This is a genomic window from Pseudomonas sp. Eth.TT006 (assembly GCF_054456575.1).
The window spans coordinates 57,672-99,407 of record NZ_JBTJEN010000018.1; the positions used below are offsets into that span (position 1 = coordinate 57,672).

Annotated in this window: 39 protein-coding genes (1 of these 39 cut by a window edge); 22 read left to right on the forward strand and 17 right to left on the reverse strand. The window is 60.5% G+C overall.

All coding sequences use genetic code 11. The features are described 5' to 3' along the window. The 6 genes from ACXR0M_RS23765 to ACXR0M_RS23790 all read right to left on the reverse strand — a co-directional run. Positions 1-303 carry the 5' end (the start) of a symmetrical bis(5'-nucleosyl)-tetraphosphatase gene (locus ACXR0M_RS23765; RefSeq protein WP_458834097.1) on the reverse strand. It extends 579 nt beyond the left edge of the window, so 303 of the gene's 882 nt are visible here — the first part of the coding sequence; it begins with the start codon at positions 301-303; its stop codon lies beyond the left edge, outside the window. Further along, positions 303-683, reverse strand: coding sequence for a Co2+/Mg2+ efflux protein ApaG (gene apaG / locus ACXR0M_RS23770; RefSeq protein ID WP_458834098.1), 381 nt, complete (start codon positions 681-683; stop codon positions 303-305). Before apaG ends, ACXR0M_RS23765 begins: the two co-directional genes overlap by 1 nt. 113 nt (positions 684-796) lie before the next feature. Next, positions 797-1,615 carry a 16S rRNA (adenine(1518)-N(6)/adenine(1519)-N(6))-dimethyltransferase RsmA gene (rsmA, locus tag ACXR0M_RS23775; protein WP_458834099.1) on the reverse strand — a complete coding sequence of 273 codons (819 nt, stop codon included), beginning with the start codon at positions 1,613-1,615 and terminating at the stop codon, positions 797-799. Then, the gene (gene pdxA, locus ACXR0M_RS23780; RefSeq protein ID WP_458834100.1) at positions 1,612-2,601 is read right to left on the reverse strand and encodes a 4-hydroxythreonine-4-phosphate dehydrogenase PdxA; all 990 of its coding nucleotides are present in this window, start codon (positions 2,599-2,601) and stop codon (positions 1,612-1,614) included. Before pdxA ends, rsmA begins: the two co-directional genes overlap by 4 nt. Beyond that, positions 2,598-3,914, reverse strand: a complete 1,317-nt coding sequence (gene surA, locus ACXR0M_RS23785) for a peptidylprolyl isomerase SurA (protein WP_458834101.1) — start codon at positions 3,912-3,914, stop codon at positions 2,598-2,600. The genes pdxA and surA overlap by 4 nt, the downstream gene beginning before the upstream one ends. Continuing rightward, complete coding sequence (locus ACXR0M_RS23790) at positions 3,895-6,693, reverse strand: LPS-assembly protein LptD (RefSeq protein WP_458834102.1); 2,799 nt, start codon at positions 6,691-6,693, stop codon at positions 3,895-3,897. The genes surA and ACXR0M_RS23790 overlap by 20 nt, the downstream gene beginning before the upstream one ends. A 130-nt stretch (positions 6,694-6,823) precedes the next feature. Between ACXR0M_RS23790 and ACXR0M_RS23795 the strand changes: the two genes are divergently transcribed. The 3 genes from ACXR0M_RS23795 to ACXR0M_RS23805 are packed head-to-tail and all read left to right on the forward strand — an operon-like array spanning position 6,824 to position 9,280. Next, a complete protein-coding gene (locus tag ACXR0M_RS23795) occupies positions 6,824-7,843 on the forward strand; it encodes an aminoglycoside phosphotransferase family protein (RefSeq protein ID WP_458834103.1) in 1,020 nt (339 codons plus the stop codon). Then, on the forward strand, positions 7,840-8,511 hold the full coding sequence (gene murU / locus ACXR0M_RS23800) for an N-acetylmuramate alpha-1-phosphate uridylyltransferase MurU (RefSeq protein ID WP_458834104.1): 672 nt from the start codon (positions 7,840-7,842) through the stop codon (positions 8,509-8,511). Before ACXR0M_RS23795 ends, murU begins: the two co-directional genes overlap by 4 nt. A 1-nt stretch (position 8,512) precedes the next feature. Then, positions 8,513-9,280 (forward strand): TerB family tellurite resistance protein, encoded by a 768-nt coding sequence (locus ACXR0M_RS23805; RefSeq protein ID WP_458834105.1) that lies wholly within the window; start codon positions 8,513-8,515, stop codon positions 9,278-9,280. A 129-nt stretch (positions 9,281-9,409) separates the two neighbouring features. Here ACXR0M_RS23805 and ACXR0M_RS23810 read toward each other — a convergent pair whose 3' ends face one another. Beyond that, the gene (locus ACXR0M_RS23810; RefSeq protein ID WP_458834106.1) at positions 9,410-10,399 is read right to left on the reverse strand and encodes an alpha/beta hydrolase family protein; all 990 of its coding nucleotides are present in this window, start codon (positions 10,397-10,399) and stop codon (positions 9,410-9,412) included. A 74-nt stretch (positions 10,400-10,473) separates the two neighbouring features. On the opposite strand from ACXR0M_RS23810, the gene ACXR0M_RS23815 reads away from it, so the two are divergent. The 10 genes from ACXR0M_RS23815 (at position 10,474) to trpE (ending at position 22,985) form a co-directional block, all read left to right on the forward strand. After that, on the forward strand, positions 10,474-12,870 hold the full coding sequence (locus tag ACXR0M_RS23815; protein WP_458834107.1) for a PAS domain-containing sensor histidine kinase: 2,397 nt from the start codon (positions 10,474-10,476) through the stop codon (positions 12,868-12,870). A gap of 84 nt (positions 12,871-12,954) precedes the next feature. Further along, positions 12,955-13,584 (forward strand): response regulator, encoded by a 630-nt coding sequence (locus tag ACXR0M_RS23820; RefSeq protein ID WP_458834108.1) that lies wholly within the window; start codon positions 12,955-12,957, stop codon positions 13,582-13,584. 328 nt (positions 13,585-13,912) lie between these two features. Then, entirely contained in the window at positions 13,913-15,037 is a 1,125-nt protein-coding gene (locus ACXR0M_RS23825) for an ABC transporter ATP-binding protein (RefSeq protein WP_108591995.1), read from the forward strand. A gap of 48 nt (positions 15,038-15,085) precedes the next feature. Then, positions 15,086-16,129, forward strand: coding sequence for an ABC transporter substrate-binding protein (locus ACXR0M_RS23830; RefSeq protein ID WP_458834109.1), 1,044 nt, complete (start codon positions 15,086-15,088; stop codon positions 16,127-16,129). 181 nt (positions 16,130-16,310) lie between these two features. Continuing rightward, positions 16,311-17,558, forward strand: a complete 1,248-nt coding sequence (locus ACXR0M_RS23835) for an ABC transporter permease (protein WP_064589487.1) — start codon at positions 16,311-16,313, stop codon at positions 17,556-17,558. Positions 17,559-17,570: 12 nt separating this feature from the next. Next, on the forward strand, positions 17,571-18,395 hold the full coding sequence (locus tag ACXR0M_RS23840; RefSeq protein WP_458834110.1) for an ABC transporter permease: 825 nt from the start codon (positions 17,571-17,573) through the stop codon (positions 18,393-18,395). 287 nt (positions 18,396-18,682) lie between these two features. Then, the gene (locus ACXR0M_RS23845) at positions 18,683-19,831 is read left to right on the forward strand and encodes an iron-containing alcohol dehydrogenase (RefSeq protein WP_458834111.1); all 1,149 of its coding nucleotides are present in this window, start codon (positions 18,683-18,685) and stop codon (positions 19,829-19,831) included. Positions 19,832-19,943: 112 nt separating this feature from the next. Continuing rightward, positions 19,944-20,618, forward strand: a complete 675-nt coding sequence (gene rpe, locus ACXR0M_RS23850; protein ID WP_458834112.1) for a ribulose-phosphate 3-epimerase — start codon at positions 19,944-19,946, stop codon at positions 20,616-20,618. Further along, positions 20,615-21,433, forward strand: coding sequence for a phosphoglycolate phosphatase (locus tag ACXR0M_RS23855; protein WP_458834113.1), 819 nt, complete (start codon positions 20,615-20,617; stop codon positions 21,431-21,433). Before rpe ends, ACXR0M_RS23855 begins: the two co-directional genes overlap by 4 nt. 70 nt (positions 21,434-21,503) lie before the next feature. Then, positions 21,504-22,985, forward strand: coding sequence for an anthranilate synthase component I (gene trpE, locus ACXR0M_RS23860; protein WP_458834114.1), 1,482 nt, complete (start codon positions 21,504-21,506; stop codon positions 22,983-22,985). Positions 22,986-23,205: 220 nt separating this feature from the next. Here the strand turns inward: trpE and estP are convergent, their stop codons facing one another. Continuing rightward, a complete protein-coding gene (gene estP / locus ACXR0M_RS23865; RefSeq protein WP_458834115.1) occupies positions 23,206-25,116 on the reverse strand; it encodes an esterase EstP in 1,911 nt (636 codons plus the stop codon). Positions 25,117-25,523: 407 nt separating this feature from the next. Here estP and ACXR0M_RS23870 point away from each other — a divergent pair, with 407 nt between their 5' ends. The 4 genes from ACXR0M_RS23870 to ACXR0M_RS23885 all read left to right on the forward strand — a co-directional run bounded on the left by ACXR0M_RS23870 (position 25,524) and on the right by ACXR0M_RS23885 (position 28,841). Continuing rightward, complete coding sequence (locus ACXR0M_RS23870) at positions 25,524-26,117, forward strand: aminodeoxychorismate/anthranilate synthase component II (RefSeq protein WP_458834116.1); 594 nt, start codon at positions 25,524-25,526, stop codon at positions 26,115-26,117. Positions 26,118-26,126: 9 nt separating this feature from the next. Next, positions 26,127-27,176 carry an anthranilate phosphoribosyltransferase gene (gene trpD, locus ACXR0M_RS23875; RefSeq protein WP_458834117.1) on the forward strand — a complete coding sequence of 350 codons (1,050 nt, stop codon included), beginning with the start codon at positions 26,127-26,129 and terminating at the stop codon, positions 27,174-27,176. Continuing rightward, a complete protein-coding gene (trpC, locus tag ACXR0M_RS23880; protein ID WP_458834118.1) occupies positions 27,173-28,009 on the forward strand; it encodes an indole-3-glycerol phosphate synthase TrpC in 837 nt (278 codons plus the stop codon). Before trpD ends, trpC begins: the two co-directional genes overlap by 4 nt. 133 nt (positions 28,010-28,142) lie before the next feature. Next, positions 28,143-28,841: a lipoate--protein ligase family protein gene (locus tag ACXR0M_RS23885; protein ID WP_458834119.1), complete on the forward strand. Its 699-nt coding sequence runs from the start codon at positions 28,143-28,145 to the stop codon at positions 28,839-28,841. A gap of 10 nt (positions 28,842-28,851) precedes the next feature. Here the strand turns inward: ACXR0M_RS23885 and crp are convergent, their stop codons facing one another. Beyond that, positions 28,852-29,496: a cAMP-activated global transcriptional regulator CRP gene (gene crp, locus ACXR0M_RS23890; protein ID WP_458834120.1), complete on the reverse strand. Its 645-nt coding sequence runs from the start codon at positions 29,494-29,496 to the stop codon at positions 28,852-28,854. Between the two features lie 237 nt (positions 29,497-29,733). Here crp and ACXR0M_RS23895 point away from each other — a divergent pair, with 237 nt between their 5' ends. Continuing rightward, positions 29,734-30,156: an OsmC family protein gene (locus ACXR0M_RS23895; RefSeq protein WP_458834121.1), complete on the forward strand. Its 423-nt coding sequence runs from the start codon at positions 29,734-29,736 to the stop codon at positions 30,154-30,156. A 237-nt stretch (positions 30,157-30,393) separates the two neighbouring features. Then, positions 30,394-31,188, forward strand: coding sequence for an adenosylmethionine decarboxylase (gene speD / locus ACXR0M_RS23900; RefSeq protein WP_458834122.1), 795 nt, complete (start codon positions 30,394-30,396; stop codon positions 31,186-31,188). Positions 31,189-31,307: 119 nt separating this feature from the next. On the opposite strand, the gene coq7 is transcribed toward speD, so the two are convergent. From coq7 to hemJ, 6 genes are all read right to left on the reverse strand, one after another. Then, positions 31,308-31,955, reverse strand: coding sequence for a 2-polyprenyl-3-methyl-6-methoxy-1,4-benzoquinone monooxygenase (gene coq7, locus ACXR0M_RS23905; protein ID WP_027610738.1), 648 nt, complete (start codon positions 31,953-31,955; stop codon positions 31,308-31,310). 230 nt (positions 31,956-32,185) lie between these two features. Next, complete coding sequence (locus ACXR0M_RS23910) at positions 32,186-32,524, reverse strand: histidine triad nucleotide-binding protein (RefSeq protein WP_217829613.1); 339 nt, start codon at positions 32,522-32,524, stop codon at positions 32,186-32,188. 80 nt (positions 32,525-32,604) lie between these two features. Continuing rightward, on the reverse strand, positions 32,605-33,393 hold the full coding sequence (locus tag ACXR0M_RS23915; RefSeq protein WP_458834123.1) for an SDR family NAD(P)-dependent oxidoreductase: 789 nt from the start codon (positions 33,391-33,393) through the stop codon (positions 32,605-32,607). Between the two features lie 61 nt (positions 33,394-33,454). Beyond that, on the reverse strand, positions 33,455-34,405 hold the full coding sequence (locus ACXR0M_RS23920; RefSeq protein ID WP_458834124.1) for a DUF805 domain-containing protein: 951 nt from the start codon (positions 34,403-34,405) through the stop codon (positions 33,455-33,457). Positions 34,406-34,482: 77 nt separating this feature from the next. Then, complete coding sequence (locus ACXR0M_RS23925; RefSeq protein ID WP_458834125.1) at positions 34,483-35,451, reverse strand: NAD(P)H-dependent flavin oxidoreductase; 969 nt, start codon at positions 35,449-35,451, stop codon at positions 34,483-34,485. Between the two features lie 33 nt (positions 35,452-35,484). Next, positions 35,485-35,913 (reverse strand): protoporphyrinogen oxidase HemJ, encoded by a 429-nt coding sequence (hemJ, locus tag ACXR0M_RS23930; protein ID WP_458834126.1) that lies wholly within the window; start codon positions 35,911-35,913, stop codon positions 35,485-35,487. A gap of 135 nt (positions 35,914-36,048) precedes the next feature. Between hemJ and argC the strand changes: the two genes are divergently transcribed. Both argC and erpA read left to right on the forward strand, forming a co-directional pair. Beyond that, on the forward strand, positions 36,049-37,083 hold the full coding sequence (gene argC / locus ACXR0M_RS23935; RefSeq protein ID WP_458834127.1) for an N-acetyl-gamma-glutamyl-phosphate reductase: 1,035 nt from the start codon (positions 36,049-36,051) through the stop codon (positions 37,081-37,083). A gap of 154 nt (positions 37,084-37,237) precedes the next feature. Continuing rightward, on the forward strand, positions 37,238-37,588 hold the full coding sequence (gene erpA, locus ACXR0M_RS23940) for an iron-sulfur cluster insertion protein ErpA (RefSeq protein ID WP_003228776.1): 351 nt from the start codon (positions 37,238-37,240) through the stop codon (positions 37,586-37,588). Between the two features lie 76 nt (positions 37,589-37,664). Here the strand turns inward: erpA and ACXR0M_RS23945 are convergent, their stop codons facing one another. Then, a complete protein-coding gene (locus ACXR0M_RS23945; protein WP_458834128.1) occupies positions 37,665-38,756 on the reverse strand; it encodes an anhydro-N-acetylmuramic acid kinase in 1,092 nt (363 codons plus the stop codon). A gap of 3 nt (positions 38,757-38,759) precedes the next feature. After that, positions 38,760-40,184, reverse strand: a complete 1,425-nt coding sequence (locus ACXR0M_RS23950; protein WP_458834129.1) for a peptidoglycan DD-metalloendopeptidase family protein — start codon at positions 40,182-40,184, stop codon at positions 38,760-38,762. Positions 40,185-40,396: 212 nt separating this feature from the next. Here ACXR0M_RS23950 and tyrS point away from each other — a divergent pair, with 212 nt between their 5' ends. Further along, positions 40,397-41,596, forward strand: a complete 1,200-nt coding sequence (gene tyrS / locus ACXR0M_RS23955; RefSeq protein WP_458834130.1) for a tyrosine--tRNA ligase — start codon at positions 40,397-40,399, stop codon at positions 41,594-41,596. Positions 41,597-41,736 lie beyond the last annotated feature (140 nt).

Below are 41,736 nucleotides of genomic sequence, written 5' to 3' on the forward strand. Positions count from 1 at the left end.
CCATTCGAGCAGTTCGGCGGCGTCCGGAGCTTCGAGAATCTCGCGCAGGGTGTCGGACTTCTTCAGGCGCTCGATGTTTTTGGCCGCCGCCAGCAGATGCAGATCGTGATTGCCGAGGACGCAGACCAGCGACTCGCGCATGCCATATAGAAAGCGCAGGGTCTCCAGCGATTGCGGCCCACGGTTGACCAGATCGCCGACCAGCCACAGCCGATCGAGCGCCGGGTCGAATGCCACTTGCTTGAGCAGGCATTTGAGCGGTTCAAGGCAGCCTTGCAGGTCGCCGACGGCGTACGTCGTCATCAGTGCAAAGCTCCGGGTACCGCGAGGCGGAAGGGTTTGATGATCGCGTCGAAACGCTTGCCATCGGTGGCGACCATCTCGTAGGTGCCCTGCATGGTGCCGACCTTGGTGGTCATCACTGTGCCACTGCTGTAGGTGTGGCTTTTGCCCACCTCGATCAGTGGTTGCTGACCAACGACCCCGGCGCCGCGAACCTCTTCGACGTGCCCGTCACCGTCGGTGATCACCCAGTGCCGCGACATGAGGCGTGCGGGCTGCTCGCCATTGTTCTGCACAGTGATGGTATAGGCGAAGGCGAAACGGTCATTTTCGGGTTGCGATTGGTCTGCCAGATAGCGGGTGACGACACTGACATCGACCTGATAACGGGAATCGGACATGCAAAAGGCCTTAAGCAAAGCGGAACGCGGGGCGTAGCTGATGGGGAATCAGTCTAGGCAAGTATCGGGCAGTAAACCAGAGTGGCGGCCTGCCCGATAGCGTTCATCGCCGGTCAGTCGGCGGCGGAGGCGGCCGGGGCTTGCTCGCTGAGCTTGTCGGCCAGGCGCACGAACGCGGCCAGGTCCAGTTGCTCGGGACGCAGGCTGCCGTCAACGCCAGCGGCTTCGATTTCGGCGGCAGTCATCAGTTGCTTGAGGGTGTTGCGCAGGGTCTTGCGACGCTGGTTGAAGGCTTCGCGAACGACGCGCTCCAGCAGGCGATGGTCCTTGGCCGGGTGGGGCAGGACCGCGTGCGGCACCAGACGGACGATGGCCGAATCGACTTTCGGCGGCGGGTTGAAAGCGCCCGGACCGACGTTGAACAGGTGCTCAACACGGCAGTGGTATTGAACCATGATCGACAGGCGACCCCAGTCACCGCCACCCGGGCCGGCCGCCAGGCGCTCGACCACTTCCTTTTGCAGCATGAAGTGCATGTCGCGAATGATGCCGGCGTTGTTCAGCAGGTGGAAGATCAGCGGCGTGGAGATGTTGTACGGCAGGTTGCCGACCACGCGCAGGCTATTCGGTGCAGCGTTCAGGGTATTGAAGTCGAACTTCAGCGCATCGCCCTGATGCAGGTTGAAGTTGCTCTTGCCGGCGAACTGCTGGTTAAGGATCGGGATCAGGTCCTTGTCCAGTTCCACCACGTCCAGTTGCGCGCCGGAGTTGAGTAGGCCGGCGGTCAGTGCGCCCTGGCCGGGGCCGATTTCCAGCAGGCGGTCGTCTGGTTTGGCGCTGATGGAGCGCAGGATGCGGTCGATGACGCCGGCATCGTGCAGGAAGTTCTGGCCAAAGCGTTTGCGCGCCTTGTGTTGGTATTGCTCGGTCATAAACGGGTCTCGGCCATCTGGTAGGCGGTTTCCAGGGCGACTTGCAGGCTGCCGCTGTCGATCTTGCCGCTGCCGGCCAGATCCAGGGCGGTGCCGTGGTCAACCGAAGTGCGGATGATCGGCAGGCCAAGGGTCACGTTGACTGCTGCGCCGAAGCCTTTGTACTTCAGCACGGGCAGGCCCTGGTCGTGGTACATCGCCAGCACTGCGTCGCAGTGCTCCAGATATTTGGGGGTAAACAGAGTGTCGGCAGGCAGCGGGCCACGAAGGTCCATGCCCTCGCCGCGCAGGCGCTCTAAGGTAGGTTCGATGATGTCGATTTCTTCACGGCCCAGGTGTCCGCCTTCACCGGCGTGCGGGTTGAGCCCGCAGATCAGGATGCGTGGCCGGGCGATGCCGAATTTTTCTTGCAGGTCGGCGTGCAGAATCCGCGTGACCCGCTCCAGTCGCTGCGGTGTGATTGCATCCGCAATATCGCGCAGCGGCAGGTGAGTGGTGACCAGTGCCACGCGCAAACCGCGGGTGGCAAGCATCATCACCACTTGGCTGGTATGGGTCAGATCAGCCAGAAATTCCGTGTGCCCGGAGAACGCGATGCCGGATTCGTTGATCACGCCCTTGTGCACCGGTGCGGTGATCATCCCGGCGAAATCGCCGTTCAGGCAGCCGTTGCCGGCGCGAGTCAGGGTTTCGAGGACGAACGCCGCGTTGGCCTTGTCCAGGTGCCCGGCAACCACGGGGGCGCTGAGCGGAGTGTCCCAGACGTACAGGCTATTGGCAGGCGCCGGGGTGTCCGGCCAGCAGTCAGGCGCGACTTCCAGCAAAGTGACAGCCAGCCCCAGCTGCGCGGCCCGCTCGGTGAGCAGGTCGCGGCTGGTGATGGCAATCAGGGGATGTGGCTGGGCTTGCGAGGCGAGCAGCAGGCACAGGTCGGGACCAATGCCGGCTGGTTCGCCGGGTGTCAGCGCGAAACGCTTGGGTTTCACTGCGCTGCCTGGTCTGCACCAGGGAGTTTGATCTCTACGTAGGCTTCTTCACGAATCTGACGCAGCCAGTTTTGCAGCTCTTCATCGTATTTTTTGTTACGCAGAACGTTCATCGCCTGCTGCTCGCGCGCCTGTTCGGTGCTGTCGGTGGCGCGACGGCCAAGGACTTCCAGCACATGCCAGCCGTACTGAGTCTGGAACGGCTTGGACAACTGACCTTGCGGGGTGTTGGCCATCACGGCGCGGAACTCCGGTACCAGCGCGCTCGGGTCGATCCAGTTCAGGTCGCCGCCGTTGAGGGCAGAGCCTGGATCTTCCGAGTATTTCTTCGCCAGTTCAGCGAAGTCTTCGCCGGCCTTGATGCGGTTATATAGCGACTCCACCAGCTCCTTGGTCTTGACCTCGTCACGGACCGGGCTTGGCTTGACCAGGATGTGGCGTACATGCACCTCATCGCGCATCTGCGTTTCGCCACCACGTTTGCCCAGCACCTTGAGGATGATGAAACCACCCGGGGTGCGTGCAGGTTCGGTGATGTCGCCCGCTGCCATCTTGCTCAGCTCACGGTCGAACGGAGGTGGCAGTTGCGCAGCTTTACGCCAGCCCATGTCGCCGCCTTCCAGTGCGTTGTCGCTACCGGATTTGGCGATGGCCATCTGACCGAAATCGGCGCCTTGCTTGAGTTTCTGGTAAACGTCCATCGCCTGACGGTAAGCGCTCTGAATCGCTTCAGAATTGGCGCTTTCCGGCGTAGGAATCAGGATGTTGGCCAGGTGCAGTTCCTCGGACAGTTGCATCTTGCCCATGTCGGAGGCGAGGAAGTTCTTCACTTCCTGCTCGGAGACCTGGATGCGCTCTGCCACGCGACGCTGACGCACACGGCTGATGATCATCTCGCGCTTGATCTGGTCACGGGCGTCATCGTAGGACAGACCGTCGTGAGCCAGCGCCGCGCGGAATTGATCCACAGTCATGTTGTTGCGCTGGGCAATGGTGCCCACCGCCTGGTTCAGTTCTTCATCGGTAATGCGAATGCCGGAACGTTCGCCGATCTGCAGCTGCAGGTTTTCGACGATCAGGCGCTCGAGCACCTGCTGATCCAGCACGCCCGGCGGCGGCATGCCGCCGCCACGCTTGGCGATGGTCTGCTGAACTTCGTGGACACGCTGGTCCAGTTGGCTCTGCATGACCACATCGTTATCGACGATCGCGACCACTTTATCGATGGACTGTACGGCGGCGTTGGCCGCCGTACCCAGGAACAGCGCGCCCAGCAGCAGCGGGCGCAGAGAATCAGAAAGCTTGGTCTTCACGTTGACGATAACCTTGGATGCCTTTGTCGAGGAAGCTCTCTACCTTGGCGCCAGTCAGGCCGCCGAGTCCCTTCAGAACAATTTGGAGGAAGACGCCGTGGTCGCCTTTTTCGTTTTGCGGAGCTTCCTGACTGAACTCGTCGTAGGAAACCCAGTAACGATTGATCAGGCGCAGTTTCCAGCAGCAGTTGTCGTACTCGAAACCACCGAAGGCTTCCAGCGTACGGTTGCGGTTGTAGTCGTACTGCCAGCGGCTGATTGCGCTCCACTGAGGAACGATCGGCCAGATGACCGAGAAGTCATGCTGCTGGATCTTGTAGTAGTCCTTCACGTAGCCAGGTTGGCCCGGAGTGCCGTAGTCGCCGCCACCCACTGCCCATTTACCGGTGTTCTGGTCGTAACGCACCTGATCGTTGCGATAGCGATAGCCGACGTTGACCACCTTGTTCGGGTTGTCTTCAGGCTGGTAGTGGAACATGGCGCTGCCGGAACGTGGGCTGCGGCTGTCCGGATCCCAGTTGTAATCGGCCGTGGTGCGCCAGTCGCGGTTCCAGCGGTATTCGTATTCCAGCGCGTACGGCGATACGTCGGCCTGCGCATCTTTACGGTCATTGAACGCGATGCCTGGCAGTTGTACTTCACGATCCTTGAAGTAGTAAGCCTGACCGACACTGATTCGCTGACGCTCGAAACCGTTGTCTTCGATCCAGCGGCTGGTCACGCCCAGCGACAGCTTGTTCTCGTCGCCGACGCGGTCGGAGCCGGAGAAGCGGTTGTCGCGGAACAGCGAGGCGTAGTTGAAGGTGTATTCACTGGTATCGAATACCGGAATGTCTTCCTGATCGACCTTCGGTACATAGAGGTAGAACAGGCGCGGTTCCAGGGTCTGGCGGTAGTTTTTGCCGAAGTACGAGGTGTTGCGGTCGAAATACAGGCCGCTGTCGACACTGGCAATCGGTACGCCACGGTTCTGGTTGCTGTCGAACTTGCCGTAGAGCTTCTGGTTTTCCGGCGACATTGCAGCAATCTGCGATTTGCCAGTGCCGTCCAGATCCAGTTGGTACTGGGTGTATTGATACTTGAGCGATGGCTTGAGGAAACCATAGGTCCAGTTCATCGGCAGACTGACGCCTGGCTTCAGATTCAGACGGTCGCCGTTGGCGCGCGCCAGGCCCTGAACGTTGGTATCCAGGCGCGGCGTTACGTCGCCGTTTTCATCGGTAAAGTTGCCGTTTTCCAGATCACGATCAAACCGCACAATCTCGGTCTCGTAATCGAAATTCAAACCTTCCGGATGATACGGCAGCTGACCATTGAAGGTGATCTGCGGCAGGCGGTCATACGGCGTGATGTTCGACACGGTTGCCAGCTGATACGCCTGAGCATTCAGGCGTGCGGTGTAGCTGTCGCCGCGGTAGGTTACCGAACCCTGCTGGTTCACGTAATCAGCGCTCTTCACGCCGATCTGATCGGTGGTCAGGTCCTGGAAGTAGTACGGATCGCTGATCTTGGTGTAGTCAACCTGAGTCATCACACGGGAATCGAGACCGCCCTTGTGCTGCCAGTTGTACATGTAGCGATTTTTTTCGTAGTCGGTCTGCTTGCTGCGATCGGTATCTTCGTCGTTCAGATACGCCGCACCGAACTGGCCTTCGCTGGACTTGGTCAGGTAACGGAACTCGCCTTCGACCAGCATGCCGCGCTTGCTCATGTAGCGCGGGTACAACGTGGCATCGTAGTTCGGCGCCAGGTTGAAGTAGTACGGGGTCACCAGCATGAAGCCGGTATCGCTGCCGGTGCCGATGGTCGGCGGCAGGAAGCCCGATTGGCGACGGTCGTCGATCGGGAAGTAGATGTACGGCGTGTACAGGATCGGAATGTCCTTGACCCGCAGCGTCACGTTGGTCGCGGTACCGAAACCGGTGGCCGGGTTCAGGGTGATGTTGTTGCCCTTGAGCTGCCACGCGTTGCTGTTCGGTTCGCACGTGGTGTACGTGCCGTCCTTCAAGCGGATGATCGCGTTCTCGGCACGCTTGGCGTACAGCGCGTTACCGCGGATGCGCGATTTGTGCATCACGTATTCGGCGTTGTCGACCTTGGCTTCACCGGTGTCGAGCTGCACATCGGCGTGGTCGCCGACGATCAGCGCGCCGTTGTCGCGAATGCGTACGTCGCCGTTGAGTTCGGCGCGGCTCTCGGCCTGATACAGGCTGGCCTCGTCGGACTCGACCTGCATGCTGCCCTGACGCAGAACCACGTCGCCGGCCAGCGTACCCACCTGATCATCGGTGTTGTAGCGCGAGGCCTTGGCGCCGATAAAGGTCGGTGCGTCACTTTTATTCGTCTTGTCATTCATGCCAGGACGAATCGGTTCGATATAGGAACCAGAGCAGTAAGGACCGGTCTCGGCCAATTGGGCGGCGGTGAGCTTCTCGCGCGGAACCCAGTCGAGGTGACTGTAGTCTTCGCTACGGGATTTCAGGCCGCGGCCCTTGGCTTCGGTGACCAGCACCGGCTTGGCGCCGGTGTCGGAAGTCGAACCGTTCTGGGCCGGGGCTTCGCCGGCGGCGCTGACAGCGCTGCCGTCATGCACCGGACGCGGTGGCAATGCAGCCGCCGGCGTCTTGGGCGCACACGCCCAGCCACCCGTTGCCGAGACGGCGCAGTCATACTGCTCGGCGGCAACAACGAATTGACTGGCCAGAGGTTGCATAGCCAGCAGACTGCCGGTTACCAACAACGGAAATTTTTTACGAAACGCGGGGGATTTCAATGCCATCTTATTAGTCCGGGCTTCCTGCGTGCCATCTGCCCGCGGTGTGGGCCGCACGCCTCTCGATGGTCTGAAAAAGATGCTGGATAATAAAGCATGACCCGCTTGACGGCTAGCGCCGTCGGAGACCCTTGCAATGCCTGACCAAGATGTACGCTTGCAACACCTGAAAGTTTGGCTCGATGAGCAGTTGGCAATCCTCTTTGCGAATGAGGGCTGGGGCACCGTGCCCCCGGCCACGTTGACCGCGGCCAGCAGCGACGCGAGTTTCCGGCGTTATTTCCGCTGGGAAGGCGAGGGTCGCAGCTTCGTTGTGATGGACGCGCCACCGCCCCAGGAAAACTGCAAACCGTTCGTGGATATCGCCTTTTTGCTGGCGAAATCCGGAATCAACGTGCCGAAAATTTATGCCGAAGACCTCGATCGCGGATTTCTTTTGCTCAATGACCTGGGCAACCAGACCTATCTGGACGTGATCGACAGCGAAAATGCCGACGCTTTGTTCAGCGATGCCCTGCAGGCACTGCTGGCTTTTCAACAACTGCCGATGGTCGCGCCGTTGCCGAGTTACGACGTCGCGCTGTTGCGCCGCGAGCTGGAGCTGTTCCCCGAGTGGTACGTGAAACGCGAACTCGGCATCGAGTTCGACGCCGCACAACAGCAACAGTGGCAAGCCGTCAGCGAGCTGCTGATCGACAGCGCCCTGGCCCAGCCCAAAGTGCTGGTGCACCGCGACTACATGCCGCGCAACCTGATGCTCAGCGAGCCGAATCCCGGCGTGCTGGATTTTCAGGATGCGGTGTATGGCCCGGTGACCTACGACGTGACCTGCCTGTTCAAGGACGCCTTCCTCAGTTGGCCGGAAGAGCGCGTGCATGGCTGGCTGGAAAACTACTGGCAACAGGCTTCGGCGTTGAACATTCCGGTGCAGGCGGATTTCCAAGACTTCCTGCGCGCCAGCGACCTGATGGGCGTGCAGCGCCACTTGAAAGTCATCGGCATCTTCGCGCGCATCTGCCATCGCGATGGCAAACCGCGTTACCTCACTGATGTGCCACGTTTCTTCGCTTATATAGAAGCGGTGACCGCACGCCGTCCTGAACTGGCGGATCTGCAAGCGTTGCTCGCCAGTCTGCGCGGCGGAGCGACGGCATGAAGGCGATGATTCTGGCGGCAGGCAAGGGCGAACGCATGCGTCCGCTGACCCTGACCACCCCTAAACCGCTGGTGCGTGCCGGCGGCGTGCCATTGATCGAATATCACCTGCGCGCGCTGGCCGCCGCCGGTTTCAACGAGATCGTGATCAACCATGCCTGGCTCGGTCAGCAGATCGAAGACCATCTGGGCGACGGCTCGCAGTTTGGCCTGAGCATCCAGTACTCGCCGGAAGGCGAGCCGCTGGAAACCGGAGGCGGGATTTTCCGTGCCTTGCCATTGCTCGGTGACGATGCGTTTCTGGTAGTCAACGGCGATATCTGGACCGATTACGACTTCAGCGTGCTGCACCAACCGATCAACGGTCTGGCGCATCTGGTGCTGGCGGACAACCCGCCGCATCACCCGGGCGGCGATTTCACCCTGGATGACGGTCAGGTGCTGGATGCTCAACCCGATGCGCCAACCCTGACCTACAGCGGCATCGCCGTCCTGCATCCGCAATTGTTCGATGGCTGCACGGACGGTGCTTTCAAGCTGGCGCCTTTACTGCGCAAGGCCATGGCAGAGGGAGAGGTCACTGGCGAGCGTCTGAAAGGCCATTGGGTCGATGTCGGTACGCATGAGCGTCTGGCCGAAGCTGAAGCATTGATAAAAGCGAGTCGTTGATATGTTGTGGCCAGGGACTCTGATTGGAGCCGGAGCAGGTTTTGCAATTGCCAGCATTCCGGGGGCCATGCTTGGGGCGTTGTTGGGGCAGGCGCTGGACCGGCGTCTGCATTTGCAGAGCTGGGGACATCTGCGGGAAAAGCTCGGCGGTCAGCCGATGCTGCGCAACGACGAACTGCTGTTCGTGTTGCTCGGGCGTCTGGCGAAAAGCGATGGCCGGGTGACGGACGGGCATATCCAGCAGGCGCGCAGTGAAATGAGCGCGCTGGAAATGAGCGAGCCGGCGCGGCGTCGGGCGATTGCCGCGTTCAATCGCGGCAAGTCCGGCGGTGATCGCCTGCGCGGGTATCTGCGGCGACTGAGTGCCCAGCCGCATGCGGCCGAAGGGGTGTTGCGCGCTTGTTGGCGGATGGTTTGGGCTGACGGGCGCGCGGGCGTCAGCGAGCGTGAACTGCTGGCGCAGTGGGGCAAGTGGCTGGGCTGGACAACGCAGCAGATTCAGGCGCTGGCCAGTGATTACGAGCCGAACAAACGCCCGATCGTCAGTGCGGCGGTGAGTTATCAGGATGCGATGCGCCTGCTCGGCGTGTCGGCGACCAGCGAACCGGCGCAGATCAAGCGAGCCTATCGGCGCCTGCTCAGTCGCCATCATCCGGACAAGATTGCCGGCAGCGGTGCGACCCCGGAACAGGTGCGCGAAGCAACCGAGAAAACCCGTGAATTGCACAACGCGTTCACCCTGATTCGGGCGCGGCGGGATTTTCGCTGATCGATAGACATGAGTTGTTGATGAGGGCCTCTTCGCGAGCAAGCCCGCTCCCACCCGGATCGCATTCCTTTAGCTGGAATGCGATCCGGGTGGGAGCGGGCTTGCTCGCGAATGGGGCGACTCGGTCTGTCAGTCAGTCTTCTGCGGATTCAACCAGCCACGCACCCGACGAAACAGCTGTTCCTGCTCGGCCTTTTTATCCGGCAACACCTGGAGCGCCACCTGGCTGAACGTCGAGGTCTTCAAACGCTTGCTGGCCTGCATACGCTCCAGTGCCGCGTTGCGATCCTGCGCCTTGTCCATGTAGAAAATATCGGCGGTCGGCAGCTTAAGGGTTGGCGTCAATTCCGCCAGCTGCGGCTTGGCCTTGCCAGGTGTTTGCGCATCGACCATCACCAGTTTCTCGACCTGCGAGCTCTGCCGCTCACTGATGAAGCGCGCCGCCCAGTAGGCGCCGGTGCCGTGACCGAGAACCACGACACGTCGAACGCTCTGTTGTTCGGCATAGGCGATTGCCGCGTCGATCCGGGCGAAGATTCGCTCGGCATCGGCCTTGGATTGTTCTTCAGTCGTCTCGGCAACCACCTGATCGGCGACCTCCGCTTCACCGCCAGCCGCCTGCTCGATCGGTTGCGCGGTGGTGGAATCCTTGCTGCCGGTTTCCGCGGCTTTCGGCGCTGCCGGGGCAGCGATCACGCGCGGTGCGATGGCATCGCTTTGCAGGTCGGGCAGGGTGATACTCAGGCTGCTCCACTCGACATCCGGTAACTTGCTGCGCAGCGGGCCGATCACTTGCGGCCAGTCAGCGGTTTCGCCAGCGCCGGGTACGATAATCACCGCGCCTTTGGGCTCGGCGGTGTTGGCCGGTTTCCACAGGGCGAGGAAGGTGTCGGCGCCGGCCTGCAATTGCTGTTGTTCCTGCGCCGGGACTTTGCGTTCGAGTGCGGCGGCTTCTTCCTGACTACGCTCAAGCAGTGGCTGGCGTTCGGCCGGTTTTTCGCTGGCCGGTTGCTCGGCGTTAGTGGCGGGCGCCGGATCGGCGGCTTCGACGGAAAACGCACAAGGCAGGATCAGCGACAGGCACAATGCTGGCATTGCCAGGCGGTAGACAGAGGGCATCGGTTATTCCAGGCCAGAAAAGTATCCCGGCAGCCTAATGGGTTGGTCAGAATTTGTCAGTGTACGAGACTTCAATGATGCGTTTTTGCGGCCTGTGGGTTATCGGCTGGTTGTGTTTTCCCTTGATGGGCTGGGCGGCGTCTGCGCCCGCAGCGCCTGCGGCGGCATTGACCGCCAGCGAGCAGCAATGGCTGGCGCAGCACCGTGAGCTACGCGTCGGTCTGGTTTTGCAGGCGCCGTACGCGCAATACGACCGGCGCTTGCAGCGATTGTCCGGGGCCAATGTCGAATTGATGAAATTGCTGGCGAAGGCGCTGAATGTCGAGCTGAGCTGGCGCAATTTTCAGGATCTGGCGCAACTGGAAGACGCTGTCCGCGAAGGCGAAATCGACATCGCCCCGGGCCTGACCCAGACCCCGAGAGCGCTGCGCCTGTGGCTGTTTTCCGATCCGTACATGCGTGTGCCGCAACTGGTAGTCAGCGATCAGAAAAGCAGCGGTGTGGTGGAACTGGAGAAAGTCGACAGCCTGGCCCGCGTCGCGGTGCGCATGCCCAGCGCCACTGCCGATTACCTGCGCAGCAATTATCCGCACCTGAATCTGCAAGGCGTACCGCTGGAGCGTCAGGCGCTGCAATTGTTGTTGAGTCAGCAAGCGTCCTACGCCGTGGTGGATGAGGCGCAACTCGGGCGTTTGTCCGCCGAACCGGAGTTCGCCGGGCTGGTGGTGGTCGGTGATATCGGCTTGCCGCAACTGCTGCGAGTGGCCACACGGCGCGACTGGCCGGAACTGGCGGCGATTGTTGAGAGCGCCTTGCGCGCAATCCCGGCCAAGGATCTGGAGCGCCTGCACACGCAATGGCTGCAACCGAAGTATCCGCGTCTGACGGAGTCGCCGGGGTTCTGGCAGAACCTGAGCCTGTTGTTTGCGGTGATGCTGTTCAGTTGCATCGCCATCGTCGCCTGGCAACGCCGTCAGCAGCACAGTCTGGAGCAGCGCTTGCGGGCGGCGCGGGAAGACATCGCCCTGCGCGCCGCCAGCGAAGAAGCCTTGCGCCTGACCCAGTTTTCCATTGACCAAAGCACCGTCGGCATCCTCTGGGTCAACTGGGACAGCCATGTGCGCTACGCCAATCGCGCGGCGGAAAGCATGCTCGGTTATCCACAGGGTGCGCTGATCGAGCGGCCGCTGATCGACTTCGAACCCGGCCTGCACATGGATCGCTGGCTCAACCTGTGGAAACGCGCGCGGGCCAGCGAAGAAGGGCCGCTGAGCTTCGAAACCAACTGCGTGCGCGCCGATGGCAGCATCCTGCCGGCGGACGTCTCGCTGAGTTTTCTGCGCTTTCGCGACAGCGAGTATCTGGTGGTTTATCTCACCGACGTCACCGAACGACGCCGCTCTCTCGCGGCTTTGCAGGAAAGCGAAGCGCGTCTGCAGGGGATTGCCGCCAACGTGCCGGGGCTGGTGTTCCGCCTGGAGCGCGCGCCGGTGACCGGGCAGATCGATTTCGCCTACATCAGTGAGGGCAGCGAAAGTCTGGTCGGTTACGCGCCGGCCGCCATCGCGCACCGCGACATGGGCCTGCGCAGTCTGGTGCATCCCGACGACAAGGCCAGCTACCACCAGACCCAGGATCAGGCGCTGGACACCGACAGTGACTGGTCGTGGCAGGGCCGCATCCTCACCCGCCAGGGCGAGCAACGCTGGGCCGAGATCAAGGCGATCACCCGGCAACTGGAGGACGGCGCTTATGTCTGGGACGGCATCGTCTGGGACATCAGCGAAAGTAAACGCATCGAGCTGGAGCTGGCGGCATCCCGCGAGCAACTGCGCGAACTGTCGGCGCACCTGGAGAGCGTGCGTGAAGAAGAAAAGGCGCGGATTGCCCGGGAAGTGCACGATGAGCTGGGGCAGATGCTGACCGTGCTGAAGCTGGAAACCTCGATGTGCGAACTGGCCTATGCGCAACTCGATCCGGGGCTGAACGAGCGCTTGAACAGCATGAAACGCCTGATCGCCCAGTTGTTTCAGTTGGTGCGCGATGTGGCGACCGCGCTGCGCCCGCCGATCCTCGATGCCGGGATCGCCTCGGCGATTGAATGGCAGGCGCGGCGCTTTGAAGCGCGCACGCAGATTCCGTGTCTGGTGCAGGTACCGGACAATCTGCCGGCGCTCAGCGATGCCAAGGCCATTGGCCTGTTCCGGATTTTGCAGGAAGCGCTGACCAATGTGATGCGCCATGCCCAGGCGCATACTGTGGAACTGACGCTGGCGCTGGAAGGTGATGAATTGTGTCTGACGGTCAGCGATGATGGCGTAGGCTTTGCCGTCGAGACCGATCGGCCCACCTCCTTTGGCCTGGTCGGCATGCGCGAGCGGGTGCTGATCATGGGTGGACGGCTGTTGCTCGAGAGTGAACCGGGGGAGGGCACCAGTCTGAATGTCTGGGTGCCGGTTGATGAGGTTTGACATGTTTCGGTGTCTGGACCGACGCCTTCGCGAGCAAGCTCGCTCCCACAGGGATCTGTGTATGCCTGAATTCTGGAGAAGAATGTGATCCGTGTACTGGTAGCCGAAGACCACACCATCGTCCGTGAAGGGATCAAGCAATTGATCGGCCTGGCCAAGGACCTGCAAGTGGTGGGGGAGGCGGGCAACGGCGAGCAGTTGCTGGAAACCCTGCGCAGTGTGCCGTGCGAGGTGGTGCTGCTGGACATCTCGATGCCCGGGGTCAACGGCTTGGAGGCGATCCCGCGGATTCGTGCGCTGAACCATCCGCCGGCGATTCTGGTGCTGTCGATGCACGACGAAGCGCAAATGGCTGCCCGCGCACTGAAGGTCGGCGCTGCCGGTTATGCGACCAAGGACAGCGATCCGGCATTGCTGTTGACCGCCATCCGCAAAGTCGCCGCGGGCGGGCGCTACATCGACCCGGAGCTGGCCGACCGGATGGTCTTCGAAGTCGGCCTGACCGATGCACGCCCTTTGCATTCGCTGCTGTCCGAGCGCGAATTCTCGGTGTTCGAACGGCTGGCTCAAGGCGCCAACGTCAACGACATCGCCCAGCAACTGGCCCTGAGCAGCAAGACCATCAGCACCCACAAGGCGCGGCTGATGCAGAAGCTCAACATCACCTCGCTGGCCGAACTGGTCAAATACGCGATGGAACACAAACTCCTCTGAAAACGCTGATCCCCGTGTAGGAGCTGCCGCAGGCTGCGATCTTTTGACTTTGATTTTAAAAAACAAGATCAAAAGATCGCAGCCTGCGGCAGCTCCTACAGGGGAGCCGTGTTGGCATATCCATTAACGACAGCCGCTTTTGCCGTTGCTTGTGGCTTGCCGCTCACCGCTTGCGACTGCTTTATCCAATAGCGCCATCCTTGTAGGGCAATCCCTACCCCCAACCTTCCATCCGGCTGAGGCGATTCTCTCCTGCACCCCGATTTGCGCGGCTGGCGTCAGCCACTAGGCTTGATCTACAGCAGTTACCAATAACAAAGGTGTGGGTATGAGCCAGGTCGATTCAAACGCAGGGGCCAGTGACGTGCTGGTCAGCTTTCGTGGAGTGCAGAAGAGCTACGACGGCGAGAACCTGATCGTCAAAGACCTCAACCTGGACATTCGCAAAGGCGAGTTCCTGACCCTCCTCGGGCCGTCCGGCTCGGGCAAGACCACCAGCCTGATGATGCTCGCCGGGTTCGAAACGCCGACCGCCGGCGAAATTCTCCTGGCCGGCCGCGCAATCAACAACGTGCCGCCGCACAAGCGTGACATCGGCATGGTGTTCCAGAACTACGCGCTGTTTCCGCACATGACTGTCGCCGAGAACCTCGCCTTTCCGCTGACCGTGCGCGGCCTGAACAAGAGCGACGTCAGCGACAAGGTCAAGAAAGTCCTGAGCATGGTCCAGCTCGACGCCTTCGCTTCGCGTTATCCGGCGCAACTTTCCGGTGGTCAGCAACAGCGGGTGGCGCTGGCTCGCGCGCTGGTGTTCGAACCGCAACTGGTATTGATGGACGAACCGCTGGGCGCCCTCGACAAGCAACTGCGTGAACACATGCAGATGGAGATCAAGCACCTGCACCAGCGCCTCGGCGTGACCGTGGTCTACGTGACCCATGATCAGGGTGAAGCACTGACCATGTCCGATCGCGTGGCGGTGTTCCATCAGGGCGAAATCCAGCAGATCGCTCCGCCGCGCACGCTTTACGAAGAACCGAAAAACACTTTCGTCGCCAACTTCATCGGCGAGAACAACCGCCTCAATGGTCGCCTGCTTAGCCAGAGCGGCGAGCGTTGCGTGGTCGAGCTGGGTCGTGGCGAGAAGGTCGAGGCGCTGGCGGTCAACGTTGGCCAGACCGGCGAGCCGGTGACCCTGTCGATCCGGCCGGAACGCGTCAGCCTCAACGGTTCGAGCGACCAATGCGTCAACCGCTTCTCAGGGAGGGTGGCGGAATTCATCTATCTGGGCGACCACGTCCGGGTGCGCCTGGAAGTCTGCGGCAAGACCGACTTCTTCGTGAAACAGCCGATTGCCGAGCTCGATCCCGCGCTCGCCGTCGGCGACGTGGTACCGCTTGGCTGGCAGGTCGAGCACGTTCGCGCGCTTGATCCGCTGTTAGAGGCGAACTGATCGCCCCCGCAATACCAACACCAACCCTGCACGTGGAGAGAACAATAAATGTTGAGATCCCTGAAGTTCACCGCCCTGACCCTGGGCCTGATGGGTGCGGCCAGCGCGATGGCCGCCGGCCCGGATTTGACCGTGGTGTCGTTTGGCGGGGCGAACAAGGCGGCGCAAGTCAAAGCCTTCTATGCACCGTGGGAAGCGGCGGGCAACGGCAAGATTGTCGCCGGCGAATACAACGGTGAAATGGCCAAGGTCAAAGCCATGGTCGACACCAAGAGCGTGTCGTGGGATCTGGTCGAAGTGGAATCGCCAGAGCTGTCCCGTGGTTGCGACGAAGACATGTTCGAGCAACTCGACCCGGCACTGTTCGGCAAGACCGAAGACTACGTCAAAGGCGCGATTCAGCCGTGCGGCGTAGGTTTCTTTGTCTGGTCGACCGTGCTGGCTTACAACGCCGACAAACTGAAAACCGCACCGACCAGCTGGGCGGATTTCTGGGACACCAAGAAATTCCCGGGCAAGCGTGGCCTGCGCAAAGGCGCCAAGTACACCCTGGAATTCGCTCTGATGGCCGACGGCGTTGCGCCGAAAGACGTCTACAAAGAGCTGGCGAGCAAAGGGGGTCAGGACCGCGCTTTCAAGAAACTCGATGAACTGAAACCAAGCATCCAGTGGTGGGAAGCCGGCGCGCAACCGCCGCAGTACCTCGCTTCCGGCGACGTGGTCATGAGCTCGGCCTACAACGGGCGGATCGCGGCGGTGCAGAAAGAATCCAATCTGAAAGTGGTGTGGAACGGCGGCATCTACGACTTCGACGCGTGGGCGATCCCGAAAGGTCTGGACAAGGCGCGTGCCGAAGCGGCGAAGAAATTCATCGCCTACTCGGTGCAGCCGCAACAGCAGAAGACCTACTCGGAAAACATCGCCTACGGCCCGGCGAACACTCAGGCCGTTCCGCTGCTGGCCAAGGACGTGCTGAAAGACATGCCGACCACCCCGGAAAACATCGCCAACCAGGTGCAGATCGACGTCAGCTTCTGGGCTGACAACGGCGAGCAACTGGAGCAGCGCTTCAACTCCTGGGCTGCGAAGTAACCGAGGGCTCGCCCTCCTGTGGGAGCGGGCTTGCTCGCGAAAGCGTCAGTACATTCAGCATTAATGTCGACTGACACGCCGCCTTCGCGAGCAAGCCCGCTCCCACATTTGGATCTGTATGCATCAATCGATCGAGGTGGTTCGCCACCTCTGTAACGATCAAAGATTTGCGGAGTACGTCATGGCCATCGCCGTTCCCCTGAACGAGGGCGCCAGCCCCACCTTGAAGCAGAAGCTCAAGCGCGCCGAGCGGGTCAACCGCTGGAAGGCCCAGGCGTTGATTGCGCCGCTGGTGCTGTTTCTGTTGCTGGTGTTTCTGGTGCCGATCGTGGCGCTGCTCTACAAAAGCGTCGGCAACCCGGAAGTGGTCGGCGGCATGCCGCGCACCGTGGCGGCCATCGCCAGTTGGGACGGCCGCGGCCTGCCCGCCGAACCGGTGTACAAAGCCGCCGGCGAAGACCTCGCCGAAGCGCGGAAAAACCAGACGCTGGGCGACCTGTCCAAGCGCTTGAACATGGAGTTGGCCGGCTACCGCAGCCTGCTGACCAAAACCGCCCGGGCGCTGCCGTTTGCCAGCGAACCGGCCTCCTATAAAGAAGCCCTCGAAGGCCTCGACGAGCGCTGGGGCGATCCGGCCTACTGGCAAGCGGTCAAACGCAACACCAGCAGCATCACCCCGTATTACCTGCTGGCGGCGGTCGACCACCGTATCGACGATCTCGGCGAACTGGCCCCGGCCACTCCGGATCAGGCGATCTACCTCGACATCTTCGCTCGCACGTTCTGGATGGGCCTGATCATCACCGTGATCTGCCTGCTTCTCGCCTATCCACTGGCCTACCTGCTGGCCAACCTGCCGTCGCGCCAGAGCAACCTGTTGATGATTCTGGTGCTGCTGCCGTTCTGGACCTCGATTCTGGTGCGGGTCGCGGCGTGGATCGTGTTGCTGCAATCGGGCGGCCTGATCAACAGCGCGCTGCTGGCGATGGGCATCATCGATAAACCGCTGGAACTGGTGTTCAACCGTACCGGTGTGTACATCTCGATGGTGCACATCCTGCTGCCGTTCATGATCCTGCCAATCTACAGCGTGATGAAAGGCATCTCGCCGACCTACATGCGCGCCGCGATCTCGCTGGGCTGCCACCCGTTCGCCAGCTTCTGGCGGGTGTACTTCCCGCAGACCTATGCCGGTGTCGGCGCCGGTTGCCTGTTGGTGTTCATCCTCGCCATCGGCTACTACATCACCCCGGCGCTGCTCGGCAGCCCGAACGATCAAATGGTCAGCTACTTCGTCGCGTTCTACACCAACACCAGCATCAACTGGGGCATGGCCACGGCGCTCGGCGGCTTGTTGCTGCTGGCAACCGTGGTGCTGTATCTGATCTACAGCTGGCTGGTGGGCGCCAGTCGCCTGCGCCTGAGCTAAGGGGAATTTGAAATGCTGAGTCCTTACATGTCGCCCATCGAACGGGTGTGGTTCTACAGCTTGCGGATTCTCTGCGGCCTGATCCTGCTGTTCCTGATTCTGCCGGTGCTGGTGATCGTGCCGCTGTCGTTCAATTCGGGCAGTTTCCTGGTGTATCCGCTGCAGGGCTTTTCCCTGCACTGGTATCAGGACTTCTTCGCCTCGGCCGAATGGATGCGCGCGCTGAAGAACAGCATCATCGTGGCTCCCGCTGCGACGGTGCTGGCGATGATCTTCGGCACGCTGGCGGCGATCGGCCTGACCCGTGGTGACTTTCCCGGCAAAGCCTTGGTGATGGCGCTGGTGATTTCGCCGATGGTGGTGCCGGTGGTGATCATTGGTGTGGCGAGTTATCTGTTCTTCGCACCGCTGGGGTTGGGCAACAGTTTCTTCTCGTTGATCGTGGTGCACGCGGTGCTTGGTGTGCCGTTCGTGATCATCACGGTGTCGGCGACGTTGCAGGGCTTCAATCACAACCTGGTGCGCGCGGCGGCCAGCCTCGGCGCGTCGCCACTGACCACTTTCCGCCGGGTGACCCTGCCGCTGATTGCGCCGGGAGTGATTTCCGGGGCGTTGTTCGCCTTCGCCACATCGTTCGATGAGGTGGTGGTGACGCTGTTCCTCGCCGGCCCGGAGCAAGCGACCTTGCCACGGCAGATGTTCAGCGGGATCCGCGAAAACCTGAGTCCGACCATCGCTGCGGCTGCCACATTGCTGATCGCGTTCTCGGTGATCCTGTTGCTGACTCTGGAATGGCTGCGCGGCCGCAGCGAGAAACTGCGTACGGCGCAGGTTTAAAGGCCAGATCAAAGGCTTACCCCCTCACCCCAGCCCTCTCCCCCAGGGGGGCGAGGGGGAAAGGGAGCAGATCTTCATGGTGTTCAAACCCGAGTTCGACTCGGTATTGCACGTCGGTGTACCTCTCACATTCACCTCGATCAGTCCCCTCTCCCTCCGGGAGAGGGTTAGGGTGAGGGGCTCTTGATCTTCTAGCCAAGCAACCATTCACACCCTGAATACCAGCCAACCCCAAACCCTCAGCTACGCTTGTGCTCAGCTCCCACCTTTATAAGAGGCTGCGCACCATGAGTCTGTCCCAGTTCAAAATCGCTCACAAACTGATCACCGGCGCCGGCGCCATCGAGCAACTGGCGGCGGAACTCACGCGCCTCGATATCGACAACCCGCTGATTGTCACCGACGCCGCGCTGGTCAAGTCCGGCACCGTGGAGCTGGCGCTGTGCCAATTGGGTGGGCGCGACTACGAGATTTTCGACCGGGTACTGCCGGACCCGGAAATTGCCATCGTCGAAGACTGCATGCGCGTGTACCGCGAGGGCGGGCATGACGGCTTGATCGGTCTCGGCGGCGGCAGTGCCATCGACATCGCCAAAAGCGTCGCGGCGTATGCCGGTTACCACGGTGCGCTGGAGGACCTGTTCGGCGTCGATCAGGTGCCGCGCAAGGGGCCGCCGCTGATCGCCATCCCGACCACCGCCGGCACCGGTTCCGAAGTGACCAACGTGGCGATCCTTTCCGACAAGGTCGCGCAACTGAAGAAAGGTATCGTCAGCGACTATCTGTTACCGGACGTGGCCCTGGTCAGCCCGCAGATGACCCTGACCTGCCCGCGCCGCGTCACCGCCGCCAGTGGCATCGATGCGCTGGTGCACGCCATTGAATCCTATCTGTCGGTCAACGCCTCGCCGATCACCGACTCGCTGGCCATCGGCGCCATCAGACTGATCGCCCGGTCGCTGCCCAAGGCCTACGCCAACGGTGCGAATCTGCAGGCCCGCGAAGACATGGCCACCGCCAGCCTGATGGCCGGGATGGCGTTCGGTAATGCCGGTGTCGGCGCGGTGCATGCGCTGGCGTATCCGCTGGGCGGGCGTTTCAACATCGCCCACGGCGTCAGCAATGCCTTGCTGCTGCCGTATGTCATGACCTGGAACAAGATGGCCTGCGTCGAGCGCATGCAGGATATCGCCGAAGCCATGGGGCTCAAGACCGCTCATCTGAGTGCCACGGAGGCTGCGGATAAAGCCGTGCAGGCCATGACCGAACTGTGCGCGGCGGTGGAGATTCCGCCGGGGCTGCGCAGTTTCGGGGTGCCGGAGGAAGCGATCCCGGCGATGGCCGTGGAAGCCGCAGGAATCGAGCGTTTGATGCGCAATAACCCGCGCAAGCTGAGTGCCGCGGACATCGAGAAGATTTATCGCGCGGCGTATTGAGCTGCACCCGGTCAGCGCCATGGCCCAACCCAATCATCGCGGTCACGGTGCGCGCGCCAGAGCATGAGGCTACAATGCGCGCCATCGTGATTTAGCTCAGAAAAGGTGCGTCATGCAGCCCTTCGTAATTGCTCCGTCGATTCTCTCCGCCGACTTCGCCCGCCTCGGCGAGGAAGTGGACAACGTTCTGGCCGCCGGTGCCGACTTCGTTCACTTCGATGTCATGGACAACCACTACGTGCCGAACCTGACCATCGGTCCGATGGTCTGCGCGGCACTGCGCAAGTACGGCATCACTGCGCCAATCGACGCGCACCTGATGGTCAGCCCGGTGGATCGCATCGTCGGCGACTTTATCGAAGCCGGCGCGAGCTACATCACCTTCCACCCGGAAGCCACGCTGCACGTTGATCGTTCGCTGCAACTGATCCGTGAAGGCGGCTGCAAATCCGGCCTGGTGTTCAACCCGGCGACCCCGCTGGACGTGCTCAAGTACGTGATCGACAAGGTCGACATGGTCTTGCTGATGAGCGTCAACCCGGGCTTCGGCGGGCAGAAATTCATTCCTGGCACCCTCGACAAGTTGCGCGAAGCGCGGGCGATCATCGATGCCTCGGGCCGCGACATCCGTCTGGAAATCGACGGTGGCGTCAACGTCAACAATATCCGCGAAATCGCTGCAGCCGGTGCCGACACCTTCGTCGCCGGCTCGGCGATTTTCAATGCGCCAAACTATCAGGAAGTCATCGACAAGATGCGTTCCGAACTGGCGCTGGCGCGCCCATGAGCGGTTTTGAGCAGCTGTTCCCGGGGCAATTGCCACGGTTGGTGATGTTCGATCTGGATGGCACGCTGATCGACTCGGTTCCCGACCTGGCGGCGGCCGTGGACACCATGCTGCTCTCGCTCGGGCGCAAGCCTGCCGGCATCGAGGCGGTGCGCGAATGGGTCGGCAATGGCGCACCGGTGCTGGTGCGCCGGGCGCTGGCCGGCGGCATCGAGCATTCGGCGGTGGATGACGTCGAGGCCGAGCACGCGCTGCAAGTGTTCATGGACGCCTATGGCGCCAGCCATGAGCTGACCGTGGTCTATCCCGGCGTGCGCGACACCCTCAAGTGGCTGCACAAGCAAGGCGTGGCGATGGCGCTGATCACCAACAAGCCGGAGCGCTTCGTCGCGCCGCTGCTGGATCAGATGAAGATCGGCCGCTACTTCAAATGGATCATCGGCGGCGATACCTTGCCGCAGCAGAAGCCTGATCCGGCGGCACTGTTCTTCGTGATGAAAATGGCCAATATCCCGGCCTCACAATCGCTGTTCGTCGGCGACTCGCGCAGCGATGTGCTGGCGGCGAAAGCGGCGGGGGTCAAGTGTGTGGCGCTGAGCTACGGCTACAACCACGGTCGGCCGATTGCCGAGGAGTCGCCGGCGCTGGTGATCGACGATCTGCGCCAGCTAATTCCCGGTTGCCTCGGTACAGCCGCTGAGATAACGTTGCCCGACGCTACTCAATCCCGTTCTGGAAACGCCATCGTGGTGGTCACTCGCAAACTCTGGATGAAAGTCATCAAGGCCCTGGCCCGCTGGCGTTGGCGCGCCTGACTGGTTCCTGGCCGGCTCGCCGGCGCGTTTGCACACCTGACTGTTAGCACCTCACACCACGAGGCACCTCATGATCCGCGAAGAATTCCTGCGCTTGGCCGCTGACGGCTACAACCGCATTCCGTTGGCCTGCGAAACCCTGGCCGACTTCGACACCCCGCTGTCGATCTACCTGAAACTGGCCGACCAGCCCAACTCCTACCTGCTCGAATCGGTGCAGGGCGGCGAGAAATGGGGCCGTTACTCGATCATCGGCCTGCCGTGCCGCACCGTGCTGCGGGTTCACGACCATCACGTGAGCGTCACGGTTGACGGCGTCGAGACCGAAAGTCATGACGTCGAAGACCCGCTGGCCTTCGTCGAAACCTTCAAGGCCCGCTACAACGTGCCGACCATCGCCGGTCTGCCGCGTTTCAACGGTGGCCTGGTCGGTTACTTCGGTTACGACTGCGTGCGCTACGTGGAAAAGCGTCTGGGCAAATGCCCGAACCCCGATCCGCTGGGCGTGCCGGACATTCTGCTGATGGTCTCCGATGCGGTCGTCGTCTTCGACAACCTCGCTGGCAAGATGCACGCCATCGTCCTCGCCGATCCGGCGCAAGCCGATGCCTACGAGCAGGGCCAGGCACAACTGCAGCAACTGCTGGAAAAACTGCGCCAGCCGATCACCCCGCGCCGTGGCCTGGACTTCAGCAAACAGCAGGCGGCTGACCCGGTGTTCCGTTCCAGTTTCACCCAGGACGATTACGAAAAAGCCGTCGACACCATCAAGGAATACATCCTTGCCGGTGACTGCATGCAGGTCGTGCCGTCGCAGCGCATGTCGATCGACTTCAAGGCTGCGCCGATCGATCTGTATCGCGCCCTGCGTTGCTTCAACCCGACGCCGTACATGTACTTCTTCAACTTCGGCGACTTCCACGTCGTCGGCAGTTCGCCGGAAGTGCTGGTGCGGGTCGAAGACAACCTGATCACCGTGCGCCCGATTGCCGGTACCCGTCCGCGCGGCGCCACCGAAGAAGCGGATCTGGCGCTGGAAGAGGATCTGCTGTCGGACGACAAGGAGATTGCCGAGCACTTGATGCTGATCGACCTCGGGCGCAACGATACCGGGCGCGTCTCGGAAATCGGCTCGGTGAAACTCACCGAGAAAATGGTCATCGAGCGCTATTCCAACGTGATGCACATCGTCTCCAACGTCACTGGCCAGTTGAAGTCCGGGCTGACGGCGATGGACGCGCTGCGGGCGATTCTGCCGGCGGGCACTTTGTCCGGCGCGCCGAAGATCCGCGCGATGGAAATCATCGACGAACTGGAGCCGGTCAAGCGTGGCGTGTATGGCGGCGCGGTCGGTTACTTCGCCTGGAACGGCAACATGGACACCGCGATTGCGATCCGCACCGCAGTGATCAAGAACGGCGAACTGCACGTGCAGGCCGGTGGCGGCATCGTCGCCGACTCGGTGCCGGCGCTGGAATGGGAAGAAACCCTGAACAAGCGCCGCGCGATGTTCCGCGCCGTGGCCCTGGCCGAGCAGACCCCGGAAAGCTGAGTCGACACAATTCCCCCCGGGTGGGAGCGGGCTTGCTCGCGAATGCGGCCTGACATTCAACATTGACGTCGACGGATAAACCGCTTTCGCGAGCAAGCCCGCTCCCACATTGGATTGTGGTCTGGCAAAAAAAACGCGGCGCCCGTAAGGACGCCGCGTTTTTTTGTATCTGCGCAACTTCTGCAGGAGCTGGCGCAGCCTGCGATCTTTGCTTTCAGCCTCAGAAGTCCAGGCTGACCCCGACGTTCACCCCTTGCTGGGTAAAGTCATCATCCTTGCGCACGTTGTAGCTGGCGCGCAGGGCCAGGTCCTGAGTGAGCTTGTGGCTCACGCCAAGGTTCAGGCGATTGAGGTTGGTCTGCGGCTCGTAGCCTTCGAGGGTGAAACGGTTGCCCGGCAGGCTGTTGAGATTGATGGTCAGGTCTTGCCGCTCATCGTTGTACTCACGCTCGTGAGCGAACTCGCCGAACACTTCGGTCTGCGCGGTGATCTGGTATTTGCCCTGGATACCCACGCCCAGCCGCCGTGAGTTGCGCGACTGGTCATCGAAGGTCAGCGCTGTGGAGTCCGCGCCTTTTTCCGAGTAACCATCGACCTCGGTCTTGCCGAAATCGGCGCTGACGAATGGCGACAGGTGCCACGGGCTGCTGGCCTGCTGCGCGATGTCGTAGCCGAGACGGCCGCTGATCGCCAACACGTAGCCGTCGGTATCGCCTTTCTCCCCGCGCTCGTTGACCCCGAGCTGGAACTTGCGTTTGAGGCTGTCGTAGTCGAGTTTGCCAGCAGTCATCGCCAGATCACCCCACCAGCGATTCTGCTGGTACTGGGCGAACGCGGTACCCATGTAGGAATTGAGTTTGTATTCCGAGTCGGCTTCACCGGCTTCGAGTTTCTGGTTATAGAAACCTGCGGCCACACCGACACGCCAGGCTTCGTTGAGGCGATAGCTGCCGCCGATGTTCAGGTTGTAGCCATTGCCGTCGGCGCTGACTGCGCTGTGCTGACCGTCGAAGTCCTGGTGTTGTCCGCCACCGGCGACGATGGCGCGCCATTGGCCGACCGCCTGCCAGTTTTGCCAGTCCGCCAGCCATTGGTTGCGCAGCTCATCCTGATGCGCGCGCAACGAACCCTGGGCCATTTCCGGCAGCAGGGTCAGCTCCCAAGGCGCCGCCAGTAGCGAGTAGGCGTAATCGGCGATCAGGCGCTGACCGGTTTCGGTCGGGTGCACCGCGTCGTTATAGATCAGCTTGGTTGGGTCCGGGGTAGCGCTGTTGATGCCGTATCGGGCGTTTTCCGTGCAACTGTTGCCGCTGAAGCAGGTGGCGGTCAGATTCTGGTCCGTGGCGAGGCCGAACTGTGCCGGATTGGCGAAAGACTCTTTGAGCAACGCAGGAATGTTCAGCGGAATGATTTCGGCGTTGATGCCCTGCAACTGGCTGACCAGTTCAGTGTTGAAGCGTTCGCTGAGCTGCGAGGTGAATGACTGCAGCGGCGAACCGTTGATTGCCGGGGTCAGGCCGATGTCCGGCAACAGCCAGACCATGATGTATTTGGCGCCGGCGCCTTGCAGCGTGCGTGCACTGTCGGCCAGCCGATCGGCCGCCGCGCTGGCCTGATCGGGGCTGAGTATGCGGCCCTGAAGGAAGTCGTTACCGCCACCGGACAGGTAATACAGGGCATTCGGGTCGGCACGGAAGCCGTTCGACGGCAGGTAACCGCTGCGGGTGCGTTCACCGGTGGCGGACTGGGTGGTGATCGAATCGAGAATCTGGTCGGTACGGTACCCGCCCACCGCCCAGTTATTGCCATCGGCCAGACCTTCACCGGCACGCACGGCCGACGACGAGGAAGCGGTCTGATCCGGACTGAAGCCCAGTTTGCCACCGATGATCTGGGTGGCGTTGAGGTTGCGGTTTTCCCCGGTGCCATCCTTGTACAACGGGCCGGTGCGGTTGGTGTAGCGCTGAGTGGCGCCGGCCGGACCGCCGGTGTCCCTGAAGGTCCCGGCGTCGTTCAGGCTGTCGCCGAAAACAATGAAATTGGAGTAGGGCGCGGGTGCTGCGTAAGCCTGGGCGCATGCCATGGCGAGCAGGCATCCGGCGAGCGGTACAAACAACGTCTGTTTGATCATGTGCAAGTCCGTTTATTTATTGTTGTCGGTGAACGAAACGACAGTACCAAAAACTTCCGGCGTTTTGCCATCGGTCGTGAACCTTCGCAAAGTTTGATCCCCTGCCAGCCCCGCCATATTGCACGCTCTGCTCAGCTAAGTTACTGTGCCGAAACGTATGAACGAGACCTTCCCCGTGTTGATCGTCAGCAAACTTCTGGATCAAGTCATCAAGGCACACGCCCGTTGGCGTTGGCGCGCCTGAATCTTTTCTGCCGGCCCGGCCGGATCTGTATCGCTTTGCCTTCCTTGCCCGTTTGAAATGCCGCTGTGCCGACGCCCTCTGCGCGTCCGACATCGTGCAGCGCCCTGCGGGCAAGTCATCTGAAGGCTGTCTTCAAGTCAGAATTCAAGAGGTTCGAAACGCCATGTTGCTGATGATCGACAACTACGACTCCTTTACTTACAACGTTGTGCAATACCTCGGCGAGCTGGGTGCCGAGGTCAAGGTCGTGCGCAACGACGAGCTGACCATCGCCGAAATCGAAGCGCTCAACCCGGAGCGCATCGTGGTTTCCCCGGGCCCGTGCACGCCGAGCGAAGCCGGCATCTCCATCGACGCGATCAAACACTTCGCCGGCAAACTGCCGATCCTCGGCGTATGCCTGGGCCACCAGTCCATCGGTCAGGCCTTCGGCGGCGACGTGGTGCGCGCCCGTCAGGTGATGCACGGTAAGACTAGCCCGGTATTCCATGAGGACAAGGGCGTTTTCGCCGGTCTGAATCATCCGCTGACGGTCACCCGCTACCACTCGCTGATCGTCAAGCACGATACGTTGCCAGACTGCCTGGAGCTGACCGCGTGGACCCGACACGAAGACGGCAGCGTCGACGAAATCATGGGCCTGCGGCACAAAACCCTGAACATTGAGGGCGTACAGTTCCACCCCGAGTCGATCCTGACTGAGCAGGGTCATGAACTGTTTGCCAACTTCCTCAAACAAACCGGCGGCACGCGCTAAGGACTTCCCATGAACATCAAGACAGCCCTGAGCCGTATCGTCGATCACCTCGATCTCAGCACCGAAGAAATGCGCGACGTGATGCGCGAAATCATGACCGGCCAATGCACCGACGCGCAGATCGGCGCGTTCATGATGGCCATGCGCATGAAGAGCGAGAGCATCGACGAAATCGTCGGCGCGGTGTCGGTGATGCGCGAGCTGGCCGATCAGGTTGAACTCAAGACCCTCGATGGCGTGGTTGATGTAGTCGGCACCGGCGGTGACGGTGCGAACATCTTCAACGTGTCGACAGCTTCATCCTTTGTCGTCGCGGCAGCCGGTTGCACCGTGGCCAAGCACGGCAACCGCGCAGTCTCGGGCAAGAGCGGCAGCGCCGACTTGCTCGAAGCTGCCGGCATCTACCTGAACCTGACACCCGTGCAGGTGGCCCGTTGCATCGACAACGTCGGCATCGGTTTCATGTTTGCCCAGACCCATCACAAAGCCATGAAGTACGCCGCCGGCCCGCGTCGCGATCTCGGCCTGCGTACGCTGTTCAACATGCTCGGCCCGCTTACGAATCCGGCCGGTGTGAAACATCAGGTGGTGGGCGTGTTCACCCAGGCCCTGTGCCGGCCATTGGCCGAAGTCTTGCAACGTCTGGGCAGCAAGCACGTGCTGGTGGTGCATTCCAAGGACGGTCTCGACGAATTCAGTCTGGCCGCACCGACCTATGTCGCCGAGCTGAAAAACAACGAGATCAGCGAGTATTGGGTCGAGCCGGAAGATCTGGGCATGAAGAGCCAGAGCCTGCATGGCCTGTCGGTCGAAGGTCCGGAAGCGTCGCTGGCGCTGATCCGCGATGCACTGGGCAAGCGCAAAACCGAAAACGGCCAGAAAGCCGCGGAGATGATTGTGCTCAATGCCGGTGCAGCGCTGTACGCCGCCGACCTGGCCACAAGTTTGAAAGAAGGCGTGGCGCTTGCGCACGACGCCCTGCATACCGGTCTTGCTCGGGAAAAACTCGAGGAGTTGGGTGCCTTTACCGCGGTATTCAAAGTGGAGAATGAGGGATGAGTGTACCGACGGTTCTGGAAAACATTCTGGCGCGCAAGGTTCAGGAAGTCGCCGAGCGCAGTGCTCGCGTCAGCCTGAGCGAGCTGGAAAGTCTGGCCAAGGCGGCCGATGCACCCCGTGGTTTTGCCCATGCACTGCTGGCGCAGGCCAAGAAGAAGCAGCCAGCGGTGATTGCCGAGATCAAGAAGGCCTCGCCGAGCAAAGGCGTGATCCGCGAGCACTTCGTGCCTGCCGATATTGCCAAGAGCTATGAGAAGGGCGGGGCGACCTGCCTGTCGGTACTGACCGACGTCGATTACTTCCAGGGCGCCGATGCCTACCTGCAGCAGGCGCGTGCGGCGTGCAAATTGCCGGTGATCCGCAAGGACTTCATGATCGATCCGTACCAGATCGTCGAAGCCCGAGCACTAGGCGCCGACTGCGTGCTGTTGATCGTCTCCGCGCTGGACGACGTGAGAATGGCCGAGCTGGCTTCGGTCGCCAAAGGCGTCGGCCTCGATGTGCTCGTGGAAGTGCACGACGGCGATGAGCTGGAGCGTGCATTGAAGACGCTCGACACGCCGCTGATCGGGGTCAATAACCGCAATCTGCACACGTTCGACGTCAGCCTGGAAACCACCCTCGACCTGCTGCCGCGCATTCCGCGCGATCGTCTGGTGGTTACCGAGAGCGGTATCCTCAATCGTGCCGATGTCGAGCTGATGGAAATCAGTGATGTCTACGCGTTCCTGGTAGGCGAAGCGTTCATGCGCGCGGAAAATCCGGGGACTGAATTGCAGCGGCTGTTCTTCCCGGAGCGTGGTGGGGCTGTCAGTGGTTCGACCCTCGACTGATTGGCGTTAGACCGAGTCGACGCCATCGCGAGCAGGCTCACTCCTACACTTGGAATGCGTTCCCTGTAGGAGTGAGCCTGCTCGCGATGACTGCATAAGATTCACCCCAGACTGAACGTCCTACGGAAACCTTATGATCCCTGTCTCGCTGCCCATCGAAGCCGGCCTGCAAGCCGAACAGGACTTGCTGGCCTCGGTCTGCGCCGGTGACTCTGAATACGGCCTGTTGTTCTGGCAGCCCAGCGATCGCGCCTTGGTCATGCCCCGCCGCCTCAATCGCCTGCCCGCTTTCGATCACGCCTGCGAAGTTTCCGCTGCTGCCGGCTGGCCGGTCCTGCTGCGTGAAACCGGTGGCGAGCCGGTGCCGCAATCCGCTGCCACCATCAACATCGCGCTGGTCTACGCCCCACCCCGCAGCGAAGGCGATCTGAATCGTATCGAAACCGGCTACCGGCGCTTGTGTGACCCGATCTGCGAATTACTCGACGTGCTGGGCGGCACCTCGTCAGTGGGTGAAATCGATGGCGCGTTCTGCGACGGTCGTTTCAACGTCAATCTCGATGGCCGCAAGATGGTCGGCACGGCCCAGCGCTGGCGCCAGAGTCAGGGCGGTCAACGTCCGGTGGGCCTGGTGCACGGGGCGATGCTGGTGGATAACGAACGCGAGTCGATGGTCGCCGCGGTCAATCGCTTCAATCAAGCCTGCGAACTGGAGCAGCGGGTGCGGGCTGACAGCCACATCGCCTTGCACGAGAAGTTTGCCGCGCCCAATGCGCTAGCGCGCCTTGATGAATTGTTTCGTCTGATGCTGGCGCAAATCTACAGCGCCTGACGTTGCGCGCTTAGCGGGTACCGTAGACCACCATGGTCTTGCCTTTCACATTGACCAGGTTGCGCTCTTCCAGATCCTTGAGCACCCGACCGACCATCTCCCGCGAACAACCGACAATCCGCCCGATTTCCTGACGGGTCACCTTGATCTGCATGCCGTCCGGATGGGTCATCGCGTCGGGCTGCTTGCACAGCTCCAGCAGGCAGCGGGCCACGCGACCAGTGACATCGAAGAATGCAAGGTCGCCGACCTTGCGCGTGGTATTGCGCAGACGTTGTGCGATTTGTCCGCTGAGGACGTAAAGAATGTCTGGATCCTGCTGTGACAATTCGCGGAATTTCACGTAGCTGATTTCCGCGATTTCGCATTCGACCTTGGCCCGCACCCAGGCGCTGCGTTGCTGTTCCTGGCCAGCCTGTTCGAACAGGCCCAGCTCACCGAAGAAATCCCCGGCATTGAGGTAGGCGATGATCATTTCGCGACCGTCGTCATCCTCGATCAGGATGGTCACCGAACCTTTGATGATGAAGTACAGCGTGTCCGAGCGATCGCCCGCGCAGATGATGTTGCTTTTGGCCGCGTGACGGCGGCGCTGGCAATGCATCAGCAGCTTGTCGAGGTTCTTGATTTTGGGTGTAGGGGTAATAGCAACCATGGTTGTATCCCGAAAAGACTGCACGGTGATGTTTGATTTTTTATGAGGCGCGGAGGCGGTCGCTACACAGGCTGACAATTGACGCCAGCGAATTGGCGCCAGCTTACCAGACACTTCGTCGCAAATTCGAGAAATTACCTACGCATTAACGGCATCCATCCTAGGAACGCCGCGCGCTGCCGGAGCAAAGGCCTGTGCTAAGCTGGCGACCCTTTTTTCTACAGTGGAGTCTTGGCGATGAAGGCACGCATCCAATGGGCTGGCGAAGCCATGTTCCTCGGCGAATCCGGTAGCGGTCATGTCGTGGTCATGGACGGTCCGCCGGACGCCGGTGGTCGTAATCTGGGTGTTCGCCCGATGGAGATGCTCCTGCTCGGCGTTGGCGGTTGCAGCAACTTCGATGTGGTCAGCATTCTGAAGAAGTCGCGTCAGGCCGTTGAAAGCTGCGAAGCGTTCCTCGACGCCGAGCGTGCGACCGAGGATCCGAAGGTGTTTACCAAGATCCACATGCACTTCGTGGTCAAGGGCCGTGGCCTCAAAGAAGCTCAGGTCAAGCGTGCCATCGAACTGTCTGCCGAGAAGTATTGCTCGGCCTCGATCATGCTCGGCGCGGCCGGCGTGACGATCACCCACGATTATGAAATCGTCGAACTCGGTTGAACCGACATTCAACTATCATAAAAGCAGTGCAGACTCTGGCGATCCCTCGCTGACGTCTGCATAATGCGCCACTTTTTTCAGGGCAGTGATCGGTCGGCCGACGGGTCATCCGCCTGAACAGATAACCAAAATCGCCATCGCGAAGAGGTGTTAACCGTCCTACGCAGGTGCGTTGTTCGCATTTGACGGGCATGCTTGATCACGCGGCAGCGCCGCATACATAGAGAGTTTTTAACGGTGAAAAGCAAACTCAAGCTCCACGGGTTCAATAACCTGACAAAGACCTTGAGCTTCAACATCTATGACATCTGCTACGCGGAGACCCCGCAAGACCAGCAGGCTTACGTCGAGTACATCAATCAAGAGTACAACGCCGAACGCCTGACGCAGATCCTCACGGAAGTTGTCGAAATCATTGGTGCCAACATTCTGAACATCGCCAGTCAGAATTATGAGCCTCAGGGTGCCAGCGTCACGATTCTGATCTCGGAAGAGCCGGTGACCCCGACTGACAGCCAGATCGAAGAATCCCCGGGTCCATTGCCCGAAATCATCCTTGCCCACCTCGACAAGAGCCACATCACGGTACATACCTACCCGGAAATCCATCCGGACGACGGTATCGCGACGTTCCGTGTGGATATCGACGTGTCGACCTGTGGTGTCATTTCACCGCTTAAAGCGCTCAACTTCCTCATTCACCAGTTCGATTCGGACATCGTGACTGTGGATTATCGTGTGCGCGGCTTCACCCGTGACGTTGAAGGCAACAAGCACTTCATCGACCACGAGATCAACTCGATCCAGAACTACCTGTCCGAAGACACCCGCGACGCGTACCAGATGACCGACGTGAACGTGTACCAGGAAAACCTGTTCCACACCAAAATGCTGCTGAAGAACTTCGAACTGGATAATTACCTGTTCGGTGACGCCACCAGTAACCTGTCCTCCGAGCAACGTGCTCAGGTGACCGAGCGTGTGAAACACGAAATGCTGGAAATCTTCTACGCGCGCAACATGCCGGCGTAAGATTCCCAGGCACAAAAAAAGGCGACTACTTTGCGGTAGTCGCCTTTTTTATTGCCGAAATACAGAACACTTTAGGAGCGAGCCTGCTCGCGAACAGGCTCTACCAGACGACGCGAACGTCAGATCCTGTAGGTACTCTTGGTCATCACCTTCGCCAACAGACTCATCCCGAACTTCACCGGCGCCGGAAAACGGAAACCACCGGCATCCAGTGCACTCTCCGCATGATGTTCTTCATCGATGCGCATCTGCTCCAGAATCGCCCGGGACTTCTCGTCCTCGGCCGGCAATTGTTCCAGGTGCTCGTTCAAGTGTTTGCACACCTGATGCTCGGTGGCGGCGACAAAACCAAGGCTGACCTTGTCACTGATCAGACCGGCCACCGCGCCAATGCCGAACGACATGCCATAGAACAGCGGATTGAGCACGCTGGTGTGGCTGCCCAATTGGTGAATGCGCTGCTCGCACCACACCAGATGATCGATTTCTTCTTCGGCGGCGTGCTCCATGGCAGCACGCACCTGCGGCAACTTGGCCGTCAGCGCCTGCCCTTGATACAGCGCCTGGGCGCAGACTTCGCCGGTATGGTTGATGCGCATCAGACCGGCGACATGACGGGTGTCCTCGTCGCTCATCTGCACGTCCGGCTGCACGATCGCTGGCGACGGGCGGTAAGGCTGGCCGCTGAAGGGCAACAGGGTGCGCATCGCGGCATCGGCTTGCAGCAGAAGACGGTCAATCGGCGAGTAGTGACGTTGGGTAGTCATGCTGACCTCCGGGAAAAATCTCGGCGATCAGTTTAACCGAATCGGCCGGGGAAGGTTTGCGCTGGGTCATGTCGCGCTGGATCTGCTTGATCCGCTTGATGTGTCTTATGTAGGAGCTGCCGAAGGCTGCGATCTTTTGATCTTGCTTTGGTTGTCAAAAGCCAACGTCAAAAGATCGCAGCCTTCGGCAGCTCCTACAGGTAACAAAACGCAGAACTGGTCGGTGAATCTTAGCCCGGTGGCCAGTTCATCTGGCGCTGACCCAGTACGTGCATATGAATGTGATAGACGGTCTGCCCACCTTTTTCATTGCAGTTCATCACCACGCGGAAGCCTTCTTCGCAGCCCAGCTCCAGCGCCAGCCGCTGGGCGGTGAACAGAATATGCCCGGCCAGTGCCTTGTCATCTTCGGTCAGGTCGTTGAGGGTGCGCACCGGTTTCTTCGGGATCACCAGAAAATGCACGGGTGCCTGAGGGGCGATGTCGTGGAACGCCAGAACCTGGTCGTCCTCATAAATGATCCTGGCCGGAATCTCCCGGTTGATGATCTTGGTGAACAGAGTATCCACTGCTGTTTTCTCCGTTGTGGGGGCTGGCCTGAGTGTACTCATGGGAAATGCCTGCGCCCAGTGATTTGCCGTAGGACCATTCAGCGCGGGCAGTAAGCCTTGTTGAGCATGCCGACGATGGTGCGGTTGAGCCAGCGCGAACCGAGGCGCGGCAGGAAGGCCAGCCAGCGGTTGCGTCGGCCGGGAATGATGATTGCGCGGTTTTTCTCCAGCGCACGCACGGTGTACAGCGCAACTTCCTCCGGGCTCATCAACCAGTTGCTGTCCTTGAGTTTGTCGTCATTGAGCTGCGCGGTACGGAAAAAACCGGTACGGGTCGGACCGGGGCAAAGCACTGATACCTTGACCGCGCTCTGTTTCAGCTCAACCCGCAGCGCTTCGGAAAAGTGCAACACGTAAGCCTTGCTGGCGTAGTAGGTGCTCATCCATGGGCCGGGATTGAACGCTGCCATCGAGGCGACGTTGAGGATCTGCCCGCCGCCCTGCAGCGCCATGCTGTTGCCGATGGCGTGGCACAGGCGGGTAAGGGCGAGAATGTTGACTTCGATCAGATCCTGCTCGGTCATCCAGTCCTGGGCCAGGAACGGCCCGCAGGTGCCGATACCGGCGCAGTTGACCAGCAGATCGATCTGCCGGTCGCCTTCTTCGAGCTCCAGCAGGAACCCGGACAGGCGCAAGGGCTCGCCGAGGTCGCAGGCACGGAATAAAACCTCCACGCCAAAGCGCTGGGTCAGTTCGATCGCGATGCTTTCCAGCTGATCACGCTGTCGTGCCACCAGAATCAGGCTGCGGCCGCGCCGGGCCAGCGCTTCAGCCATCGCCAGGCCGATGCCGCTGGAGGCGCCAGTGATCAGAGCGTAACGGGTCATGCAATTCTCCATCGCAACAGCAGCGCGCCAGCGACGCGGGTGTCACGGCGGGGAGCGTTGTTCATTCTTTCGCAGAGTCTACAGGGGCCGGCGCCGCTTCGGCTGCATCGTCCACCGAATCCGCCGCGGGTGCGCTCTCGACTTCCACTTCATCAGTTGTCACCGAGCCGCTTTCATAGCTGCTCTCGAGACTGCTTTCATATTCCTGCTGGATCGCCGAGATGCCGCCCAGCATGCCGCCAATAAATATCAGGGCGAAGAACACGATCCACAACGAGCACAGTACTTTGACTGCGGTGCTGTTGGGTGGCGGCGGTGGGCCGTAGCGGTTGGCGCCGGTATTACCCGGCACGACCATGATCACCAGCGGGAAAAAGCTGCCCACGAAAGGCACCAGGTTCAGCAGCCACAGCCAGCCGGACCAGCCGATGTCGTGCAGGCGCTGCACGCTGAACAGAATGCTGACGATGATGAAGCCAATAAACAGGAAGAACGCAACAATCCCGCCGATGATCAGCCCGGTGGTCGAGTCGTCGCTGACCAAGCCGAGACCGATCAGGGCGAATATGCCAACGATCGGCAGGGACACCAGGCTCAACACCATCGTCCAGGCCAGGAACCGCAGACGTCCGATTCGGCCTTCGACGCTGAAAGGCTTGAGCACAGCGAACGCCGGCAGGTTTTCGCCAACGTTGGCGCGTGGTGGTGCGTAGGGGGAGGCGGGCTCGGCAGGCGCTGGCTGGTGCTCGTGCACGTCTGCCAGATTCAGTTCGATTGGTGTTTGCGCCTCAATCCGCGCGTCGATCCCGGTCTTGCTCAGCGCTTGCAGATAGGTCTGCGCATCACTGTGGGACAGGTCGCGCTTGAGGGCGACGGTGCTGCCGTTGAACAGGCGCTCGATGTCGGCGACATCGCTCTTGAACAACGCCGCCAGATTGAGCTTGGCAGTGGTGAGGTCGACACCGGGCTGTAGAGCGCCGTCGAAAACGATCTTGTAACGAGGTTCGCTCATGGCCGAGGCATCCTTGTCGCGAATTGATTGAAGTTCGAATTGTAAGGTCAGCCGATCGGCGACTGGCCAGGTTTTTCTCAGCGCGGCCAGCGTTTCGGCAACTGCGCTGCGCGGTCCTGCGCCTGACGGTATTCTGCGTCGAGCCGGGCAACCAACTGATCCACACTAGGCAGATCAGCAATTTGCCCTACGCCCTGTCCGGCGGACCACACGGTCTTCCAGGCCTTGGCTTCATCATTGATCGGTTTGAGCTTGTCACCGAAATTGACTTCGCCCTTGCCTTGCAGGGCGGCCATGTCGAAACCTGCGGCCTCCAGGCTTTGGCGCATGAAACTCGCCGGCACTCCGGAGACAGCCGGAGTATGAATGATGTCCGCCGCCTTGGCAGTCAGCAGCATCTGCTTGTAAGCGTCAGGCGCATGGCTTTCGCTGGTACCGATAAATCGCGTGCCGAAGTAGGCCAAATCCGCACCGAGCAGTTGCGCGGCAAGAATCTCATGGCCGTGGTTAAGACATCCGGCAAGCAGCAGGGTTTTATCGAAGAACTCACGGATCTCGGCGATCAGCGCAAACGGACTCCAGGTGCCCGCGTGGCCACCGGCGCCGGCCGCGACGGCAATCAAACCGTCGACCCCGGCCTCGGCTGCTTTCTCGGCGTGGCGGCGTGTGGTCACATCGTGGAACACCAGGCCGCCATAGCTGTGCACGGCGTCGACCAGCTCCTTCACTGCTCCTAGGCTGGTGATGACAATCGGCACCTTGTGCTCGACGCAGATATTCAAGTCTGCCTGCAAGCGCGGGTTGCTGTTGTGCACAATCAGATTCACTGCATACGGCGCAGGATTGTCCAGGGTCGCCAGCCCCGCTTCTATCTCCTCCAGCCAGGCCTTGAAGCCACTGCTTTCGCGCTGGTTCAAGGCCGGAAAGCTGCCGACCACACCGTTGCGGCAGCAGGCAAGCACCAACTGCGGGTTGGAAATCAGAAACATCGGCGCCGCGACGACGGGCAGACGCAGACGTTGTTCGAGCAGAGCGGGCAGCGACATTGAATATCCCCCGAAGTGTGTGGCCTGTAGAAGTTAGAACGGCTTGACGACGACCAGAATTACGATAGCCAGCAATACCAGAACCGGCACTTCATTGAACCAGCGATAAAAGACATGGCTGCGGGTGTTCTCGCCACGAGCGAAGCGTTTTACCTGCGCGCCGCACATGTGGTGATAGCCGATCAGCAATACCACCAGGGTCAGCTTGGCGTGAATCCAGCCGCCCATGCTGAAGATGCCCGGATTGAGGTAGATCAGCCAGCCACCGAAAATCAGCGTGGCGATCATCGCCGGACCCATGATGCCGCGATACAGCTTGCGCTCCATGATGCTGAAGCGTTCCTGGCTGATCGCGTCCGCACTTTGTGCGTGATAAACGAACAGTCGCGGCAGGTAGAACAGCCCGGCAAACCAGCACACGATGCTGACGATATGAAACGCTTTGATCCATAGATAGAGCATTTTTGGTTATTCCCAGGTTCACGGTAGCCGGGATAGTAGAGGCTTGAGCGTCCGCACGTCACCTTGACGGTTGTCGCAGGCGCGCGCGGCCCCTATTATCGACGGCTTTCCAGTGGGTTCGTTGAGGGCAGGTTTATGGTCAAGGTCGGTATCGTCGGCGGCACGGGTTACACCGGTGTCGAACTGCTGCGTCTGTTGGCACAGCATCCGCAGGCAGAAGTGGTGGTGATCACTTCCCGATCCGAGGCCGGTCTGGCCGTGGCTGACATGTACCCGAACCTGCGAGGCCACTACGACGGTCTGGCGTTCAGCGTGCCGGACATCAAGACCTTGGGTGCATGCGACGTGGTGTTCTTCGCCACGCCGCACGGCGTTGCCCATGCTCTGGCGGGTGAGCTGCTGGCGGCGGGGACCAAGGTTATCGACCTCTCGGCGGACTTCCGCCTGCAAGACGCTGAAGAGTGGGCCAAGTGGTACGGCCAGCCGCACGGTGCGCCAGAACTGTTGGACGAAGCGGTCTACGGTCTGCCGGAGGTCAATCGCGAGCAGATCAAGAAGGCGCGCCTGATCGCCGTTCCGGGTTGCTATCCAACCGCTACTCAGCTGGGTTTCCTGCCGTTGCTTGAGGCGGGTCTGGCTGATACTTCGCGTCTGATCGCTGACTGCAAGTCCGGTGTCAGCGGTGCAGGTCGCGGTGCCTCTGTAGGCTCGCTGTACTCCGAGACGTCGGAAAGCATGAAGGCTTACGCGGTGAAAGGTCATCGCCATCTGCCTGAAATTCGCCAGGGTCTGCGTCGCGCTGCCGGTAAAGACGTTGGCCTGACCTTCGTTCCGCACCTGACGCCGATGATCCGTGGCATTCACTCTACGCTCTACGCGACCGTGGTCGATCGCGCGGTGGATCTGCAGGCCCTGTTCGAAAAGCGTTATGCCAACGAGCCGTTCGTCGATGTGATGCCGGCCGGCAGCCATCCAGAGACCCGCAGCGTGCGCGGTGCCAACGTCTGCCGCATCGCCGTTCACCGTCCGCAGGATGGCGATCTGGTCGTGGTGCTGTCGGTGATCGACAACCTGGTCAAGGGGGCGTCGGGTCAGGCGGTGCAGAACATGAACATTCTGTTCGGGCTGGACGAGCGCTTCGGTTTGTCTCATGCCGGTATGCTGCCGTAAGGGCAGCGGCAAGCTCCAAGTGGTGAGCGGCAAGCTTGAAGCTCACAGCTTGAAGCTTGCCGCTGCTCCTCTAATAGTTGACCGATTTTCTAGGACAAGCGGATAATGCGCGTCATCACGCATTATGGCGGCGTAACGCCGGGAGATAGTCAGCATGAGCGTCGAATCCTTCACCCCCACGGCTTTGCAATTCACTCAAGGTGCTGCGCACAAGGTGAAGAGCCTGGTCGATGAAGAGGGGAATGATCGCTTGAAGCTGCGCGTATTCGTTACGGGCGGCGGTTGTTCAGGGTTTCAATACGGTTTCACCTTCGATGAAGATGTGGCCGAGGACGATACCATCGTCGAGCGCGAAGGCGTGAGCCTGGTGGTGGATCCGATGAGCTTCCAGTACCTGGCCGGTGCCGAAGTCGACTACCAGGAAGGTCTGGAAGGTTCGCGCTTCGTGATCAAGAACCCGAACGCGACCACGACCTGTGGTTGCGGCTCTTCGTTCTCGATCTGATCGCACCTCGCCGCAGACAACAAAACGCCGCAGAGCTTTCCGGTTCTGCGGCGTTTTTTTGTTGCCTGAATTTTGCTTATTTGGGATAGATCGCGCCGAGCACGCGCAGGCCTTTGGCACCGGTGACGCTCGGCCGGTTGGCGGCAATGCCTTCGAGGCAGCAGTGAGCCAGCCAGGCGAAGGCCATGGCCTCGACCCAGTCGGGATCGACGCCGTGGCTGGCGGTACTGGCAACAATTGTATTGGGTAGCAGGTCTGCCAGGCGCTTCATCAATGTCGCATTGTGCGCACCACCGCCACAGACCAGCATCTCTCGGGTATCGGCCTGAGCGCTTTGCAGCGACTCGACGATGGTCAGTGCCGTCAATTCCAGCAGCGTTGCCTGGACGTTTTGCGCAGCAAAGGCCGGCAACCTTGAGAGGTGCTGTTCCAGCCATGGCAGGTTGAACACTTCGCGGCCAGTACTTTTCGGGCCTTTGGTCACGAAGAACGGGTCGCTGAGCAGTGCTTTCAGCAAGGCCGGCTCGACAGCGCCGGTGGCTGCCCATTGGCCGTTGCGATCGTAGTTCTCGCCCCGTTGCTGGTGAATCCAGGCATCCATCAGCACATTCCCAGGTCCGCAGTCGAAACCGGCTACAGGCTTGGTCGACTCAATCAGACTGAGGTTGCTGAAACCGCCGACATTCAAGACCGCACGGTTACCGCTATGCTCTTCGAATAAAGCCTCGTGAAAGGCAGGCACCAGCGGGGCGCCTTGGCCGCCGGCGGCCACATCGCGGCTACGGAAATCGCTGACCACGGTGATGCCGGTCAGCTCAGTGAGCAGCGCAGGATTGCCAATCTGCACGGTGAAACCGCGAGCGGGCTCATGGCGAATGGTTTGTCCGTGGCTGCCGATGGCGCGAATGGCTTCCGGCTTGAGCTGCTGCTGGCCGAGCAGGGCATGGATACCCTGTGCGGCAAGTTCCACCCAGTGTTGCTGGGCAATTGCCGAGCGGGCGATTTCGTCGGGGCCGCTGGCGCACAAGCTCAGGAGCTCGGCGCGCAGGGTGTCTGGCATGGGGATGTAGTGTGTGGCGATCAACCTGATCGCCGAGGTTTGTTCGATCAGGGCGATGTCCAGTCCATCGAGGCTGGTTCCGGACATCACACCGATATAGAGGGCCATAGCTTAACGCTTGCTCGAAGCCAGCATGGTGGCCTTCTCTTGGTCCATGCGCGCCATCAGCGGCTGGCTCTGTGCAAGGAAGCGCGCGCGCTCGGACTTGGCGATCGGATCGGCCATTGGCAGCTTCTGGCCCAGTGGGTCGACGTGAACGCCGTTGACCTGGAACTCATAGTGCAAGTGCGGGCCGGTGGACAGACCGGTAGTACCGATATAACCGATCACCTGGCCCTGCTTGACGGTGCCACCTGTCTTCACGCCTTTGGCGAAGCCCTGCATGTGCCCGTAGAGCGTACGGTAGGTGTTGCCGTGTTGAATGATCACAGTGTTGCCGTAGCCGCCGCGGCGACCGGCCAGGAGCACTTTACCGTCGCCAGCCGCTTTGATCGGCGTGCCGCGCGGCGCTGCGTAATCGACGCCTTTGTGAGCGCGGATCTTGTTGAGGATCGGGTGTTTGCGGCCCATGGAGAACTTCGAGCTGATGCGGGCAAAGTCCACCGGAGTGCGGATGAACGCCTTGCGCATGCTGTTGCCATCGGCGGTGTAGTAGCTGCTGTTGCCTTGTTTGTTGGTGTAGCGAACGGCGGTGTAGGTCTTGCCGCGGTTGGTGAAGCGCGCAGACAGGATAGGGCCTGTGCCGACGGCTTTGCCGTTGACCACTTTCTGCTCGTAGATCACATCGAATTCGTCGCCCTGGCGAATGTCCTGAGCGAAGTCGACGTCGTAGCCGAAGACGCTGGCCATGTCCATGGTCAGGCTATGCGAGAGGCCGGCACGTGCAGCGGATTGTGACAGCGAGCTATTGATGACGCCGTGGACATAAGCGGTGCGAACGGTAGGTTTGGCGGTCACCCGGTTAAACGCATAACCCTTGTCATTCTTGGTCAGGGTGATGGTTTCGACGTCGCTGACCTTGCTGTGCAGGCTGGTCAGTTCGCCTTGCGGGTTGAGTTCGAATTCAAGTTTCTGGCCGTGCTTGAGCTGGCTGAACTGTTTGGCCTGTTTGTCGCTGGCCAGGACTTCATGCACGGCAGCGGAGGGCAGCCCGACTTTCTCGAACAATGTGGAGAGCGTATCGCCTTTGGCGACGAGGACTTCGCGGTGGCCCGGGGCTTTTGCTTTCTCGGCAACTGGAGCGGGCGCTGGCGCGGTTTCAGCGGTTTTCGTGGTGTCTTCGGTACTGTTTTCAATCTGGGCGAAGGGCGAGGCCACTGGCTCATTTGTGGCTTGGGCCGCGTCAGCAGCGTCTTGATCTTGTGTCAGTTGTTCAGCAGGGCTTTCCAGTTCAAGGCTCAGAGTTGTCTTTTTGGCTTCAACATCACTGGAAGGAAATACCAGGAGCGCCAGGCTGAGAAGGGCGGCGATTCCACTTGCGGCGAGCAGGTGGGTCTTCGGGTAAAGCGGTGGCGCTTTAGACGGTTCAGTGGTCATAAGTAATTTTGACTTTGAAAAAAGATGAATTGGAAAAGATGAATGACATGATGAAGATGAAATAACTGTATAAAATATAACCAAATCATCCCCGAAGCAAGTCTGCAGACGCCCTGCCTGTAGATTGGTGTCCGTGCGCCGGGCAAAACTTGTAATTGGTGCACGATCTTGTATGGTTGGTTCCCTTTGAATCTGAGCCTTGCGGGTCTGTTATGAAGTCGGTTGAAGAGCAGCTAGCGCTGATTAAACGTGGTGCGGAAGAACTATTGGTCGAGTCCGAGCTGATCGAGAAGCTCAAGCGCGGCCAGCCGCTGCGTATCAAGGCTGGTTTCGATCCAACCGCTCCGGATCTGCACCTGGGTCACACCGTGCTTATTAATAAGCTGCGCCAGTTCCAGGAGCTGGGGCATCAGGTGATCTTCCTTATTGGTGACTTCACCGGGATGATCGGTGATCCGAGCGGCAAGAGCGCTACTCGTCCTCCGCTGACGCGCGAGCAGGTCTTGGAAAATGCCGAGACTTACAAATCCCAAGTATTCAAGATTCTTGATCCGGCCAAAACCGAAGTTGCGTTCAACTCCACTTGGATGGATCAGATGGGGCCGGCTGATTTCATTCGTCTGACTTCGCAATACACCGTCGCCCGCATGCTCGAGCGCGATGACTTCGACAAGCGCTATACCACCAATCAGCCGATCGCGATCCATGAGTTCCTCTATCCACTCGTACAGGGCTACGACTCGGTCGCGCTGCGTGCGGATGTCGAGTTGGGTGGTACCGATCAGAAGTTTAACTTGCTGATGGGGCGTGAGCTGCAGCGTGGTTATGGTCAGGAGGCTCAATGCATTCTGACCATGCCTTTGCTCGAGGGGCTGGATGGCGTGAAGAAGATGTCCAAGTCGTTGGGCAACTACGTCGGTATCCAGGAAGCGCCAGGTGTGATGTATGGCAAGCTGGTTTCGATCCCGGATGCCTTGATGTGGCGTTACTTTGAGCTGCTCAGCTTCCGCTCGATGGACGAGATCAATGCTTTCCGTGTGGATGTAGAGGCGGGGGCTAACCCGCGCGACATCAAGATCAAGCTGGCGGAAGAAATCGTTGCGCGCTTCCATGGTGAGGAAGCAGCTGCCAATGCTCATCGTGCTGCGGGCAATCGTATGAAGGATGGTGAGCTGCCGGATGATCTGCCAGAGATCGAACTGGCTTCTGCTGAAGATATGCCAATTGCCGCGGTGCTTAATAAGGCAGGCCTGGTGAAGAACTCGGCAGCGGCGCGCGATCTGCTGGCTTCCGGTGGTGTGCGTGTTGATGGTGAGGTGGTAGATCGCTCCTTTATATATGTACTGGGCACGACTCACGTTTGCCAGGCGGGCAAAAAGGCATTTGCACGTATCACGTTGAAATCTGAGTAAATTTTGAAATAGGGGTTGACGGCGAATTCTAGAGGTCTATAATTCGCCCCACTTCCGGCGCAGTTGAAACGGAAAACTCCTTGAGATTCAATGAGTTGCGCAGTTTTCGACAGCGGCTTGCTTCAGTTCATCGAAGCGTG

Excerpts from the sequence above, each read along its gene's own strand:
- ACXR0M_RS23790 (WP_458834102.1), bottom strand. The coding sequence starts at position 6,693 with ATGGCATTGAAATCCCCCGCGTTTCGTAAAAAATTTCCGTTGTTGGTA.
- ACXR0M_RS23815 (WP_458834107.1), top strand. The coding sequence starts at position 10,474 with ATGATGCGTTTTTGCGGCCTGTGGGTTATCGGCTGGTTGTGTTTTCCC.
- ACXR0M_RS23810 (WP_458834106.1), bottom strand. The coding sequence starts at position 10,399 with ATGCCCTCTGTCTACCGCCTGGCAATGCCAGCATTGTGCCTGTCGCTG.
- apaG (WP_458834098.1), bottom strand. The coding sequence starts at position 683 with ATGTCCGATTCCCGTTATCAGGTCGATGTCAGTGTCGTCACCCGCTAT.
- crp (WP_458834120.1), bottom strand. The coding sequence starts at position 29,496 with ATGGTTGCTATTACCCCTACACCCAAAATCAAGAACCTCGACAAGCTG.
- ACXR0M_RS23885 (WP_458834119.1), top strand. The coding sequence starts at position 28,143 with ATGATCCCTGTCTCGCTGCCCATCGAAGCCGGCCTGCAAGCCGAACAG.
- ACXR0M_RS23925 (WP_458834125.1), bottom strand. The coding sequence starts at position 35,451 with ATGTCGCTGCCCGCTCTGCTCGAACAACGTCTGCGTCTGCCCGTCGTC.
- argC (WP_458834127.1), top strand. The coding sequence starts at position 36,049 with ATGGTCAAGGTCGGTATCGTCGGCGGCACGGGTTACACCGGTGTCGAA.
- ACXR0M_RS23895 (WP_458834121.1), top strand. The coding sequence starts at position 29,734 with ATGAAGGCACGCATCCAATGGGCTGGCGAAGCCATGTTCCTCGGCGAA.
- tyrS (WP_458834130.1), top strand. The coding sequence starts at position 40,397 with ATGAAGTCGGTTGAAGAGCAGCTAGCGCTGATTAAACGTGGTGCGGAA.
- ACXR0M_RS23870 (WP_458834116.1), top strand. The coding sequence starts at position 25,524 with ATGTTGCTGATGATCGACAACTACGACTCCTTTACTTACAACGTTGTG.
- rpe (WP_458834112.1), top strand. The coding sequence starts at position 19,944 with ATGCAGCCCTTCGTAATTGCTCCGTCGATTCTCTCCGCCGACTTCGCC.
- coq7 (WP_027610738.1), bottom strand. The coding sequence starts at position 31,955 with ATGACTACCCAACGTCACTACTCGCCGATTGACCGTCTTCTGCTGCAA.
- ACXR0M_RS23825 (WP_108591995.1), top strand. The coding sequence starts at position 13,913 with ATGAGCCAGGTCGATTCAAACGCAGGGGCCAGTGACGTGCTGGTCAGC.
- trpE (WP_458834114.1), top strand. The coding sequence starts at position 21,504 with ATGATCCGCGAAGAATTCCTGCGCTTGGCCGCTGACGGCTACAACCGC.
- ACXR0M_RS23830 (WP_458834109.1), top strand. The coding sequence starts at position 15,086 with ATGTTGAGATCCCTGAAGTTCACCGCCCTGACCCTGGGCCTGATGGGT.
- murU (WP_458834104.1), top strand. The coding sequence starts at position 7,840 with ATGAAGGCGATGATTCTGGCGGCAGGCAAGGGCGAACGCATGCGTCCG.
- rsmA (WP_458834099.1), bottom strand. The coding sequence starts at position 1,615 with ATGACCGAGCAATACCAACACAAGGCGCGCAAACGCTTTGGCCAGAAC.
- erpA (WP_003228776.1), top strand. The coding sequence starts at position 37,238 with ATGAGCGTCGAATCCTTCACCCCCACGGCTTTGCAATTCACTCAAGGT.
- trpC (WP_458834118.1), top strand. The coding sequence starts at position 27,173 with ATGAGTGTACCGACGGTTCTGGAAAACATTCTGGCGCGCAAGGTTCAG.
- estP (WP_458834115.1), bottom strand. The coding sequence starts at position 25,116 with ATGATCAAACAGACGTTGTTTGTACCGCTCGCCGGATGCCTGCTCGCC.
- hemJ (WP_458834126.1), bottom strand. The coding sequence starts at position 35,913 with ATGCTCTATCTATGGATCAAAGCGTTTCATATCGTCAGCATCGTGTGC.
- ACXR0M_RS23915 (WP_458834123.1), bottom strand. The coding sequence starts at position 33,393 with ATGACCCGTTACGCTCTGATCACTGGCGCCTCCAGCGGCATCGGCCTG.
- ACXR0M_RS23795 (WP_458834103.1), top strand. The coding sequence starts at position 6,824 with ATGCCTGACCAAGATGTACGCTTGCAACACCTGAAAGTTTGGCTCGAT.
- trpD (WP_458834117.1), top strand. The coding sequence starts at position 26,127 with ATGAACATCAAGACAGCCCTGAGCCGTATCGTCGATCACCTCGATCTC.
- ACXR0M_RS23945 (WP_458834128.1), bottom strand. The coding sequence starts at position 38,756 with ATGGCCCTCTATATCGGTGTGATGTCCGGAACCAGCCTCGATGGACTG.
- ACXR0M_RS23805 (WP_458834105.1), top strand. The coding sequence starts at position 8,513 with ATGTTGTGGCCAGGGACTCTGATTGGAGCCGGAGCAGGTTTTGCAATT.
- ACXR0M_RS23845 (WP_458834111.1), top strand. The coding sequence starts at position 18,683 with ATGAGTCTGTCCCAGTTCAAAATCGCTCACAAACTGATCACCGGCGCC.
- ACXR0M_RS23950 (WP_458834129.1), bottom strand. The coding sequence starts at position 40,184 with ATGACCACTGAACCGTCTAAAGCGCCACCGCTTTACCCGAAGACCCAC.
- ACXR0M_RS23840 (WP_458834110.1), top strand. The coding sequence starts at position 17,571 with ATGCTGAGTCCTTACATGTCGCCCATCGAACGGGTGTGGTTCTACAGC.
- ACXR0M_RS23855 (WP_458834113.1), top strand. The coding sequence starts at position 20,615 with ATGAGCGGTTTTGAGCAGCTGTTCCCGGGGCAATTGCCACGGTTGGTG.
- ACXR0M_RS23835 (WP_064589487.1), top strand. The coding sequence starts at position 16,311 with ATGGCCATCGCCGTTCCCCTGAACGAGGGCGCCAGCCCCACCTTGAAG.
- ACXR0M_RS23920 (WP_458834124.1), bottom strand. The coding sequence starts at position 34,405 with ATGAGCGAACCTCGTTACAAGATCGTTTTCGACGGCGCTCTACAGCCC.